Source organism: Oculatella sp. LEGE 06141, assembly GCF_015207605.1.
In the GTDB taxonomy this organism is placed as follows: Bacteria; Cyanobacteriota; Cyanobacteriia; order Elainellales; family Elainellaceae; genus Oculatella.
In genome coordinates, this window is the sequence record NZ_JADEWO010000017.1 from 1 (window position 1) to 57,671 (window position 57,671).

The window sequence follows — 57,671 nt, forward strand, 5'->3', positions numbered from 1 at the left end:
GATTCTCACGCGTTACTCACCCGTCCGCCACTAAGCTCCGAAAAGCTCCGTTCGACTTGCATGTGTTAAGCAGACCGCCAGCGTTCATCCTGAGCCAGGATCAAACTCTCCATTGTGTTGAGTTTGGGCTCTTTCTCAACCGACTAACGTCGGTTTACCCTTGTTTCTTTTATAACTTCAGGTAGAAATACCTGAACCTAATTGATTAACGGGTTATTTGGTGTTATTCTGGCTTTCAAACTATTGGTTTTTCTAGGTTCGGTGCCGTCGCTTGAGCTTCGCTTGCGCTGTGCCTCTCTCGACCGCTTGACCAATATAGCGACCTTTTTCCCTTCCTGTCAACTCCTTTTTCTTCCTTTTTTTGATCCTCTCCCAAATCAGCTCTACTACTCGCTTTCCGGGGTTGGCTTTGTTACGATCGCATCCTCCAGCCTGAAATTTCTGTTCTGAACGTCCTCTGATTGCTCTGAACGCGCGAGAATGAGTTGACGAGTACTGCTTTTAAGGTTTAAGGACGCTGGTTCTGTGAATTTTCAAACGGTTATTGCAACGCTGCATCGGTTCTGGAGCGATCGCGGTTGTCTTATTGTTCAACCCTACGACACAGAGAAGGGCGCGGGTACAAAGAGTCCCCATACGTTTTTACGGGCGATTGGGCCAGAACCCTGGTCGGTAGCGTATGTGGAACCATGTCGTCGCCCTGGGGATGGGAGGTACGGAGAAAATCCAAATCGGGTGCAGCACTATTATCAGTACCAGGTGCTCATCAAGCCATCGCCAGAGAATATTCAGGAGATTTATCTCGATTCACTGAGGGCGTTGGGAATTAAGCCAGAAGATCACGATATTCGCTTTGTGGAAGACAACTGGGAAGATGCTGCTGTTGGGGCATGGGGTGTAGGGTGGGAAGTATGGCTCGACGGCATGGAAGTGACGCAGTTTACGTACTTTCAGCAGTGCGGCGGGATCGATTGTCGTCCAGTGTCGATTGAGATTACTTACGGTTTGGAGCGACTAACGATGTACCTCCAAAGCGTTAATTCAATTTTTGATATCCGCTGGAATGATGAGCTGACCTATGGAGACGTTCATCTTCAAGGTGAAATTGAGCAGTCAACTTATAATTTCGAAGCATCCAATCCAGAGCTGCTGTTCACGCTGTTTGGACTATATGAACAGGAAGCCGAGCAGTTAATGAAGCGATCGCTAGTTCTACCTGCTTTTGATTATGTATTGAAGTGTTCGCACACCTTTAACTTATTAGATGCGAGGGGAGTAATTTCCGTCACAGAACGGACACGTTACATTCTCAGAATTCGCAATATGGCGAGGCAGGTGGCTCAGCTTTATTTGCAACAGCGAGAAGCAATGGGCTTTCCGTTGCTGGAATCCGAGAAAGTGAAATCTGAAGCGACGGAGGCAGCATAATTCTCAACCGTTTAATTCTCTATGTTTCAGTTCCCATAGAATGTACTTAACATTTCTTAAGAGACATAGAACTGGAGCAAGGAGAATTACATGTCGGGTTTGAGTGACTTGTTGGAGCCGATCGCCACCTGGTTTGACGGTTTGGGGATACCAGAGCCAATCGTGCATTGGGGTCATCCAGTGATGATGGCGATCGTTGTTTTTGTGATGGGCAGCTTTGTGGGATTGACTGGATGGCGAGGTAGAGCGGTTCTTGAGCCAACCGAATCGGCTAAGAGCCGAGCTGACCATCGCACAATGGCTCCCTTGATGTTTTTGTTCATCAGCTTGGGGGCTACAGGTGGATTGTTATCACTGGTGATGCAGGATCAGCCCATTTTAGAAAGTCCTCACTTCTGGACTGGTTTGGCCGTAATTGGGTTACTGGCAGTGAATGCTGTGATTGCATTTGCAGGTTTTGGGAAGGATAAAGGTACACTTCGTACCGTTCACGCATATTTGGGCAGCACTGCATTGTGTTTGCTGTTTTTACATGCGTTATTGGGTTTGAAGTTAGGTTTATCTATCTAGAACTCAGTCCTTCTCATAACTGGAGCAATCAGCGGTCACAGCAGAGGGATCTGGAGGGGAAGGGCTTTAGAGCCTCTACCTGAATCTATCTATGATGGCTGCCAACCTTTCGATTCTTTGCCTTGCTTACATTGCTGGGTTGTTGCTCACTGCGCTTCCCGGACAACTGTTGGGATTGTCTGTTGGTGCGATCGCCCTGCTGCTGCTGGGAGTAGCTGCTTCACTTCTGGTTTCCAGGGTCTGGCGAACGGGGCCATCATCACGAATCTGGTTATTAGCAGGACTCACTGGGCTAATTGCTTCTTTATATTTTCAAATTCAGTTTCCCAGACCAGGTGCTACAGATATTAGTCGGCTCATTCCCAGTTCGGAAGCGATCGCTTCCGAACTGGTATTTACCGTATCAGGCCAAATTGAATCGCCACCCCGTCTAACGCGCAGTCAGAATATTCAGTTTTGGTTGAAGGCAAAGCAAGTGAGGGCGGAGACAAAAACGGGAGCCAAAGCCCTGGCTGAGCGAGCGATCAGCGGCAAGATTTATACCACCGTGCCGCTGTTGATGGGAACAGGGCTACATCCAGGAGAAGTTGTCACTGTTACAGGTTCACTTTATAAACCAAAACCTGCCACCAACCCCGGCGGGTTTGATTTTCAAGCCTATCTCGAGCAGGAAGGTGGTTTTACAGGGATGCGTGGCAATCAGGTTGAGAGTTCTGAGCCTGCTCCCTGGGGACTGTGGGCTGTGCGGCAACGGATTGTGCGATCGCAGGTTCAGCAATTAGGGGTTCCAGAAGGGCCACTGCTCAGCGCAATGGTGATGGGGAAAAACGGGGTCGATGTGCCCTACGACCTGCGCGACGCATTTGCGAAAGCAGGGTTAGCCCATGCGCTAGCGGCATCTGGCTTTCAGGTATCGTTGGTCATTGGAGTTATTTTGTCCCTAACAAAGTCGCTGGCCGCCAGAGTACGGCTGGGGCTGGGGCTTTCCGTTTTGATACTGTATATCGGCTTAACGGGAGCCGAACCGTCAGTGCTTCGTGCCGGAGTGATGGGAGTAGCGGTATTGCTGGCAACCACTCTGGAGCGTAAGGTAAAGCCACTCGGTTCAATGCTTATTGCTGCCACTTTATTGCTAGTCATTCATCCGATTTGGATCTGGAATTTGGGCTTTCAGCTCAGTTTTTTAGCCACGCTAGGATTGCTGGTGACAACGCCTACCCTCACTCGCTGGCTTGATTGGTTACCTCCAACTCTAGCTGGATTTATCGCGGTTCCTGTAGCTGCCTATATCTGGACGATGCCCCTTCAACTGCATGTATTTGGAGTCGTTTCACCCTACAGCATTGTGGCGAACGTTCTCACTGCGCCCTTGTTAACAGTAGTTAGTTTAGGAGGCATGGTTAGTGCCCTCGCGGCTTTAGTTGTTCCAGGAGTAGGGAGTACCCTGGCTGGGCTGTTGTACTACCCCACTCGGGCGTTGATTGCGATCGCCGAATTTTGTAATCAACTACCGGGCAATTCATTTGCCGTTAGCACTATCTCAACGGTGCAAGTTGTAGCTCTTTATGGACTGATTTGCTTGATCTGGTGGCGAGCTAAATGGCAACAGTATTGGTGGGTTGCCGTTGTAGCAGGGCTTAGTTTAATTGCCATTCCGGTGGGATATGCTTACACGAACCTCTCGCAAGTAACGATACTAGCAGGCGATCCCGTTTTGGTCTTGCAGGATAAGGGTAAGGTGGCATTGATCAATAGTGGTGATGAGGCAAATGCGACCTTTTCGGTGATGCCATTTCTAACAAAGCAGGGGGTGAACCGCGTAGAATGGGCGATCGCCACTCAGCAGCAATCCTCTAATTTGGCCGGATGGTATCCGATTTTAAAGAGCCTACCCGTTCAAACCTTCTACGACAATGGCGATCCACCCGATAGCAGCAACGAAGTAGAAAGCAACTCTGCCTCTACCGCTCAGACGTTGTTATCTAAAGCGATCGATGACCAGTTGAAAAACCACCAGGGAAAACGCCTTTCTCTATCGGTGGATCAACCTGTTCTTCTTGGCAAGATGGCGGTTACGCAGATCAGTGCCGAACCACCTGTATTACAACTGCAAACGGATGGAATGCGGTGGCTACTGCTGCCTAATATAGACCCTGCGGATCAACAGACTCTTGTAGCGGCAAATCTACTGCCTGAGGCTCAGGCGATCTGGTGGTTTGGCCGATCGCCAATGCCAGCATTATTGGACACCGTTCAGCCAGATGTTGCGATCGCCTCCAGTGCTGTGAATCCCGAAACTACTGATTGGTTTAGCCAACATGCTGTCCCGCTTTACCAAACCAGACAGGACGGTGCGGTGCGGTGGAACGCCAAGCAGGGATTTGCCACAGCATTACTGGCAAACGACCCCAACTAAGTCTGGGAAACAAAACTCGCAGGAATTGAGCCGTGCGGCTTGGGGCGATCGCTAATCTATAATCAGAAATCAGACCATTGCATCACAGTAAGCAGTACAATAGGTCGAAGACCATGACCTCTGGAGAGGTGGCAGAGCGGTTGAATGCGGCAGACTCGAAATCTGTTTAAGGGCAACCTTACGGGGGTTCGAATCCCCCCCTCTCCGTACGACAGATTCATCCCTTTAGCCTGAACAGCAGAGGACGGTTGGCACTTTACCAGCCATCTGCCCTGGTTAGACATAACCAACTGGCTTAGTTGCAAGGGAAACTGACAAAGAATCTTAAGTCCATACCGTTAATCTGCGAGGCAGTATCAACCACCGCGAACTAGTCGGCAGTGGTGCTGTTTTACATCTCTATCCACAGATTTCTATTAACACACTTTAATACGCTCGATTGTTGGAGCTATTGATCGCTGAACCTGTCAGCGTATGAGCCTTTCAGCACAATACCAATGACGAGTTTTCTCCGTAACATCATTCTCAAAATTAACAGGCATTTACGTCGGCATCAGCTTGCTTGAACCACCAGACGGTGTGCAATTGGATTACACAACGGTGAACCATTCAAGAACTTTTCTTTGCAGATAAGGTCACTACCGAACAACAAATTAGAAACATATCGTCATCTCTCCCTTGCTGTGCATTGGATAAGTCTGGCTTGAGATCGATGTTTTGCACAAAACGCAGTATTGCTTAGCATACCAGCGCATTCGTTTCGGTAACAATTACTTCTAAAGACAGTGTTTATGGCATGAACAGCAGATTAATTTTCATATAGGTGTTTCTTTAATCGTTTCATGCTTACTTCATCTCAGCCATTAAAAGAGATTTTCTTTTGTCCAGAAGAATCAGATTTTTATTCTCACTGTTTAGAAACATTGGTCTTGAGAAATTGTTTGGGTACAGAAGCGATCGCAGAGTTTGGTTCTGGAGATGGTAGTCCAGTAATCAAAGCACTGTTGAGGACAGATTTCACCGGGACAGTCTATGGTTTCGAGCTAAACAACTCAGCTTATGAAGCAGCAAACTTGAAGATTGAACGGTATGAATTGGGCAACAAATACATCATTCACAACCGTTCTCTGTTTGACGTTTCCACGCCTGAGGCAAGCTATCTTGTGTCTAATCCGCCTTATCTTCCAGCAGTGGATAACAAGCTTTATCAACCCCTGCTACATGGAGGAGTGGAAGGAATTACCGTTACAAAAAAACTCTTGTCGTTAAATTACCAAAACGTTTTAACCCTGGCTTCGAGTTATTCAAATCCAGAGGGTTTAATTAATTATGCCCTGGCAAAGGGATATCACGTTTCCGATTTTATTGTTTCACCTATGCAGTTTGGGTACTACAGTTCGGAACCAAAAGTTAAAGACCAGATTGGCAAAATGCGAAGCGAGGGAAGAGCTTTTTATTCAGAAAAGATGTATCTTCTGGCGGGCGTTCTATTTACAAAGGAGGTCAGTCCCAAAGGGAACTTATCTACCGAGTTGGTAAAGGTGATGACTAGCTTGTAAATTGACGGTGCAGAAAACCCTTGAATCTGACATAGGTTGAACGATTAAGATGGCGGCTAAACTCCACAGCCGTCGCCCAAATTGCTGTAAGAAGTTTTAAGAAGGGTACTTCAAAAGTGCTGAGTATCACTCGAACCGCCCCAAACAGACTCGAATTCTGGAAAACTTTGAAGCAGAATCGACTCGGACGTTCCACAAAACTAGGAGCTTAGCACCTGCGGCAAGCCAGAACAGAGGCAATTCCAAATAACCCTTAGCACCTTTAGAACAGCCTCTATGATTGTGGTTTGATGCTTGAAGAAGTGTGGCTTATCTCAGCGCAATCCCTGGTGTAAAGTCAGGGGTTGCGCTTTTGAAACAATGCCATTGGTTGATCGGGTAGCTGCTACTGATCATGCACTTGATCAGCGTTGCGTACCGCCTGTACAACTGCTATTCCGGCGCGATCGCTCAATAGTCGTTGCTGATCGTAGCCAAACACTAGCTCCCATGCATCGTTCGAATACTGTTCCATCAGGGGCAGAGCTACATCGTCCATCATCCAGCGACCGTGTAGCTCATCTACTTTGATGTGCAAATCCCAATAGCTCATGGCTGCTTTAGACAGTCCGAGCCGCTCACCAGCCGCCTGGTAATGACGAAACGCTGCCGGAACAGTCAGCTCTCCGTAAAGCAGCCCACCAACGTAACGCAGAAAATAGCGCTTGCGTTCAGTTAGCAAAAAGCTATGGTTGATGATGGCCAGAACTTCCCAGGGCACCAGATCAAAGTAAGCCTCCGGCTCAGTTTTCATCCCTAGCTCCTCCAGCATCACAGTGAAATAGGACGAGTGCTTACGTCCAAGGCGACCAGCACCATATTCCTCTACCAGAAGACGAGTCAACACGGCATGTATCTCGTTGCTGACCCCACCCAGGGTGCGAGAAAGCTGGCTAGCCTCAACTAACCCATCCAGAGAGGCGATCGCCACCAAGCGACGATATCCCGCCTCACCCACCTGCTCGTGGATAAATAGCTGATCAGCAGACGGCAACGGATCGACATCGGCAGCAACCCAGTCACTCAGCACCTGTTTAAGGTTCATCTCCTGGTAGGATGCCGTGTCCAATTGTTCTGTTTCCCAGCGTTGCCAGGCCGTCTCAATGCGATCGCGCACTGCTCTTAAATAAAGGGAGCGCTCATTGGTATAGTGCCGCAAATCGTCATACCAGAAGAGCTTCAGTCGATTAATTCGATACAGCACCCGCTGCAAAAAACGATGAGCCTGCACATCCCCGCCTTCTCCTGTGTAGGCCGCTGCCATTGCCGCTGCGATCGCCCCATCCACTTCGTTCGTACTAACACGCTGTTCAGCCAGTTTGTCATCCAAATCCTCCGTTTCGAGCAATTGGATGAAGTGCTGTTCGGCCTGACTATAGTCGGCTGCGGTGGGTAATAAAGCGGTTGATTTAGGTGTCGCCTCTACGCTTGGGAACGTCGCGATTTTGCTCTGCATCATGTAATGTTATTCATGCTTATTTCACTTCCTTCGATCCTGATTCATTACACCGATGCAATACATCTACCCTAAAGGTAATAGCGGCAACGAGGAGATTTAGGGTTTCATCCCAATAGGGCATCACACCCGGATAGCCTAAACCAAGGAGATAGCTAGTATGTCCCCTCAAGCCGAAGAATTCACCATTGGCGTAGAAGAAGAATTTCAGATCATCAACCCGCAGACACACCAGCTCTGTACGCGATCGCCCTCCATTCTTTCTATTGCTCAGGCCGTTTTGGGGGAGCAGGTAGTGCAACCAGAATTTCGGCAGTCGCAAATCGAAATCGCTACTCCTATCTGTCGATCGCTGCAAGAAGTGCGAACACAGCTATTACATCTAAGAAGGGAAGTCATTGCAGCAGCAGCACAAGACGGCAGCCAGATTGCAGCGGCCGGAATTCACCCTTTTTCCCATTGGCAAGAGCAATCATTTACACCCAAACCCCAGTATCAAAATCTGGCGCAACAGTATCAAATCCTGATGCAAGAGCTGGTCACCTTTGGCTGTCATGTCCACATTGGCATCAGCGATCGCGAAATGGCCATTCAGGTCATGAATCGGGTTCGCGGTTGGTTAGCCCCTATGCTGGCACTGGCGGCATCCTCCCCCTTCTGGCTAGGTAAGGATACCGGATATACCAGCTACCGAACGGCACTCATCAGTCGGCTTCCTATGGCAGGGCCGCCGCCTCTGTTTAATTCGTATAGCTGCTATCAAGCCAGGGTGCGATCGTTCCTCAACACAAAAACCATTCAGCAACCCACGCAAATTTGTTGGGATGTGCGGCCTTCTGAGCGGTTTCCAACCCTGGAGTTTCGCATCACAGACATGTGTATGACGGCAGACGAAGCCGTAATGATTGCAGGGCTGGCTCGCGCCCTGGTGCGAACCTGCTATGAACAGGCGATCGCACATACCCCCTATGCGCCTGTACAATCAGAACTCCTGCGCGCAGCCAACTGGTGTGCGGCTCGATTTGGCCTGGATGCAGAATTAATTGATGTTGAAGCTGAATGTAGTGTACCAGCGCCAAAACTAATTGAGCAGTTCCTGGAGTTTGTGCGTCCAGCACTCAACGATTTCGGAGAATGGGAGGACGTTTACCCAACCGTACAGAACACCATGCAACACGGCACAGGTGCCGCACGCCAGCGACAGGTCTATAACCGCACCGGGCGGTTAGAAGATGTCGTTGATTTTATGGTTCAGGAAACGGCTAAAGGAACACTATCCCCTCAAGTTATATAAGGGCGAGCTGGCTCAAACTGGTAAGTATCACCATGATTAAGGTATCGGACTCGGTCTGTTAAACCCGCTTCGGCGATGGCTTTTACGAAGTCCTCTAATGGAGACTTCATCACTGTGTAGTCGTTGTAGTGAATGGGGATAGCAGTACGCGGAGCAATGATTTCGATCGCCCGTACCCCCTGCTTTCCATCCATCGTCAGTAGCACTCCTAAAACCCTGGTTCCACCTAAATGAATTAGAGCCAAATCAATATCAGGATAGCGCTGCGGAATTTGTTTAAACTCATCGTGAATTAGCGTATCGCCACTGATGTAAATCCTGAACTGGGTCTGCCCCTCAGAGGTTTGAAACTCCAGCATACTACCCATAACCGGAGGAAGTGCCGCTTGCAGCAAGCCAGGGCCGTGAATTCCAGGCGTTGCACTAATGCGGAGATGAGCTTCGCCCTTGACGACATGCTGCGTTTCCCAGGTATGTAAAGGATAGGTTGATCGAAATCCCTTCTGTTGCAGCTTCGCCGTAGCGTGGGGCGTTGTGACGATCGGCAAGTCATGGTTAAGCTTCTGCTCCACCACCCGATCGAAGTGATCTTCGTGCATATGGGAAAGCACCACCAGATCCAATGGAGGCAAATCCTCCAGTTCTATCGCTGGATTCGTTTTCCGAGCAGAACGGATGCCATACCCCAGATGCACATGCTCACCCTGATGCAAAAAGTTAGGGTCAGTCAGGATGGTAAATCCTGCATAGCGGAGGATCACTGTCGCGTTGCCAACAAAGAAGAGGGAACCCTGTTCAAAGTTGGGGCGATCGCCATCTGCGGGTAGAACCAGTTCTTTTGTAAGGTTCATACAATTAATGGGCACAGCGCACGTTGTTCCCAACAGCATAGGTTTCGCCTTTTCACCCATACGTCTATCCCAGGAAAGGCTCTGTTTCTCTACAGATAGAGTTTCAATGAAGGCAATGTGTGCCCGCTATCACGTCCTATGAATTCAGCTTCAATCCCCCAGGCCGATTTATGTCTACCCAACCATTGCTCACGCTGCTCAGCGACTTTGGCCTACAAGACGGTTATGTTGGCATGATGAAAGGGGTGATTGCTCACATTAACCCAGCCGTCCGCACCATTGATTTGACACACCAAATTCCACCGCAAAACATTGCAGCGGCGCGGTTTGTTTTAATGAACGCTTATCCGTTTTTTCCAGCAGGAACCGTGCATGTTGCGATCGTTGATCCGGGGGTTGGCAGTGCCCGACGTGCGATCGCCCTTCATTTAGCAGACGGCAGTTTTGTGGTGGGGCCAGACAACGGCCTGTTTAGCGGAGTGCTAATGCAGCGTCAAGTTGTACAAGCGGCTGAACTCACCAACACCCGTTACTGGAGACGGGCCGAACCCAGTACCACGTTTCACGGTCGAGATATTTTTGCTCCGGTAGGGGCGCATTTAGCCAGCGGTGTGTCTTTAGGGGAATTGGGAAGTCAGATTGATCCAGCAACACTGGTGCAATTCCCGATTTCAGCCCCTACTCCAACCCGATCGGGCTTTGCAGGCACCATTCAATATATCGATCGGTTTGGCAATGCCATTACAACCATTCCTGGAGATTTTGTTAAGGAACGAGCCTGGTCTGTGGCAACAAGTACCACATCTGCACCGGGTTGTCGGGCGTACAGTGATGTGGCACCAGGACAGCCACTAGCACTAATAGGAAGCCACGGCTGGGTTGAACTGGCGGTAAACGAAGGCGATGCCCGTTCGCAACTGCGGTTAAGTTGGCACAGCCCGATTGAAGTCGTCATAGGGATACAGGGCAATCAAGCAGAGTATCCTAGTAGGTGAAAGGTAGAGGCAAGGTTTATGGTCAACATTCAAGCAGCCGAACCGCAAGTTTATCAAGGACAGTTTGGCGAATTTACGATCGACACTCACGATCGCCAGGGTGTGATCTTCTATCGGGCAGGCTTGATGGTAGCGGCATTAAGCTTTGCCGTTGGCAGCACGCTAGTGCTGTGGCAACCTCATACCTTCGTGCAGCTATTGACACCGCTATATGCCTGCTTCTCACTGGCATTGGGCATAAGCTTGCTGCTGATTCATATTTACTTAATTCCCCTGCACCGGGCGCTGCAAGCCTTCTGGATTGCTGGTAGCGTGGCGGCGATCGCAATTGCGTTAGCGTACAGAGAACCCCTAGCCCTGACGGTTTATCACAACCCCACCACTTTGCTTGGCATTGGCTTAACGTTTGTCGCCCTGACTGGAATCTTCTTTAAAGAAGCCTTTTGTTTTAACCGATTGGAAACGAAGCTATTAACGCCTATCGTTCCGTTGCTCTTGCTGGGGCATCTATCGGGACTGTTGCCCCTGGTGTGGGAGCGGGGCTTACTCGCCGCCTGGGCGGTACTAATGGTTGTTTTTGCGCTTCGCAAAGCCGTTCAGCCCATTCCAGATGACATTGGCGACAAAAGCGTCTTTGCTTACCTCAAACAGCAGACCAATTTAAAACAGCAAGCCAAAGAGGCGAATTTGTAGAGAGTAACCTTCTAGCATTCACCTGGAACGAATAAGGCGTGACTGAATGGACGGATGCATCGTAGAGGAGATATAAGCTCATCGCCCCCAAATCCCTCAATTCTGGAGGACTGACGGGTAGAACAGCTCCCCAAATAGAGGGGTGGTGAGCGACTTCATACCGTGATTCAGCAACGCTATGAATAATTCACTCACCTTTACTTTTGCAACCGCGCCAGCCAGAAATTCAGTTGCTTAATCTGCATCTGAACGGTTGTCCCAATCCGCTTTGGCGGCACCCAGAGATATCAAAGTCAGGCTGACGATCTTCTCCTGGCGATCGAGCTTGAGCAACCGTTTTCCAGCCGTATCTTTCCCAACCAGAGGCGCTGCCTGAATGGGTAACTGAGCGATGCGATCGCTGGTTGTTAGCACCGTAACAGTAGTTTTTGGCAGCGCTGGCATAATGCCCACCAGTGTGTCGGTTTTGGCTGTAAACTGCATCGCTTGCGAACCAATTTCGCCCCGTGTTGCCAATCGCACCTCGTTCACCGCCAGTCGCTTAGCCTGACCCTGGGTTGAAACCAGCAACACATGGTCATCCGAATTGACAATAACGCAACCCACCAGCGTCTCTTGCTTACGCAAGCGCAGCGCCTGTTGCCCCTGAGCCGCCCGCCCCACAATTGGCACCTGCTCATCATCCACTTCAAACCGCAATAGCCGTCCGCCCGACGATGCCAAGACGATTTCCTGCCCCGGCTCAACCCGATTGACCGACAGCAATTCATCATCATCTTTCAACTTAATTACCGTTAGCCCCCGGCCAGTAATGTTGGTAAATTCCGACAGCGGCAGGCGCTTAATCCGTCCCTGCTGGGTCAGAATCAGCAAATCCTGGGTTTCCAGTTCCAGCGACAAGACAAACTGAGCCACCAGCGTTTCCGGATCGCCCTGTGCATTCGGGGGCAGCAGCGTCACTAACGGCGTTCCTTTCGATTGCCGGGTTGTGAGCGGAATATCGCCCACATGGATGGTATATGCCTTTCCACTACGGGTCAGCATCAATAGTTCTTGCCCTGTTTGGGCTGGCTGAACGTGAGTTACAAAGTCGTCTGCTTCAACCAGAGTTTTCGACAATTGCACATCTTGCTTGGCCTGCTGCCGCTCATAGGCTTTTGGCGACAGCCGCCGCACATAGCCGCGATGGGTAAATTCCAGCACCACATTTTGTTCAGTGGCTTCCTCTTCTGCCACGATCGCCGCTAATCGTTGGGTTTCTTCTACCCGCTCGGCAGCAGTTTGAATGCGAGTGCGACGCGGATCGGCAAACTTGCGCTTGAGGGCACGCAGCTCTTTCTTCAGCGCTTTGAGAAACTCACGACGGTTGTTTAGCAGTTGCTGAAGGTCTTGAATTTGAGTGTTTAAGCGATCGAACTCCTCCTGAAGATTCTGCCGCTCTAACCCGGTTAACCGCCGCAACGGCATCGACAAAATGGCATCGGCCTGCCGATCGCTAAAATCAAACTGCTCTTGCATTCGCAGTTTAGCCGTGGTGCCATCGGGAGCATGTCGCAAAATGTCGATGATGTTGTCCAAATTACCCAGCGCAGCCAGCAGACCTTCAACCACATGGATGCGGTTTTCGGTTTGCTGCAATTCGTGGCGATATTGCCGGGTCAGGGTTTGCTCGCGGAAATCAAGAAATTGCTGCAATAGCTCACGTAGCGGCATCTGACGCGGTTGCCCATCCGCCAGAGCCAGCATAATTGCCCCAAAGTTGCTTTGCAGCGGCGTGAGTTTGTATAAAGCATTAAGCACCAGTTCTGGCTGCGCTTCTCGCTTCAGCTCGATGACCACCCGCATACCGTCGCGATCGCTTTCATCGCGAATGTCCTGAATGCCCTCAATCCGACCCTGGTTCACCAGATCGGCAATTTTCTCAATCCAGGCGGCTTTGTTCACCTGGAAGGGCAGTTCTGTTACCACGATCGCCGGACGACGGTGCCGCCCTCGACCGGGCTGAATTTCTTCAAATTGGGCAATTCCCCGCATCGGAATGCTGCCACGTCCGCTGGTGTAAGCCTCACGAATACCTGCGGTATCAATGATCTCGCCGCCCGTCGGAAAATCTGGCCCCGGAATCAGCTCAAACAACTGCTGATCGGGCAAATCGGGACGATCAATTAAGGCAATCAAACCATCAATGACTTCACCCAGGTTGTGCGGAGGGATATTGGTCGCCATACCCACCGCAATGCCAGAACTGCCGTTGAGTAACAAGAACGGCAACTGAGCCGGTAAAACGATCGGCTCTTGCTGCGAATTGTCGAAGTTACCAATAAAATCGACCGTGGCTTCGCTAATTTCAGCCAATAGCCCCTCGTTGCCAACGGCAGCCAGCCGCGTTTCGGTGTAACGCATGGCGGCAGGCGGATCGTCGTCCACCGAGCCAAAGTTGCCGTGTCCGGCCAGCAGTGGATAACGGCTGGAAAACTCCTGCACCATCCGCACCAGCGCGTCGTACACCGCCTGGTCGCCGTGGGGGTGATATTTGCCCAACACATCTCCAACCACACGGGCGCACTTGCGATAGGGGCGATCGGGCGTTAATCCCAGTTCGTGCATGGCGTACAAAATACGTCGATGCACCGGTTTAAGACCGTCTCGCACATCGGGCAATGCCCGACCAACAATCACACTCATGGCATATTCTAAGTACGACCGCTGCACTTCGGTGTGCAGTGCCGTCGCTACAATCTGTCCGGAGGTAATATTCAACTGTCTAGCCATGAGTTTTGTTCCTTTCCAACGTCCAAATCACTGCCCTGGGGTTATCTTGTGGGTTAGATAGGTTAGCGAATAGCATTACGAATAGCAACTTTGAGTGTATATTTCACTGTCTTTTCACAGTAGTATCAAACCAAAAAACTTGAGAATGCTTCGTCTTGAGAGTAAAACCATAGGGAAAACGTCATGAAAACTGTGCTTATTGTGGAGGATGATCTGATTAATGCTCGCGTATTCTCCAAAATTTTGACGAAGCGAGGCGGTTTAGAGGTCAAGCATACAGAAAACGTCGATGAGGTGATGCAAATTGCCCAAGCCCGTCAAGCCGATGTTATTTTGATGGACGTTTCTCTATCTCACAGCGTTTATCAGGGGAAGCCAGTGGATGGCATTCGGATTACACAAATGCTAAAAGCCGATCCACAGACGGCAGATTTGCCCATCATTCTAGTCACGGCTCATGCGATGGAGGGCGATCGCGAGAACTTCCTCAAACAAAGCGGTGCAGACGACTATATCTCTAAACCAGTGGTCGATCATCAACAATTTGTCGATCAGATCATGGCACTTCTGCCCAAAGAATAAGTGCGTATGTACTATATTGCCAAAACTTTGATAAGTTTCGCATATTAGGGGGCACAAAGGGCAACTCCGGTGCGGTACTGTCATCAGATAGCTAGCTGGAAGCGGGGTACCCCTCCCCTCCAAAAGCTATAACAACGTTCACGCCCACTCCGCTGGAATTCAATGTTATGTAATCCATCATCTACCATTCCAGCGGTCAGGTTGAGACGATTATTCCAGGGTTCATTGGCTTGAATCATGAGCTGGCTCAACGTTTTCAGTCCAATGCGCTAACTCCACACCAAAGGATCGACATCTGTGAAATTGAAACGGCAACTGTGGCTAGCAGGTTTGCTGGCATTTGGGCTGGCGATCGCCCTCATGGTTCACTTTCCGTTTGTAGCCAACGCTCAGGTCAGCCCCCTATCAACGGTCTCAACGGCTGAGTTGAGAGGGGTTTGGTTAACCAATATTGACAGCAACGTGCTGTTTTCGCGACGCAACCTCAACCAAGGGATTCGTCGGCTAGCGCAATTGAATTTCAACACTATTTATCCCACCGTTTGGAACTGGGGATATACGCTTTATCCTAGCTCGATTGCCGCCCAGGTTACCGGACATCGGCTTGATCCGCAACCGGGCTTGCAGGGGCGAGATATGCTGGCTGAAGCGATCAATCAGGGGCACCGTCGCGGGTTAGCGGTTATTCCCTGGTTTGAATTTGGGCTGATGGCACCCGCCGACTCCGATTTGGCGCGGCTCCACCCCGACTGGATTACCTCACGCCGCGACGGTAGCCAGGTAGTTATGGAAGGACAAGATCCGCGCGTCTGGCTGAACCCGGCTCACCCAGAGGTACAGCGCTTCATCGTAGATTTAGTAACGGAAGTGGTTGCAAACTATGACGTAGACGGCATTCAGTTTGACGATCATTTTGGTTTGCCCTTTGAGTTAGGCTACGACCCTTACACAGTACAGCTTTATCAACAAGAGCATCAGGGCAAGCGTCCACCCGCCGATCCGCACGACCCAGAATGGATGCGCTGGCGGGCGACTAAAATTACCCAATTGATGTCTCAACTGTTTTATGCCGTTAAAGCGCTCAAACCCAACTGCCTGGTTTCGCTCTCTCCCAACCCTCGCGAGTTTGCTTACGACATGTATTTGCAAGATTGGTGGACGTGGGAGCGCCGGGGCTATGTTGAAGAGTTGATTGTGCAGCTTTATCGTCCCAACCTAATTAATTTTTTGGTAGAGCTACAGCGGCCAGAAATTCAGATGGCTCGTACCCACATTCCCGTCGGCATTGGCATTCTCGCCGGGTTGAAGAACCGCCCGGTGGACATCACACTGATTCAAGACCAGGTGAGAACCGTGCGCGATCGCCAATTGGCCGGAGTCTCATTCTTCTTCTACGAGAGTTTGGGCGATCGGGACACAGACTTTCTGGCTTTATTTCCAACCCCTGCCCAGCGTCCGAGGGTGTGATGCCTAGCAGGACAATGACATTATTCCTCCTGCTGAGACGGGTCTGAGGAGTTAACGGCGCTAGATTGCGCGATCGCGGCTTGAATGGGCGGCAATTCCAGAAAGGTTTGAGCTTGAGCCAGTAGGCGATCGCCCCACAGGTTTTCGCGTAAAAACTCAAGGTCGGCATAGCGATCATCCAGACGAATGGCGGCCTCTCCCAGTGCCAAAGCCTGCTCTCGCTCCCCCTGAGCATAAAGCGCCACAGCGATCGCCAGTTTGGGTTCTGCTTGAGTATCGTCAATTTCGGCTGCCGTTTGCCATTCGCGCACGGCTCCTGCAACATCCCCCTGCTCGTAAAGCACCAGGCCAATGTTGTTCACCGCTGGCCAGAACTGTTCGTCCAGGTCAACGGCTTTTTGATATTGATCGATCGCTTCATCATACGCTTGCTGTTTGTAATAAGCGTTGCCTAAATCAAACAGCGCCCCCGGAATCTCAGGTTCGAGGCGTAGTCCAGACTCGATATACCGCACAGCCGTGTCATATTCTTCCTGCTGGAAGTAAGCTGACCCCAGCGTAAACAAAACAGCCGCATCGTTTGGTTCTAGTGCCCTGGAACGTTGCAAGGCGATAATGCCCTGATTCATGTCTTCTTTTTGCAGGTAAATGCTGCCCAACAATGCCCACACCTGGGAGTTATTGGGAGCCAGTTGAGTCGCTAACTGCGCCCTCGCCAGGGCAAGTTCCGTTTGTTGAAATTGAATCAACTGTGCCGCTTCTTGGGCAAGAATTAGCCCCTGCTGTTCTAGCTTCTCATTATCAAGTTCCAGAACATGCGGAATCAAAGCTTGACTCCGAACGGGTTGCACAACACTGCACAGACCAGCTAAAACCAGGATTGAAAACAGAGGAATTCGCTTAAACACGGGGCTTGTCGTCTCAAAAAAGCTAAAGGATTTTCAGCTAGCTTAAACGATCTGCACTCTATCATGACAACAATCTTGCTCAAACCTCCGGGTTTTTCGCTGGCGTGCGGTGTAAATTCGCTGTGGCATTGCGGCGCAACATATCGGGTTTGATGCGGCGCAACGCTGAGGCCGGAAAGCGATGATTCCATGCTTCATCAGACAGTTCGGCTAATTCCTTCACCGTCGGCGCAATGTTCTGCGGATACGGCTGAAATTCAGCAACATCCGTTTCCTGAGCAAACCGCTGATTCCAGGGACATACATCCTGGCAAATATCGCAACCAGCAACCCAACCCTGCATTTGGCTGGCGATCGCCTCTGGCAACTGCGGTTGGCGATTTTCGATCGTGTGATAGGCAATGCAGCGGTTAGCGTCTACCACAAACGGTTGCGTAATGGCCTGGGTAGGACACGCCTCAATACAGCGAGTGCAGGTGCCGCAATGTTGTGTATGGGGGCGATCGGGCGGCAACGCCAGGTTGGTTAACACTTCTCCTAAAAATACCCAGGAGCCATAGTTGCGGGTGATGACGTTACTGTTTTTGGCAATCCAACCGATTCCGGCGCGTTGTGCCCACACTTTATCTGGCACAGGCCCCGTATCTGCATAGAAACGGGCTGCAATGCCGTCTGCTTGCGCTTCCAACCAGGATGTTAACGCCTTCAGCCTTTTATGCAAAACCCGGTGATAATCTCGCCCCCAGCCATAGCGCGAAATCTTGGCGTATTCGTTGCCCTCTGGCCTGATCTGCGGAGTGTAATAATTGAGCGCCACACAAATGACCGATCGCACGGTAGGCATTACCTGACGAATATCCTGGCGCTTAGGATTTTCCATCCATGCCATATCCGCCTGAAATCCGTTTGCCAGCCAAGCCTGGAGAGCCGCGTTTTCCTGAGTCTGTTCCGCTAGAAAGGTGCGATCGTCCACACTGGCAATACCAACCTGATGAAAACCCAGGTCTAAAGCCTTCTGTTTGATCTGGCTAACCTCAACTGAAGCTGAACCATCAGACGCGACAAACGTGGAATGCATAAAGCAAAACAACCAAGATACTTCTCTCGGAGCAGGTTAACGCCGTGCTTCACCAGGTAATCTCATGATGAATGCCAGCAGGGTTGGCATTTGTCTATTGGTATCTACGGTAGTTCAAATTACACCGAACGTGGCTTATGGAAGAAATTGCGCTTAATGAGCTAGAGGATTTAGATACGCCTCAAACAGATATGTTGGCAGACGGAACGGCTATAGACGACGAACCCGTTGACGATGAGCCTTTGACGATCGCAGGTATCTCGGAAGCAACGATTCTGCGCTACTTTGAGACGCTAAACGCTAACGAGTTTGATGCAACATCTAATCTATTTGCAGACGATGGTGTTATGTATCCTCCGTTTGAATCTGGAGTGCGGGGACGAGAAGCGATCGCCACCTACCTCAACAAAGAAGCCAAAGGAATGAAACTGCGCCCCTATGAAGGGACAGTGGAAGCCACTGAGAGTGGTGATACCGAGTTCAGGGTAATGGGCAAAGTGCAAACCGCCGTTTTTGGCATTAACGTAGCCTGGTTCTTTGTTTTAGACGCTCAAAGCAATATTGTATCGACCCGCATTAAACTTCTGGCCTCTCCGCAAGATCTGCTGAAGCTGAGACGGTAAGCGGTTCGTAGCAGAGGTGCGATCGCTCATGAATTCGAGTGCTTCGAGTTCAGCACCTTCCAACCGATGGGAAGTAACCCCGTTGCCAACGCAATCTTCAACAGGTCGCCAATCACAAACGGGTAAAGTCCTAACGTCAGGACTCGCTCAGCACCCACAAACCGCGACAGCCAGAGCAAACCAACGGTGTAGATCACCACATTACCCAGCAGCATCGCCAGCAAACTGGTGATAAACCGTTTGTCCCAGCCGCGTTCGGCTAGCTGCCCCACCGCATAAGCAGCAACCACAAAACCAATCAGGTACCCTCCGGTTGGCCCCAGGAAATGCCCTATCCCTCCAGTGCCAACGAAGACAGGTAGACCTGCCAACCCTTCTGCTAAATAGGTCAGCACACACAGGCTACCACGCCTGCTGCCCAGCAGTGCCCCAGCCAGCAGAACGGCAAATGTTTGCCCGGTAATCGGCACCGGACTAAACGGTAGCGGAATGGCAACTTGTGCTGAAAGACCAATGAGCAACGAACCGCCAAGAATCAACAGCAGATCATATAGCCAGAGGTAACGCCCCTCAGTCGGTCGAAATACGTCAGCGTAAGTCGCACGAGTCATGAGATTCCCACCTTGTTCTTCTTAACGAGCAGACAATATTGTTTATTCTTGAATTCAATGATGATGGGGCGCGATCGCGCCTGTCGGCTCGCCTTGCAGTATGGTCTATGCCCAATTCCATGCTTTAGCAACCCCATCAGCACAACGGCGGACTAACCTTCGCCACCTTCGCCGCCTTCGCCGCCTTCCTCACCTTCCTCACCCTCGGTCTCTTCCACAGGGGCACCTCCCTCCGGAGCCGTCACAGGCTCCTCAAGCTGTTCGCCACCTTCACCACCCGCTTCTCCAAAATCACAGGCTCCTAAAGGAGCAACAAGACCCATGAGCAACAGAATGCCTAAGGACTTAGATTTCATACGGTTCTCTACTGATTTAAAAGACGTATCATTCACTGTAGAGCAAAAGTAACTGCTTTTATTGAACGCTTGAAAAATCACTTAAACTCCAAAGAACACCGTGTCTATCCATCAGGCACATTAGTTTTGTCTTTAAGTTTTTTCCTGAAGGGATAGAAAAAAGCAGACGTAAAGGATTTCAATGAGCTGCTCATGTAATTGCACTAGCTAAAGCATAAAAGCAGATTAAACCGCTGGCGATCGCCTCGTCAACACACTAAAACCCCAGAGTTGAACCAGTAGATCTTGCTGTAAAAAACTACTCGTCTAACTCTGGGGCTAGCTTATATTAAATTGTCACGTTAAACGCGATTTTGAACTCTTAGAAAATGTTGAGTACATCACGTACAACACTGTATCCAGCCAGATCCCACAGCAGATAAGCTGCAAAACCGATCATCGCCAAACGACCGTTCCAAAGCTCAGCTTGAGGGTTCCAACCAAATAGAAACATGTTGCGATCAACGCCATTGTATTCCCGAGCAACAGGAGGCAGATCGGTAGCGGGACGTGTTTCGCGGGTTTCTGTAGGAGTAGCCATGTTTACATTCCTTAACGAGCTTCTATTTCCCTTATCTTAGGTACCTAATTAGTGGCTGGGGTCTGTCTATGGAGTTAGATTACAATTCTGTCTTTTACTAGAGAACTTTCTAGTTGAACTTGTTAAAAGATTCTTTTTCAAGAGATTAAGAGCAGGACGACTATGGAAAGAAAAGTGCGATCGCCCTTCAAATAATTTCTAACAAAAGTAAGACGGCTTTGAGGCTAATCTTCAACACACTATTAAAAGTAAAAGCAGATAAAAGCAGAAGCTAAACACAATATTGACGGTATCAATTATTACAAATTAGTGCATTTGTTTTTCATCAAAGGCTATTTGGCTTTCACAAAATGACTTCCACTGTTTTAATTACCGGAGCCTCGCAAGGGATCGGCAAAGCAACCGCACATCTGTTTGCCCGCCAGGGTTACAACCTTATACTCGCCGCTCGTCAGGCCGATCGGTTGGAGGCAACAGCAGCAGAATTACGCCAGGTGCAGCACGCCCAACCCGAGTTGGCTGGCACCTCCACCCTGGCTATTCCAACCGACGTGAAAGACCCTCAGCAAGTAGAGGCATTAGTACAAGAAGCCCTGGCTCGCCATGGCGCGATCGATGTGTTGGTCAACAACGCGGGTGTGTATATTTCTGGCCCTGCCGAGCAGTTTTCGCTGGCGGATTGGCATCAGGCGATCGACACCAATCTGTGGGGCTACATCCATACCATTCATGCCCTTTTGCCTCATTTTTTGGAACGCCGAGCGGGCAACATTGTCAACATTGGGTCGGTCGGTGGAAAAGTGCCCCTACCCTATCTGGCTCCCTATACTACCAGCAAATTTGCAATCACTGGCCTAACGGCTGCCTTGCATTCAGAGTTGGCTCCTAAGGGGATTCATGTCTGCGGCATCTATCCTAATTTGATTAAAACCAACTTCCTGGAGCGTGCCATTTTTCGTGGGCAAGACGACAGCGATCGCCGTGCCCGCAGGCAGCAGGTTGAGCAAATTTTGCAGGTTCCTGTAGTTGAGCAACCAGAAGACGTTGCCCAGGCTGTATGGGATGCTATCAAACACCAGCACAGCGAAGTTATCGTCGGCTCTGCAAAACTGTCAACCGGGACAAATCAACTATTTCCGCAACTGCTGCAATGGATTTTGAGAAAAACATTTCAGAACCGCGATCGCGTTGAGGGAAAGGTTTGATGCGCTGCTACGACGGACAAAACTTCTGAGCCGATTCTGCTGTAACCAGAGCGTAGCCGCAGCTCAAAGCACTTTTAGAGGACGTTTTAAAAGTGCTGTTGTCACTCGAACCGCACCCTTTTTTTGCTTTCCGCAGGTGCTAATTCCTCAGAATTGGGAGATTTAGGGGGCGAATGCAGCCCATTTGATACGTTTCAAACATCCTCTCAGACTATCTATTGCCTTAGTACTTTTGACAGATTTAACTTAATCAAATTTAAGTTGAATAGAAAGTGAAGCTTCAACGTAAAACTACAATACAGATTGTCTCTTTGGAGGATGCTTTAAAAGTCTAATCTGTAACCCAACACCTGTAGGAACACAGCACTCGTTCAACACTTCTGGGTCTATTTCAAGGGCTATTTGTCCAATGCTGCGCCCTTATCAGGAAATATCTAATGCTTTTCAAACATCTGCTTAGGTTGGGAGATCTAGAGTCTTAAAGCGCCGTTAGAGTTGAACTCACTTCGTCCGTTTTTCCAATTGCAGGAGTTCGGCACCGAGACAAATCTAGGACTTCTTTAAACATCATTTTTTGGGAAAGAAGAGGAATTAATTCATGCCAATACGCTATATCTCTTTACTGCTTGGAGTCTCTTTTCTGCTGTTAGGTTTAGCTGGCTTTGTACCATCGTTGGTTCTGTTACCCAACGCTGCCGCTGATGCTCCAATTAATACACCCAGCCTGCTTTTCAATGACGGTTATGGGTATCTGTTTGGCCTGTTTCCAACAAATTACCTGCACAACGCTGTTCACATTGCCGTAGGCGTTCTGGGAATTGCAGCCTTTACCAGTTTGGGAGGTGCCCTCCTCTACCTGCGAGGATTTGCGATCGCTTATTTCCTCATTGCTTTGATGGGTCTACTACCCCTTTCAAACACCGTTTTTGGGTCAATGCCGATCTACGGTAACAACGTCTGGCTCAACGCCCTTAGCGCCGCGATCGCCACTTATTACGGGTTCCTCAAGCCTATAGAAGCAGCCGACTTGAGCAGAACATCAGGCACATACTAATCCACCCGTTTCGAGTAGTTCCAGCAGGGGTTTAGCAAGGCTAAGCCCCTGCTGACGTTCATGTCTCCTGAACCCTGCCTGAACTCTATGGAGTATCGTTTATTCCATGACTATTAAGACTTCGGATTGCCCAACATGACTTACCCTCAAGCACCCTGGACGTTGCATGGTTATGCCATCCAAACGGTACAGCCTATTGATATTGATCTGGTTCGCTCACTCATTCCTTCAGAGTTAGAGATCGTTTCTATCTTTCCAGGTAAAACGTTAGGAGGGTTGTACCTGGCATCCTATGGTACTGGCTCAACCCTGGAGTATAACGAACTCATTGTGGTTAGTGGCATTGCTCGCGCTAATGGCAAAATTGGAATCTGGGTCTCTCACATTTATGTTGATCATCCAGACTCTATGGCAGGAGGGCGATCGATCTGGGGATTACCCAAGCAAATGGCGCAGTTTCAATGGGAGCATGGCAACGCTCCGTTTGTAAAAGTGTCGCAAGGTGATCAAACGCTTTGTCATTTAAGCTACGGGTGGCAAGTTCCCGGAATGCGTCAATGGTTGCCTGCCGCTGGCTTTGGTAAACGTGGCCAAGATTTAGTCTGGTTTAGCAGCAGCACTCAATCCTTGCCTCATCTGCTCCTCAACTCAAAACTAACCGTGCCCACCTCCAGCCCCTTTGCCTCGTTGGGTCTGGATCAGCCGTGGTTAAGCTTTTACTTCCGCAAATTTGACCTCACCGTTAACGCACCTGAAGTAATTAAATCAGGGAGAACAGCCAGCTATTCCAATCATTGAGTTGAAATTCCTCCAAATCCATCCTTGATCAAACGACACCTGAGCAATCTTGGCATCAGCGATGACGTACGGCTCAAAATTTGCTCTAATGACTGCCTATAGTCATTCCTTGGGAGTCATCTCCGTGTCATCTACTGATACCCAGACTAGATCGCGCGAAAACCTATCTGTAGCAGAACGTGAGGCGATCGCCTATCTCCGTTCACCTCGTGCTATCCGCGATCGGTGCCATCAATTATTTGCCCTTGCCCTTGAAGATCGATTAGAGCACTTCCGCTGCGACCTCACCCAGTTGGATCACGTTGCCAATTATGTCATTCAGGTAATGCTCAAAGCGTATCCCGACCTGAACGTGCCCTTTCATAGCCGCTGGCGACATTTCGAAGCAGGTGGAGTTCCCCGCTCGGCATGGCTTCATCAACCATTGAAGGCTGGCGATCCGGTTGAAACCGCCCGTACCCAGTTCGATTTAGTTATTCTTAGTGTGCTGCTAGACGCCGGAGCAGGCGATCGCTGGCAATACGTCGAGGCAGATACAGGGCAGGTATTTGGGCGATCGGAAGGGTTAGCCGTTGCCAGTATTCACATGTTTTGCCAGGGTTTGTTTTCGAGCAATACCCGGCAGCCGTGGCAGGCAGATGCAGCAGGATTGCGATCGCTTAGCGAAGCTGACCTGGCCTCTGGATTCCAGGCTCGTTCCGATAATCCACTCGTCGGCATTCAGGGACGATGGCAGTTGTTGCAACGGCTGGGAACAACCCTGGGAAATTATCCGCATCTGTTTGGCAAAGAGCAGCCACGTCCGGGCGGTTTGGTCGATTATTTGCTAAAGCAAGCCGTCAACCATCAACTGGCCGCAGAGCAAGTATTTAGTGCAGTGCTAGAGGGACTCAGCGAAATTTGGCCAGGACGAACGGCGATCGCCAACATTAACTTGGGCGATGTTTGGACTCATCCAGCCCTGGCCGATGCTGGAATTGGGACTCAACTCGTACCGTTTCATAAGCTCTCCCAATGGCTCACCTATTCCCTCTTAGAACCATTACAGGAGCTGGGAATTGAAATTACGGGTTTGAACACCCTGACCGGACTGCCAGAATACCGCAACGGCGGGCTATGTCTCGATTTAGGACTGATACAGCCCAAACAGGCAGATATTACTGCAACCCGGCATCGACCCAGTTCTTCCGTCATTGTGGAATGGCGGGCTTTAACCGTGATTTTGTTAGACCACATTGCCAGCACTATCCGGCAACAGCTCAACCTGAGTGAAGCAGAACTGCCGCTGGTTAAAGTATTAGAAGGCGGTACGTGGGCAGCCGGTCGCAAAATTGCAGCCGAACGGCGATCGGGCGGCGTTCCTCCAATTCAAATTGAGAGCGATGGCACGGTGTTCTAGAGATAGTGCAGGTCGGCAATTGGGCTGAAACGGGCGGTCTAATAATCTCGTCCCTTGATTTGCGCCAGCGCATCCGCTGCCAGCATCTCGTCTTCAGAATAATAGCCCGATGCTTTTTTGGCCTCAATTTCCACCTGCGCGTCTGCTGGAACCAGTTCCGGTGGTATAGGAATGCGCTTAACAACTTCGATTCCAGAATGAGTGATGGCATCGTACTTCATCTGGCTCATCGATACCAGCCGATCGATCCGAGTAATGCCCAGCCAGTGTAATACATCTGGCATTAACTCTTGAAAGCGCATGTCTTGAACACCCGCAACACACTCGGTACGAATAAAGTAGGCATCGGCGCGATCGCCCCCTTCCTGCCGTTTGCGGGCATTGTAAACCAGGAACTTAGTCACCTCTCCCAAGGCTCGCCCTTCCTTGCGGCAGTAAACGATAACGCCAGCACCTCCTTCTTGAGCCGCCTGAATACACGCTTCAATGCCGTGAACCAGATAAGGACGGCAGGTGCAGATATCTGAACCAAACACGTCAGAACCGTTACATTCATCGTGGACACGAACCGCTAACGGCTTGCTCAAATCGGTAATGGTGCTTTCGTCTCCCACGATGTAAACAGTGGTACCGCCAATGGGGGGTAAAAACACGTGCAAATCTGGACGAGTAACCAGTTCTGGAAACATGCCTCCCGTTTGCTGAAACAGAACGCGTCGCAGTTCCCACTCGTCTACCTGTAAGCGTTTAGCAATTCCCGGCAGATACCACACCGGATCGATCGCCGCTTTAGTCACCAACAAACTGCCATCCGCTTTCAGCAATTTGCCGTCCACATGCAGCCGTCCCTGAGCAATTTCGTCCTTTAGCTCTGGAACATTAATGTGGGCTTTAGTAATAGCAATGGTGGGACGAATATCGTAACCATCCACATAAAATGAGGCAAACACGTCCCCAGTCATTGCCCCAAACGGATCAAGCGACACAATTTTATCGGGATTGCTCCAGCTAGGGTGAGGGCCAAGGTGAACCACAGGCGATGTATTCGTTAAATCGGCACGGTGGTTAGGATCGAGAACGCCACTGGCCACCGCTAGCGCTCGATAGACGCTATAGGAACCAGCATGGGTGCCAATGACGTTGCGATTGGCCTGACTACCAATCGACCCAACCACAGGCCCCCGATCGCTCGGAGCCGCCGCCCCCCACTGAATGGGCACAACATTTTTACCTGCTCCGTTGCGATGCGACGTTAAAATAATGTGCTTTGATTTTGATTGTGCCTGCTTATCCATGATCTCAAACTCTTGCACCCTAAAGTAGTAATGGTATCGTATTTTAATATCTAACAATATAAAGCTATGACCTGTTTAAAAGCAGGAGTTGCTATTCAATTGTACTTTGTAGATCATTTGCCAAAAATCGGTATATATAAGGACAAAGTTCTTATAGAAAAATAGGTTATCTACTGTTCAACCCATTGTTTTGGGTTTAGCCACCATGAAAACTGTATTCTAATGGTCTGTATTGCCTGTATTACTAATAGATACTAATTTCAACAGCAACAGCAAAAAAAGTAGTCGATCGTATCAATGACAGCAGAAGTAATCGTAATTAATCACCCCTTAGTTCAGCACAAGCTCACTTTAATTCGTCAGGTAGGAACCCACACTCAAGACTTCCGTCGCCTGATGAAAGAAATTTCAATGCTGCTGGCCTATGAAGTCACGCGAGATTTGCCATTGAAGTACGAGAAAATTCAAACGCCTCTGACGGTAATGGAGGCTCCAATGTTGGCAGCCGACAAAAAAATGGTAATTGTATCCATTCTGCGAGCAGGCCAGGGATTACTGGACGGCATGATTGAACTAATTCCAACCGCTAAGGTAGGGCACATCGGGTTATACCGGGAGCCGAGTACGTTAACGGTTGTCGAGTATTACTTCAAACTGCCAATCGACGTTGAGCAGCGGGATATGTTAGTGGTAGACCCAATGTTGGCCACCGGTAATTCTGCGATCGCTGCGGTTGAACGCTTGAAAGAAACCAATCCTACATCCATCAAGTTTGTCTGTTTGCTGGCTGCTCCCGAAGGCATTCAACACTTCCACGAACAGCATCCAGATGTCCCCGTTTATACTGCATCCATTGACGAACGGTTAGACGAACATGGGTACATTTTGCCCGGTCTGGGAGATGCGGGCGATCGGCTATTTGGCACAAAGTAAGAGGGCTTGAGAACAACGGCACCATCCTGATCATCCGCTCATGGAACTTCCCTGGTTAGCTTGTAGGAACAGCTATTTTTTCTCTGCCTTCGTTGCTCAGCGTTTTAGCTGGACACGTTAAGAGATCATAGGAAGAGGACGTTCTAAGGTGGTCTGAGTGTCACCGCCCCTGCCTGGCTTGCCTTGGGCGCTAAGCCTCTCTGGATCTCAGTTTGAGCGTCCAGCCAAATGGGGACTTTGAAACAGAGCTGGCTTGGAAGTTCCCCAGGTTGGGGGCTAAAAGTCCTTTGGGCATACTAGAAAAGGGGGCGAATGCAGCAGGGTTGCAACTTTTCAAACAACCTCCAACTCTAGAGTTTGCCTAGTAAAAGAGGTGGTTTTATTCATGCTAAAACGTCTGTTATATGGAACGCTTATCCTAACGTTTTTCACACTCCAGGCTAACCATTCGTTAAAACAACCGTCACAACGACACACAACCGCACCATTCCGAGCATCGCCATCCGTTATCGTGCAGTTGTTTGAATGGAAATGGGACGATGTAGCACAGGAATGCGAGACCGTTTTAAGAACCAGCGGCTTTGCTGCCGTTCAAATTTCTCCACCTAACGAACATGTTGTGTTGCCCCATCACAACTTTCCCTGGTGGCAGCGCTATCAACCCGTGAGTTACATCATTCATAGCCGCAGCGGCGATCGCCAGCAGTTTGCCAACATGGTTGAGCGCTGTCATGCCGCAGGAGTCAAAATTTACGCCGATGCGGTAATTAATCACATGTCAGCCGAAGCAAGCGGAGTTGGCACGGCTGGATCAAGGTTCACTAAGTACCATTACCCTGGCCTTTACGAACCACAGCACTTCCACACTTGCCGTCATGAGATGAACTACAGCATCCTTACTGATGTGACTCAATGTGAACTGGTCGGCTTACCCGATTTAGACACAGGCGCTAATGATGTTCGTCAACGCATTGCAGCCTACTTGATCGATTTAGTTCAATTGGGTGTCAACGGCTTTCGGATTGATGCCGCTAAACATATTCACACAGATGATGTGGGCGCTATTTTAAGTATTGTCAATGCTGCCGTTGAACCCGATCCTTACATCTATCAAGAAGTGATCGATCCAGGTAACGAAGCGGTTCAAAAGAGCGTTTATTATCCTCACGGTTTAGTGCATGAAGTCGAGTACGGCAGGCTAGTGAGTGAATCGTTTATCGGCATCTCTGGTCAAACGCTGTCCCAACTGCAATCGTTGGGCGAAGACTGGAGACTGATGCCAAGCGATCGGGCGATCGTTTTCATCGATAACCACGACAAACAACGCGGCCATGCCGGGGGGGGCACCTATCTCACCTACAAGGATGGGTTGCTTTACACTTTAGCCAATGTCTTCATGCTGGCCTACCCTTATGGGACACCGCTAGTGATGTCAAGCTATGCCTTTTCGACCCCCGATCAAGGCCCGCCAGCGGATGACAAAGGCAATACTAAAAGCGTCCACGACACCCAGGACGCTAGCTGCCTTGCTGGCTGGGTTTGCGAACATCGGCAGTGGGCGATCGCCCGTATGGTTGGGTTTCGTAATTCCGTTTCACCAGACAGCCCCGTAACGCACTGGTGGAGCAATGGCAACAACCAGATTGCCTTTGGCCGAGGCGATCAAGGCTTTGTTGTGATCAATCGTGAGGACACTCCCTTATCCCAAACGTTTCAAACGGGTCTTCCCGCTGGTCGCTACTGCAATATTCTCGCCCCCAGCGTCATAAACCCTGAGCAACCCTGTACATCTGCCACAGCAGATATCATAGTCGCGTCTAGCGGACAGGCCACTATTACTGTAGAGAAAATGAGTGCGATCGCCATCCATCAAGCCGCAAAGCGAGAAGGCAAAACGGCTCAAATCCATCGGGTTGTTCAGATCTGGCAAAGGCTAGTTGAAACGCTATAAACGCATTCTTTTAGCTTCACCAACTCTTTGCAGTAATTCATCGATCCGTAACTTACTCAAACCTGACCTCAGGGAACGTTACAGAAAGATGCATTGTTAGCGTGAGATTAATTGAAATGCCACCACAACGTCCATTGCTCAAGCGAGCAACATATCTCGTTACCGTGCTGTTTCTTCTACTAGCAGTATCTTGGACACATTCTAAGCCAGCAAACGCCTATTCCTTAGAAGACCTGAGAGAAAAAGCAACTGAGGTTGAATTCAGTATCACTGAAACCGCTTCCAATGCCAGAAAATCAGCAGCTCAAACGGCATCTAGCACCAGTGCAGCTATCAGCAGTAGAGCATTACACTCTGGTGAAATAGCACTCAATGGGGCAAAGCAGGTTGGAACCAACGTTAGCAGCACTGCGTTCAAGGTGGGTAAGACGGCCACACATCAAGCATTCGAAACAAGCAGCGCATTGGGAGATACTGCCCTTAGTGTTGGAAAATCCCTGACTGTTACCACAATTGATGTGAGTGGAGTCGTGGGTACTCAAGCGGTGAACATTGGAAAGACTGCCATCTCAACCGCAGGAGAAATCAGTGTTGCTGCTGCTAGAGAAACAGCTACATTAGTTGAACAAGCGGCAATAGGAACCAAGGCGGCCTCTGAAGCCGTTGCCGCTCAAATCACAGATGCGTTTAAGAACTACACTCAGCCCTTACTTGAAACTGCGATCAGCCAAGTTGACTTAAATCAAGTTGAGGCAACGGTAAAACAGATTCAACAAGAAGTCCTGGAACCAACGCCAGAAGCATTAACCCAGCGGTTCATTCGCCGTAAGGTGATCGAGGCATCGGAAACCGGAAGCTGGTTGGAAACAGCTCGTCTTCAAGCGGAATTGATTTACCAAATCGCCGCTATTTATGGACTTGAGTTGAGCGATACGATACGCAAACAAGAAATTTTGAATATCGCTGCAACCAATCTGGGTAGCAGCCAGATGTTGAAGACATCCTTGCCACTCATTCGGTATGCAATCGGGCAGGTTCCACTGGCAGGCGATGCACTGGGTATGGCTGTTGACTGGGGTGGCGATCGCCTTATCCGCTCTTTAATGTTTCCCTTGCTAGGTCAGGCTGCCTGCAAATACTATGCAGTGCTTCAGCCAGCATCTACACTGGAGGCGGCATCTGTTCCTCAAAGTGATGCCCATGCTCTATCTAATATCTGAGTTGATTAGCTAGTATCAGGCGGTCTGCGTCAAGCCCCCCCCTCAACCACTGGTAAAGAGGTTTCACAACCGCCTTCTTCCCCCAATCATCCTGTTCGTTGTTGCACAAGGTCTATTCACGGGATTGCTAAGTAAAAGAACCATTTAGGCAGCTTCTCTCACCCACCTGCAAGAGGTAAATTAGGGACTTTCTGACCAGTTGGTTCACACTCCGATTCTAGTGTTGCTTCATCCCAGGCCAACTGCCTCAGACTAGCATGTCCCCAGCTCAGCTTCCTCCAAACGAAACTGCTCGCCTAGCCGCACTTCACCAATGCAGAATTCTGGATACGTCTCCTGAAACCAGCTACGACGACATCACCCGTTTAGCCACGCAGATTTGCCAAACGCCAATTGCGCTGGTAAGCCTGATCGATACCGATCGCCAATGGTTCAAATCAAAAGTTGGGTTGGTCGTGGCTCAAACATCGCGGGATATTGCCTTTTGCGCTCACGCTATCTTGCATTCTAGTCTGCTCATCGTTCCAGATACACTGGCAGATGAGCGGTTTGCCGATAATCCGTTGGTCACCTCGGAACCTTACCTGCGCTTCTATGCGGGGGTGCCGCTGCTTACGGCAGAAGGATATACGCTAGGAACGCTATGTGTTGCCGATCATATTCCACGACAGTTAAATGCCGAGCAAATCGATGGATTACAGGTCTTGGCACGTCAGGCTATGCAGATGTTGGAACTGCGACGCAACCTCAAAGACTTAGAAAGGACGTTGATCAAGCGCCAGGCTTCAGGAACGAAGCGAGAGCAGTTTCTAACGAGAGTTGCCGTTGGGCTTGGAATAGCAGCGGCGGTTTTATTAACGGCGGGTGGTATTCCCTATTACAGCGTCTCCCGGCTGACCCAAGCAGCAAATTCGGCTACAGCCAGACAGCAAGTTTTAGGCTGTTTGGACAGCTTATTAATAGAGTTCAGCACGCTTGAGGCATCACAACAGCATTATCTGCAAACCGGTACCCAACCCGCATTAGATGAGTATCAAACGGCGCTCACAACCTTCGCCCTTGACCTGGAACAGTTGAGAACGCTTACCGCTGATAACCCAAAACAGCAACGTCGAATAGATGTCATCGACCGCTTAATGAACCAGATTGCCGCTGAGTCGGAGACAGCGATCGCCCAATCCTCCACTCACCGATCGGCTCCTAATTCGGTTTACTCAACGATCGTTCGGCGAACCATCAGCGAGATGGAACAGGAGGAAGCCACCGTCCTGGAACGATGGAGCCAGATGATCGAAACAACGCTGCGGCAGGTAACGCGAGATTTCTTGCACGGAGCGATTTTGAATGCAGTAATTTTGCTGCTGATCTTCCTGCTAATTGTGCGAGAAATAACAAAGCGGCAGCAGACAGAAGAAATGCTAGAGAGCGAGCGAGATTTTACTGCCGCTGTGCTTGATACCGTGGGAGCCTTGGTGATTGTGCTAAATCCTCAGGGTCAAATTGTTCGCTTTAATCAAGATTGCGAGAAAACCACAGGCTATAACTTTGCCGAAGTGAGGCATAAGCCTTTCTGGGATTTGTTTTACAGAACAGAAGAAGTAGGGGCGGTTAAACAACGATTTGCAGACATGCTGGCAGGACACTTTCCCTGTCGCTACGAAAGACGTTGGCTGACAAAATCAAAACACGTCAGGCTGATCGACTGGTCAAACACCGCCATTGTTGACCATGATGGTGTGGTCAGGTACATCATTGGCACAGGCATCGATATTACGGAGCGCCGACAAGCCGAGATCGCCTTACAGCAGGTCGAAGAGAACTACCGCAGCATTGTTGAAAACGCCATTGAAGGCATTTCTCAAACCACGCTCGATGGTCGATATCTTAGTGCAAACCAGGCTCTGGCGAGGATATACGGCTATGACTCTCCTGCCGACTTAATTGCCAACCTGACAGACATCCCAAACCAGCTGTATGTCAATCCGTTGAACTGGCATGAATTTGCCCATCGAATGCAGCAACAGGGAACGATCTCTGGATTTGAGAGCCAGGTACATCGCCAGGACGGTACTGCCATCTGGATTTCAGAAAGTTCTCGCCTGGTTAAGGCAGCCGATGGTACGCCTCTCTATTACGAAAGTACCCTGGCTGATATTACCGATCGCAAACGGGCGGAAGAAGAAATTCAGCGACAAAATCAGCGATCGCAGCTCTTATCCACCATTGCCCTTCGAATTCGCCAATCGCTCGATTTACAAAGTATCCTCAGCACGACTGTCGCCGAGGTACGCGAATTCCTGCAAACCGATCGCGTTTTAGTCTATCGCTTCGCTCCCGACTGGGACGGAACGGTGGTAGCCGAATCCGTGAATTCAGGCTACTCATCCTTACTGGGCATTCCTATACACGACACCTGCTTTCAGCAGGGAGCATGGCAAAGTTACTGCGATGGAACCGTGCGGGCAATGAATGACATTGCTCAAGCCAACTTAACGCCTTGCTACCAAAATCTGCTGGTTCGCTATCAGGTGAGGGCTAATCTTGTCGTTCCCTTATTGGAAAGCGATCGCCTCTGGGGATTGCTCATCGCGCATCAATGTTCCGAACCACGGCAATGGCAACCGTTTGAAATCGATTTTCTTGCCCAGCTCGCCAACCAGGTTAGCATTGCGATCGCCCAGGCTCAACAGAATATGGCGTTAGAGGCAGCGCGGCAAACAGCAGAACAGGCCACGGCAGCAAAAAGCACATTTCTGGCAATGATGAGCCATGAAATTCGTACCCCCATGAACGCAGTGCTGGGCATGACAGGGCTGCTAGCCGAAACCCAACTAAATGCAGAACAGCACGATTTTGTAGAAACCATTCGCACCAGTGGCGATCACTTATTGGCTCTGATCAACAGCATTTTGGATTTCTCTAAACTAGAAGCCCACGAAATGGAGCCAGAAACGCTCAACTTTGATGTGTCCAACTGTGCTGAGGACGTAGTCGATTTATTAGCCGCCGCCGCCCACCTCAAAGGGTTAGAAATTGTGACGTTGATCGACCCGAAGGTTCCAACTCAGGTTCGTGGAGACCTTGGACGATTGCGGCAAATTTTGACGAACTTAGTCAGCAATGCCATCAAATTTACCGAATTTGGGGAAGTGGTAATCCGGATGTCGCTTCAGGCTGAAACGACATCTCACGCTTCCATTCTGTTTTCCGTTGATGATACCGGGGTTGGCATTCCAGCCGCAGACCATCCAAAGCTGTTCCAACCGTTTTCTCAGGTGGATGCATCTACCACTCGCAGATATGGCGGCACCGGATTAGGGTTAGCCATCTGCAAACAGCTTGTCGATTTAATGGGTGGCAGAATTGGCTTACACAGCCAAGCAGGACAGGGCGCTCAATTTTGGTTCACCATTCCATTTGAAAAGCAGCTAGAACCACCGCAACCATCCCAACCAGAGAGGCATCAGTTCACAGGGTTGAAGCTGCTACTGGTGGATGCCAATCAACTGAATCGGCAGGCAGTTCAGCAACAAACCGCCGGGTCTGGCATGTTCGTGGATGAAGCGGACAACGCCACGATCGCTTTAGATGCGGTCTCCAGGGCGATCGCCCAAGGGAACCCCTACGACATTGTGATGTTAGATGCTCAACTGTTAGAGACCCAAACGAACGGATCAAGCCGCTCGCTCGAGGCCAACTTAGCCTCATCCAGCGCTAAGTTGGTGCTGATGACGACCCTCAATCATCTCGGAAAAAACAAGCAATTCATAGAAACAACCCAGGCCAGATGTTTAACCAAGCCAATTAGAAAGTCTCGACTCATCAACTGCCTCACGGAAGTGCTGCACCTGAAGCCCCCCAACAGCTTAGTGCAACAAAATTCGTTGAACAGCAACCCAATACAAAATCCACCCCAGTATTTGGAACCTAAAACAATTAAGATCCTGCTGGCTGAAGATAGTTTGGTCAATCAAAAAGTGGCAATCAATCAACTCCAGCGCTTAAACTACACGGTTGATGTAGCTGCAACCGGACAGGAGGTACTCGATCGCTTGTCCCAGTACAAATATGACCTGATTTTGATGGACTGTCAGATGCCCATCCTGGATGGATATGATACGACTAAAGCCATCCGCAAGCTAGAAGAAAATCAGCATATTATCATCATTGCAATGACAGCCAATGCCCTGAAAGAAGACCGAAAACGCTGCCTTGACGTGGGCATGGACGATTACATCAGTAAACCCATCAACAAAGCAGACCTGGCCAGCAAACTGTCCTATTGGGAGCAGGTTATTTTGACTTCCAATCCATTAGTGGCTGTTCACTCAACCACACTGCACTCCGGTTTGAAAAGTGATGCAGGTAAGGCCAATAGTTCCATTGACTGGAACTACCTGCGTCAAATTTCTGGTGGCGACCCTGCTTTTGAATTTGAATTACTGCAAGCCCTGGTTGAAACGCTGCCGTTTCACCTGCAAACGCTATCCGACAACATTGCCGCACAAAACTTCGGCGGGATGGAGCAAGAGGCTCATTACATCAAAGGAACGAGTGCCAGTGCTGGAGCCAGACAACTAGAGAAAATTTCAGTTCAGCTAGAAGCCGCCGCCCAGCAGCAGCGACTCACAACTGTTGAGGGATTATTTGAGCTGATGAAGCAAGATTTAACTCAAATTCAGCTTTTGCTAGACACTAAACCACAGGCAAATAAGACTTGGTCAATATCAGACAGTTGCGGTTATCGGCACTGCGTAGATAGCTAACGTGATCAGAAAGGTGGGCAATCAGCATTAGCCCACGACCGCCCGGTTCACTCGCGGCAACATATGGCATATCAGCTAATTTCTGTTCTAGATCAAAAACGGCTCCATAATCCCAAACTCGAAGTTCCAACTGCCGATTAAACACAATCACTTCAATGTCAATTGGGGTATCAGGCGATCGCCCCTTGTGGGCATGACGAACGGCATTGGTAAACGCTTCGGCCAGGGCAGTTTGACATTGCATCCAGATAACCGCTGGAATCGTATCATGCTCAAGTTGGTCAAACCAGCCTAAAACATGGCTTAACTCGGCCAGATCGGTTGTAACTTGGAGCTGTTTTGCGTAGAGCACTGGTATCCTACCCGAACGCTGAGGGAATACTGAAAGCTGACCTGGATGACGGCAAAAATACTGTGATGAAGCAGTTCTACATCACCAACCTAATTCTTCCCTAACTATTTGACGAAATTCACCTGCAACTGAACCCCACCTAAAGGCCGCCAGCAAAAAGAGTCGAGAATGGCCGGTGCGAACCGACTGAACAGGTTGTTTGATGTCTATTAAGTGACTGGCAGTTGCTCCATTCACCCATCCTCCTAAACAGAAGTACCGCGTTTAGCCTCGCCATACCTTCAACTATATGAGTTCGTTATGATTCAAATTTTAGTGATTGATGACGATCCGATTATCCAGATGGTGTTAAAAAGAACCCTGGAAGAACAAGGATATCAAGTCATTGCAGCTCGCAGCGGCGAAGAAGGGATTGCACAGGCGCAAAAGCTCAAGCCAGCTTTAATTATCTGCGATTGGCTCATGTCTGGCATGAGTGGGTTAGAAGTATGCCAACAGGTCAAGGCCATTCCAGCCCTGTCCAGCACTTTCTTTATTCTGTTAACCAGTCGTTCCTCCATTGAAGATCGGGTGCAGGGACTCGACACTGGAGCAGATGACTTTCTGCCCAAACCAATTGAAACCAATGAATTAAAAGCAAGAGTTAGAGCTGGGTTAAGGCTATACCAATCGGCTCAAGATTTGCAAAAACTGGCTCAAGATTTGCAGACTCAAAAGCAAATGTTGGATACAGAACTCGCTGAGGCCGCAGATTATGTTAAGACATTGCTGCCCCCCTCGTTCTCTCGATATGATTCCGTCACCATTGAAACCCAATTTTTACCATCCAGGCAGTTAGGAGGCGATTGCTTCGACTATTTCTGGCTCGATCCTGATTACCTCGCCATTTATGTCTTAGATATGTCTGGGCATGGATTAGGATCAGCACTGCCGTCCGTTTCCGTTCAAAATCTGTTGCGATCGCAGTCTCTCAACGGTATCAGCTTCTATCAACCGAGCAATGTACTTCAAGGACTGAATGATATTTTTCAAATGAGCAGCCAACATGCTCGTTACTTCACCATTTGGTATGGTGTTTACAATCAAAAGAAACGGCAATTAGTTTACGCCAGTGCAGGCCACCCTCCGGCCATTCTGGTATCTGGGGCAGGTCATCAGGTTTACACGCATCAATTAAAAACAGGCGGTTTACCGATCGGCATCATGGCAGACAGCCGCTTTACCGACCAGCAGTGCATCATAGAAGCACAGAGTACGCTCTACATTTTTAGTGATGGCATTTATGAGGTCAAGCAGCCCGATGGCAACTTCTGGACTCTAAACGGCTTCATTGATTTGCTCACTGAAAACTATCGTCAGGGTCATGCGATCGCCAATATTCTAGCAACAGTACAGCGCTTAACGAATAGCTGCACGTTTGATGATGATTGTTCATTGATGCAAGTGAACATCCGCTAATGGGGGGACTCACTGCGGCATCAAGACCGCTTGCCGGAACTCATCCTGACTGGTATATATCTCAAAAATACTGTCCATATTGGTAAGATTGAGCAGCATCTTCACCTGGTCATTGATAGAACAAAGCGCAAATCGACCGTTTATCTCTCGGATTTTCTTAAGTGCAATGACTAATGTACCTAAACCAGAACTGTCCATAAACGCGATCGCTTTGCAATCGATCAAAATGATGAGCGCTCCTTGATCGACTGCATCGTTGACATCCTGGCGCAACTGACTGCCGCCCATGCTATCCAAAATTCCTGTTGGCTGAAGCACTTTAATCTCAGGACTCATGGTTGATATAGGAAAGGGGAAGACCGACTTCAGTATGCCCTCGCCATTGATATAACTATCGGAAATTACGGGAGTCCAGGCTCTCTTAACGACCAGAGCATGATCCGCTAGAGGGTGAACCCACCGCTTCACGCCATTTTTTCTATCGCTGACGAGAAGCCATAACTCCCTCTATCACGTGATAGCCTCTCGTCAGTTCGTTAAAGACACAGAAAAAGGACACCAACTGCGATCGCCTAGCAATCGTCGTTGCGGATACTGCCGTCGGGCATAACAGTGTTGCAGAATTTAGCTCCTGATAAATCAGCCCCGTCTATCTGAACATCCTGTAGATTAGCTTGCCGTAGATTCGCCCAACACAATTTGGCGTTCTGCAAGTTGGCACCGCGCAAGTTGGCACCGCACAAATACGTGTGGCTGAGGTTGGTATTGTTCAGATTGGCATCCCACAGGTCAGCCTGGATCAGACTAGCCCGACGCAAATCGGCATGTTGCAAATCGGCACCGTGTAATATTGCTTTATTCAAGAATGCGCCGCGCAGGTCGGCTTTGCTCAGGTTGCTGCAATACAGATTCGCTTCTGTCAAATTCGCTTGAGACAAATTAGCCTGCTGTAAATTAACTTTGATCAAATTGATTCGGCTCAGGTTAGTTTGATGCAAATTTGCTTTGCTCAGGTTCTCCCGACGAAAGTTTCTCTCTCCAAACTGATAATGCCGTTTCAATTGCTCAATATTCATGATCAATAGCCCTAATCGCTAACGAGCAGACCTTACGTATGGGGGGAAGATGTTCCTTGAACCACTAACACTGAACAGGGCGCATGGTGAATGACATAGTTGCTCACACTGCCCAATACAATCTCGGTTAGACCCTTGTGCCCTCGACGACCCAGCACAATTAAGTTAGCGCCCCAATCGTGGGCAACGTCACAAATCCAGGAAGCAGGCTCTCCGGCTTTACAGCTACACTCAGCCAAAATACCGTGGTCGTGGGCTTGCTGGCAATAGGATTGCAACCACGCTTCTGCTTTAACCAATTGCTGATGTAAGTGGTCTTGGTGCGATCGCTGCAATGCCCCATAGGTTGCCACGTCGCCAATTGTGCCAACTCCCAAAAAAGGGCCGGTTTGTAGAGATTCATCCCGAACGCTGTGCAGCAGCAGCAATCGAGATTCGCTACATTGAGCCTGTTGCACCGCTTGTTCAAAAACGAGCGGCGCTTGGGGCGATCGATCGATGGCAACTACAATTTTTTTAGGTTCCATAACCACCACTCCTAAAGAGAGGAGAAATTAGGCCATTTCAACCTGTAATTTTTTGCCAAACGTGAGAGGGGCTTGAAGCAGTTAAGTGGTCTACTTCTAATTTAAATCTAATGGATTTTTGGAATAAAAAGCTGAATAATTGTGTAAAAGTTACGTTGCAAACCAGGGAGCAATGCAATAAAAGTTAACCTTTTCCACCTGTAAACGTCACACTTTGAATAAAGTAGCGATTGAAAAAGGCGTAAATACAAATCGCTGGCAGTGTGAAGACCATTGAAGCTGCCATGATGTAATTCCAGTAGCTAATGTACTGCCCCTTAAATGTGTTTAGCCCTAAGGGCAACGTAAACATTTCAGGGTCAAATAAAATGACAACAGGCAATAGGAAATTATTCCAGCTTCCCATAAAAACAAAAACAGCTTGTGCGGCTAATGCAGGTTTAGCAAGCGGCAGCACAATATGCCAAAAAGTGCCAAAGCGATTGAGTCCATCCAGTTGAGCGGCTTCTTCCAATTCTTTGGGGAAATTAATAAAAAACTGCCGCATCATGAAGATAAATACGGCGTTGACCATACCAGGTACGATCATTCCCTGGTAAGAATTGAGCCAACCCAGCGCTTTTAGAATGAGAAAGGTAGGAATCAGCGTCACCTGAGCCGGGACGGCTAAAACTGCCAGAATCAAAAAGAACCAGAGGCGATCGCCCCTAAACCGAAGCCGCGCCAATGCATAACCCGCCATTGAATTAAACAGCAGATTAAAGCAGGTAACGCTAATGGCAATCACAACGCTGTTTAACAGCCAGCGCAAAAATAACGGTTGCTGAAAAATTTGCCCATAGTTCTCAAGTGTAAATTGTTTTGGCATAAAGCTTAAACCACCGTCAACAATTTCGGAAAGTGGTTTAAACGAGGCCGAAAGCGCCCACAAAAACGGGATCAGGGTAACAACTGCATACAGAATTAGCAGTCCGTAGAGCAGAATTTGAACCCCATATTGATATATAGATAGCTGGGGCGATCGCTTGTCAATCAAACATGCCTCCTTTCTTCCAATCGTACGATTGATGTCAATGAACAGCAGCAGTTAGCTACTCCTATTTTAGGGTAGCCCGTTCAATTTAGTCTGGCGTTTCCTGACCCAGCCAATAGCGTTGAATCAGTGTCAAACTAACAATAATTCCAGCTAAAAAGAAGGCGATCGCTGCCGCATAGCCCATCTGCAAATTCCGGAAGACGTACTGATAAATTAATAAGACAATCGTCAAGGTTGCGTTGTTGGGTCCCCCCGTACCGTTTGAAAAGATATAGGACTGATCAAACAGTTGGAAGGTGCCAATGATACCCATCGCAACCACAAAAAAGGTGACGGGTTTGAGCAACGGAACAGTGATATAGATAAATTGTTGCCAGGCATTTGCACCATCTAAATCAGCCGCTTCATAAACTGATTGAGGAATATCTTGCAACGCCGCCAAATAAATCACCATATAGAACGGAGCCGTTGCCCATATGTTCATGATCATAATGCCCTTCAAAGCAACTGCCGGATCGCCCAACCAGTTGTAAGTCGGCAAACTAAACAGGGCAAGCAGGTAGTTCAATAAGCCATTGGTGTTGTAAATCCACATAAAAATTAGCGTTAGAACCGCAGAAGATGTCACCGTGGGCAAGAAGAACAGAATGCGAAACCAATGCTTGCCACGAATGCTGGAATTGAGCAGAACCGCTAACACCAACGCCAGAAGGGTCTGAACTGGAACAACAACTGCAACGTATTCCGCTGTATTTCTGAGTGCAATCCAAACGCGATCGTCACCGACTAAGCGAAAGAAATTACGAAACCCAACAAACTCGTATTGAATGTCGCCCAACAATTCTACGTTTTGAAAAGATAGAAAAACGGCATACAGAATGGGCAATACCACAAACATCCCCAGAACCAACAGCGTTGGCAGCATGAAGGCGTACCCCGCAATGTCTTCTCCGACGCTGTGTTTTGCACTCGGCTGTCGTCTTGTTCCAACCATGAACGTATCCTCGGCTCCAAACCAGCCCGCTGTAGCGATCTAAGGCATCAATGTTGTTATGCTACCTTTCACGTAGTGTGCCGCGATCGTCCATTCTGACAACAACCGGAACATGACTATCCAAATTTGCAGCCGTATTAGCTACTACCGCTCACATGCTCCAGGAGCTACCGGGCTAAAGGTTTAAGCGCTGCGAGAAGCCAAGACAAGGTGAGTGATACTCGGCACTCTATAGAACAGCTTCAGTTATAAAAGTTAAGCGTCTGTCTTGAGACAGATGCCATTTTGTAACGAAATGGAGACGATGGTTTCAAAAGATTACAAAAAATTAACCTTTGAAATTAGCGCTTTTATATGCCAAATGCCCAGATGCATTACATCTTGGTGGTTGACGATCTAGTTGATAACTTATTTCTGCTCCAAACCTTGCTGGAATCTGAAGGATATCGGGTTCAAACCGCAGAAAGTGGTGAGGTCGCCCTTGCCACTATAAACGCCACCCCTCCAGATCTAGTTTTGCTTGATGTCATGATGCCCGGAATCGATGGCTACGAAGTTACCCGCCGAATCCGTCAAGACAGCCGTTTAGCTTCTGTTCCTATTCTGCTCATTACGGCTCATGATGCCACCAACGCCACCCTAGGTCTAAGCCTTGGTGCTAACGCTTTTGTTCGCAAGCCACTCGATTTTGATGAATTGATGCAGCGGATGCGATCGCTCCTCCAGGAATACCCACCCTCGCACAAACAGCCCGTTTCGAGTCATCGCACCCTACGGTGAGCGGCAAACGTGCAGCCCTAGCCAGTATTTATTGGGATTCCCGGATTTGTTGATTAGCAGTTGCTTGTGCCCGCTTTATGGCTTGCTCTAGCGGCTGTTCGCCTATCATGGCGCTCACAAACTGGTTGTCAAAATTGCCCATGATAATGGCCGGGTAGCTGCCAACTTGCCAGGGAGTGGCTGTGTCAACCCCGGCTACAAAGGGCGATCGCAGTGCATCGTTTTCATATCCCATCTCTGCCGCAACAGACTTGCGCGTTGGCAGTGCTGCCCCGGCACTCGTCCATTTTTGCATTCCGGTTTTACCCGTAAGATAGGACAGCAAAGTCCACGCTTCTGCTTTATGTTGCGCTTGCTGGCTGATGGCATAGGCCACCGTAAATACCATGGTGCCAGGCATACCGTTAAGACGGGGAACCGGAGCCACTCCATACTCCAGGTTGGGAAACGTTTCATGCAAGTAGGGGATAGCCCATGCTCCTTCTAGCACCATTGCCACCTTTCCCTGACCAAACATTTCGCTCCCAGAACTGGTTCCCACATCCGATCGCTGTGCAGACGTGCGATCCTGGCGATACTGCTGCACAACCAGTTCTAACCCCTGGATTCCAGCATCAGAGGCAAATGCAGCATAGCCATGCTCATCAACAACCTGGCCTCCGAAGGCTCGAATTTTATAAGCCTGCCGAGCCAGCTCTGGGATATCACCAAAACCGTATTGATCGGTTCTGCCATCCTGGTTGCGATCGAGCGTTAACACCTTTGAATCAGCCAGCAGCTCATCCCAGGTTTGAGGAGGGGCAGATAAGCCTACCTCAGCAAACGCCTGTTTGTTGTAGAACAATGCCAGAGTTGAATAATCTTTGGGCAAGCCATACAGTTGCCCCTCGTACCGAAACGGCTCCAGTAATGATTCCTCAAAGTCGGCCAGATCAAACTCTGGTGTGATGTACCCGTCTAATGGCTCCAATACCCCTTTACTGGCAATGAATGGCGTTTCGAGCGCATCCAGGAAAAATACATCCGGTGCCGCATCGCCTATCATGCGGGTTTTAAGCACGTCCATGTACTGTTCCGCAATCACTTCATACTTAACGCGAATGTCCGGATGCTCGGCCTCAAACTCTCGCAAAATTTGTGCAAACGCGGCTTGCTCTGCCGGACTCGACCCCCAACCGCTTAGCGTCACCACAACTGGAGTGGCTCCCTCTGACCGGGGCGACAACAGACCGTGACCGCTAACCAACAGAATAGCGATCGCCAGTACTAAGGCAATGAATCCAAGCACTTTAGTGTTCATATCCTTATTCCGGGGTGGGTGGGCATTGCTCGCTCGACAGTATGCTTATCTGACTTATTCCATTACACGTTCGGTTACAAGCCCTTAGGAGAAATACGAGCAATTCCTAATTTTTATTGAGAAATGCAAGTTAGAATGACGAAAATCTTTGTCCTTCTTGGTGAGGAATAACCAGCACACCTCAATCTAGCCAGCCTCGCTTGACCCTAGCTGGACGAACAGCGGAATTTTTCACCCATAGTAAAGCAGCGATGAATCTTGTTGAGCTTGAACCCACTGCTCCTCTTGCTGAAGACATTCCTCCACTAACGAACGCTGACGATACAGACGATACAACTGTTGCCCTGGAGCATCCCTCCAATCAGGTGTCGAGGGATGCAATTCGCATCAGCCTTAAAGCTTCTACGCTAGACGGTGTCTTTGCTACTATTTTCTCCAATATTGCTGGCGGCGTGTTGTTAAGCAACTTTTTGGTGGAGTTAGAGGCCAGTGCTGTTGAAATTGGCATGTTGTCGTCTATTCCAATGCTGGTTAATCTCCTGCAACCGTTAGGAGCCTACTTGGCCGACCGCACCACCAGCCGTCACCACTATTGCCTGTGGATTTTTGGACTGTCTCGCCTGATTTGGCTGGCGTTGGTCGCTGGCGTGGCGATCGCCAGTTGGCACTCGATCGATCCGCATCAGCTTGTGATTTGCACCTTGCTCATCGTTTTAGCCAGTCATATCCTGGGTGCGTTAGGCAGCGCTTCCTGGCTGAGTTGGATGGCCATATTGGTTCCCCAACGGCTACGAGGACGGTACTTTGGCGTTCGCAATAGCGCCGCGAGTTTTACCAACTTAGTCTGCGTTCCACTGGCAGGGCTGCTTGTTTCTATGTGGCCCGGTGGAACACTGCAAGGGTACGGTGTTGTGTTGTTGATTGGCATTGTAGCGGGGTTGCTGAGCTTAGGATTTCAGCACTTTATGGTCGATGTGAACCCACAGGTGCAGCAGTTTGCTCCGGCAAAACGGTTTCAAATAACCCATGCCAAATCAGCCAGTGGTGCCGCTGCGGTGCGATCGCTCTATCTCAATCAAGTGCCTGCCGAACGCGATCGCTCCATCTCAACCCAATCCCCTGATTCAGCACCAGTCCTATGGCAAGATGCTAACTTTCTGACATTTCTGCTTTACTTTGGCCTGTGGTTCTTTGCCGTCAACCTCAGTGCCCCCTTCTTTAACCTCTACATGCTCGACACCCTCGGCTTGGATGTCAGATGCGTAACGCTGTATAGCAGCATTCATGCGGGTGCCCACCTGCTCATGCTGATCCTCTGGGGCAAGGTTGCCGATCGCACCGGCAATCGTCCGCTGCTGATCTTAATTGGCATTTTGGTCGCCATTACCCCACTGTTGTGGCTTGGCACAGGAGCCAACGCGCGCTCGTTGTGGGTATGGTTTCCCCTGTTGCACCTGGTATCGGGCGGAACGTGGGCGGCAATTGACCTGTGCAGCAACAATATCCAGATGGGCGTTGCGCCCGTTAAGCATCACGCCGCCTATTTTGCGATCGCCGCTGCGGTTGCGGGTGTGATGGGGGCATTGGGAACAACGCTGGGAGGCTTTGTGGCTCAGTTCGCCAACTATGGTGGTCTACCGGGGCTATTTGCCCTCTCCAGCATGGTACGGCTAGCATCTTTGCTGCCGTTGATCTTTGTGCAAGAGCAAGGCGGGCGATCGCTAAAACAAGCCTTACTGTTTTTGCTCCCCATTCGCAGACTGGTTCAAACCAATAACGTGTAGCGTCAGCCGTTTTACCGCACCATCTCCTGCACTGAAGACCGAGATGAGAAGGTAAAGAAAATACCTTTCCATAGACAGAAGATCCTGTCCACGGGTAGAAGCATGTGTGAAGTGAGCCTGTTAAAACGTTGACATTGTCTTACTTAAAATTACTTAAACCCATGCCACAGGATTCTTCAGACTGGATTGAACGGTTTGCCCGTTTTGGTTTCGCTGCAAAAGGGTTTGTTTATGCTGTTGTTGGTCTTTTAGCCACCCAGGCAGCGATTGGTTCAGGAGGAGATACCACCGATCCGCAGGGGGCATTGGAAGCGATCGTAACGCAGCCATTTGGCAGAGCTTTACTGGCATTAGTTGGCGTTGGACTGGTGAGCTATGCGTTATGGCGATTGATAGAAGCAATACTCGATCCAGGAAATAGCGGAAGCGATGCAAAAGGCTTAGGCAAACGCGCCGGATATGGCCTTAATGCTTTTATTTATTTCGGTATTGCCTTGGGTGCCATTAAGCTCTCAGGCGGAGCTAACAGCACTGGCAGCGACAGTGAGGCATCTACTCAAGATTGGACAGCCCGCATACTGGAGCAACCCTTCGGTCAATGGCTGGTTGGGCTGGGAGGCGCACTGGTGATTGGACTGGGATTTTACTATTTCTATAGAGCTTACAAAGCGGAATTTCGCAAAGATTTGAAATGGCGGGAAATGAACAGCACCGAGCAAACCTGGGTCACTCGCATTGGCCGCATCGGGCATATCGCCAGAGGCATCGTTTTCACAATCATTGGTCTTTTCCTGATTCAAGCAGCACGACGATCGGATGCCAGTGAGGCCGTTGGCCTGGGTGGCGCACTAGCCACATTAGCCGAGCAACCTTACGGACCTATTGTGCTGGGTGTGGTTGCCGTTGGCCTCTTTGCCTATGGGATTTACACCATTTCAGAGGCAAAGTACCGCCGTATCTTTGCCCCTAATGTTGATATGAGTCGGGTCAACAGCATGATCAATCAGTGATCCAAAACCGTATCCTGCAACCCTCTAAGGTGGTTTTACATGACAAAGGTAAGCGCAGGACAGCCTGGAATTGTATCAATACAAACGAGTCTACAGCTAGCCGTCTAGCGATCGCTGAATGCCTGCCACTACTGCCGCCAGGGGTTCTACCGGTTGTGCCACTTCCACCGGAAGCTCAATGTCACCGTAATAATCGCTGGCGGCAATTGGCCCGATGGCATCTGTATTCAGGTTAATGCAGCCCGGCTTTTTGGCATACTGACAGACCCTCGCCCACAGTCGGGCGCGGGTACCCACTGGCCCAGCCGAAAACAAGACCCGCTCTCCTGCTTCAATCTTGACACCGCAAGCAGGACAAACTTCAATATTCGTGTTTTTCATGTCGCTGTTATCCATAACGACATATCCTCTACAGTATTAATTCGATACCTTGTTGTACAACCTGGATTTAAGCAACAGCTTCAGCCTTTGGGGATAAACGTTTACCGCACTGGCTAAAATTCATTCTGTGGAGGTATTTCCGGTTGGCCTACCTGCCAGTATTATTCAGCACGTCAATCGCTGATAAATAACCTTATTGCTTCAATCCCAGTTGCACATGCCAGAGATTGGCGTAAACGTTCCGCTGCTCCAGCAACTGTTCATGAGTACCACGTTCGACCAATTGTCCCTGTTCCATGACATAGATACAGTCTGCGTTGCGAATCGTTGAGAGCCGATGAGCGATCGCAATTGTAGTACGGTTGCGGGTAATTCGTTCTAGCGATCGCTGAATAGCAGCTTCCGTTTCGTTATCCACGGCTGAAGTCGCTTCATCCAGAATTAAAATGGGCGGATTTTTGAGAACCGCGCGGGCGATCGCTAAGCGCTGCCGTTGACCACCCGATAGTTTTTGCCCCCGTTCTCCCACCACCGTTTCATAGCCCTGGGGTAACCGCAAAATAAAGTCGTGCGCTTCTGCAATGTGCGCGGCGGCCATCACCTCATCCTCTGTTACGTCTGGACTGCCGTAAGTGATGTTTTCTCGCACAGTACCGTGAAATAGAAACACATCCTGGCTAACCAACCCAATCGCCCGCCGCAAATCCTGGAGCTGGATATCCTGAATATTGATGCCATCTAGAGTGATGCGCCCCGACTGAATCTCGTACAGCCGCAACAATAATTTGACGAGGGTGCTTTTGCCAGACCCGGTAGAACCCACAATGGCGATCGTTCGTCCAGCCGGGATCTGAAGCGAGAGCTGTTCAATCACCGGATGACGTTGGCTGTAGGCAAACGTTACATCTTCCAGCGCAATCTCACCCCGTACCGACCCCAACGGCAACGAGATATGTCCCGGACGAATTGCAATCGGCGTATCCAGCAGGTTCATGACCCGTGCCGTGGAAGCCATTGCCCGTTGATATTGATCCAGGGTTTCTCCCAACCGGGTCAGCGGCCACAGCAGACGTTGAGTCAAAAAGACCAGGACGCTGTACGTCCCTACGGGCAACCGCCCCGCTGCCGCCGCCAGCCCACCATAAAATAGCGTTGCTGTAAATCCACCCAAAATGATAATGCGGATCATTGGCACAAAAGCTGCACTCAGTGCGATCGCCCGTCGGTTGCTTTGGCGATAGGCTTCGCTTTCGAGCGCAATTCGCTGTGATTCGTAGCGTTCTGTGGTGAAGCTTTTAATCGTCGTGATGCCGCCAAGGTTATTAGCAAGCCGACTATTGAGCAAGCTCACCTTCTCTCGCACATCGGCATAGCGTGGCGTGAGCCGCCGCTGAAAGGCGATCGAACCCCACAAAATAAACGGCATGGGCAACATAGACATCCAGGCAATACCGGGTGCTAGCACAAAAAACACGCCACCAATGATGATCACCGTTGTCACCACTTGCAGGATGTCGTTAGCACCAAAGTCGAGGAAACGTTCAAGCTGGTTGATGTCATCGTTCAACACCGACATCAACCCACCCGTACTGCGAGCTTCAAAATAATCCAGTTCTAGCTCTTGCAGATGGTTATAAGCATCCAGGCGTAAATTGTGCTGGATCGATTGCGCCAGATTGCGCCACAGCAACCCATAGGCATATTCAAAGATTGACTCTAACGCCCAAATCACCAGGGTTAGCAGAGACAAAATCAAGAACTGCATCCAGACATCGCGAATACCCCATTGGGCAATCCACGAGTCTTGCTGCTGCACAATGACATCTACGGCAATTCCAATCAGGGCGGGCGGCGCTAAATCAAACAGCTTGTTCAGCACTGAACAAATCGAGGCTTGCCAAAATTGCACTCGATACGCTCTGCCATAGGTTAGCAGCCGCTTAAGAGGATGGGGTTCGCGCGATCGCCCTTTAGCAGATGAGTGTTCTGGTAACCCCGACCGTTTGCCCAATTTTTCTAGCGCTTTTTGCACCCTAATTCCAGCCAATATAAAGAACCCTCACTGGATATCAACCTTCCCTCCATTCTCGCTAGTTATGCTGCGTTTTGCCTGGGCAGCCGTTTGCCAAACAATATCCACAGACACTGTTGCCAATCATGAACCCAAATCAAGCCCCCTGCCAAGCAGGAGACGTTGATCGGGAATACCATCCAGGTGCTAAGTTTAAGAGTACAGATGGTGTTGCCACAACCGGGCGATTCCGCTTGCCCGCTCACGTTAACCATTTCATCCCATCGCACCATGAAGATGGCACCACCGGAGAGGATGTTTGAAACCGGCTGGTTGGCACTTGAACCGTTCCTTTGGTTGCTTGTCGTCAGTGCTGAGTCCTTTGGGCATATCAGCAGATGAATGCAGCCCATTTGCTACTTTTCAAACATCCTCTTAAAGTAAGGTTGCAGCTTAAAGTAAGATTGCAGCGTGTTCTGTAGCTTGGGTTTAGGTTGTCTTGGGCTACATGAGCCAATCCCCAAGTTTAACGAAGGAGTTAGTTGTGAAGCGATCGCCGTCTCCAGCCAAAATATTGGTGGTTCTCAATGGCAAGGGTGGCGTAGGCAAAACGACAACGGCAATTAACCTTGCCGCCGCGTTTTCCGAAAGCGATCGCGTTTTGCTAGTCGATGCCGACCCACAAGCATCGGCTACCTGGTGGGTAGAGCGCAGCCAGAAAGGGGTAGGATTCGATGTTGTCCAGGAAACAAACCCTGCCTTATTGAGTAAATTACGAACGGTCAAAGATTATACACTGATGGTAGTGGATACTCCTCCTGCTTTGGGGTCTGAAGCCCTGGCAGTAGTCGTTCCTGCCGCAGATTATTTAGTATTACCCACACCGCCTGCGCCAATGGATCTAACGGCGTTAATTGAAACCGTCAAACAGGCGGTTTTACCAACAGGAGTCGAGCATCGGGTTTTATTGACCCGTGTCGATCCTCGCAGTGTTGGGGAAGCACTAGAAGCGCAAAACACCCTGCTAGAAATGGGAATTCCAGCTTGCAATGCTTTCATTCGAGCTTATAAAGCCCACGAACGAGCGGCATTAGATGGAAAGTCAATCTTGCAATGGCGCGGCAAAAATGCCCAGGAAGCGAAGGCAGACTACCGCCGAGTTGCAGAGGAAGTAAAACGCGATTGGAGAAAGTAATGGCTAGAAAACGCTTGTCAGATTTAGTGCGAGAAGAAGCGCAAAAGGTACCAGAAGCTGAAGCAGCTCAACCTGAACCAGATGCAGAACACACTCCGGCATCTGAATCTGATGATTCTGATGATAGCGATCGCGACGATCAGGCATCCAGCGAGGAATCCACTGCATCCCGCTCAACGTCCTCTCGCAGCAAGAGTCCCACAAAAGCCGAATTAGAAGCGATCGTAACTGATCTGCAAGCTGAAATTAGAGCGGCACAGAAAGAGAGGGATGAATTACATCACAAGCTAAGTGAGTTACAGGAAGCGTTGGAAACAGAAAAAGCGCTCCACCAAAAATTACAAGCAGAACTTAAGAAAGCCGACCAGCTCAAAGTAGAGCTAGAAAAAGCAAGAGATTTAATTCTAAAGCTGTCCGAAGCCAACGCTAAACCCGCACAACCCGCTGCCAGTAGCGCTCCACCCGCAGCTCTATCGCTGTCTAAACCAGAGGCATCGAAGCCCAAATCGGAACCGTCGAAACTGCCTCAACTGACGAAAAGCACATCCGGCCAGGTCAGTACAGGGCAGGACTCTCAATCGGCCTTGAGGAAAGTGTTGCGGCATCCAATTGAACCCACGACCTTACCGCACATGCCTTCGGAATACGACACAAAACTATCGAACGACGACATTGGCTGGGTCGATTAGTCCAACTTGCTTCCGGTGCTGGTGGCGTGTTAAGAGGATGTTTTAAAAGTGCTGATTGCCACTCAAACCGCCCCCTTTTCTGGCTTTCCGCAGGTGCTAAGCGCCCAGTTTTGGGGAACTTTGAAGCAGAAACGGTGCGGAAGCCCCCACGGTTAGGGAATTTAAGGGGTAAATGCAGCACATTTGATGCGTTTCAAACATCCTCCAGGGCGGTTAACTGTCGCGGCCAAAGGCGCTTGAGGGAAAGCTGCTGTGTCAGCGCGGCTTAACATTGTGCGGTGCTGTAGTGCGAGAAATCCGCACCGGACGTGCCTGGTGATTTGAGTCACCAACTTTTCTGATAAGAATCACTGGTTTCTGGGGGAAGTATCACACCCGCACTGGAGCAAACGAAGGATAGTAGTCTCATGGCTCTCTTCCCTATCAACCTCAGGTCATCAGCGCCAGGATTGAATGGAAGAACAGCCTCAGCCGATCGCCTCTCATGAAATTATTTCTCCGCAAGTGCTGAACAACAGCAACCATGAGGCGGTCATACGGCTCAAGTTTCGGGTCACACTCCTAATGACATGCTCCTATAGCCGCGCCAATTGCGTGGCTATTTTATTTTGAGCGCCAGCGAGAGTAGCCGCAAACCAGCAGATTTGACGAACGGAACAAATCCCTGGCAACGTTGACTTTCTGATTGACTTCTTGATGTATGGATGCTGGCTACGACCCTACAGAATTTGTCAGGCCGTGGATTGAGCGTAGTCGAAATCCACGGCCTGACTCACATCCTATAAGCCTGATCAGGCTACTGAGCCAGCAGCCAAAGCCACTAATCATAACCAGCGAAAGAGTTTGACCCATACCTACAGCCGATACAGTGGTTTAAACCATCGTCATCAGGCAAGGTAAAGATTCTATTGGCAGTGATACAGATGAAGTGGAAATCATGACAGATTTTGGTCAACTCTTGAGCCACAAACGCAGCCTGATTGTAGAACACTGGGTCGAGGCCGTTTGCCAGGATAGCCAAATTGAAACAACTCAAGAGCTGACATACAAAGGGATACAGGACAGCGTACCGCGAGTGCTTGAAGCAATGGCAGCGGTATTATCCAACCCCCATCAAGAGGATATGCAAATTTTGGTTGAGGCCAGCCTGGAACACGGCATCCTTCGAGCAGAGCAGGGGTTTGAACCATCCGAAATTGCGCGAGAATATCGTCTGCTGCGATCGGTCATTTTCTCGACCCTGGAAACGGACCTACTGCAAGGTTCTCCCGCTGAGGTGCTGCGAGCAGTGCGGGTAATTGATACAGTAATCGATGAAGCGATCGCCCGTTGCTTCAACAGCTATACCCAGGGGCGTTTGCACGAACTAGAACAGCTTCAAGGGCAGTTAAAGCTCACGAACCAGGAGTTAACGCGCTTAGTCCGCGCCAGCAAAGCGAGCCTGTCGGAACTGGCTCACGAGCTGAAAACGCCGCTAACCTCCATCATTGGCTATTCGGATTTGTTTTTGCGACAAAATCGCCAGAACTCAGGGGTCAAAGACTCCATTCCCAACCTGGAAAACATTGAACGCGTTTTACAAGGCGGACGACAACTGCTTCGTTTGATCAATGACGCACTAGAAATCTCACGCTACGAAGCGGGACAAATGAAGTTGCAACTCGCTCCGATGGAGGTGCAGAGCATGATTAGCAGCGTAGTTGAAATGGTAGCCCCCCAGGCCGCTACCAAAGGGTTGGTGTTAGTAGCAGATTGCGATCGCGCCCCCAAAGAAGTGATGACTGATTCGCTGCGCTTCCAGCAGGTGGTAACCAACTTACTCAGCAATGCCATCCGATACAGCGAATCGGGACAGATTTTGCTTAGATGTTGGCAAACATCAGAACACAACTGGAGTATTGCGATTACCGATCAAGGCATCGGCATTGATGCAGAGGAACAGCAGCGCATCTTTGAACCCTATGTGCGTGGCAATGTTACCCAGTATCTCATGGCAGAGGGGACTGGCTTAGGGTTGGCGATCGTAGCTCGACTGGTCAAACTGCTGCAAGGTCGCATTGAGCTTACATCGCAAAGGGAGATGGGGTCTACCTTTACCGTTACGTTACCGATAGTTGCTTTCATTTCAACTGACTCGATCCCTCAAGGGAGACCAACAGTACCCTAATGTTTTCTGTCCAGAGTGCCCTCGTTCAGAGGCCAAAGCAAGGGAAGCCAGCCGAGCTAACAGGGAAGCACTTGATCAGAACTCACGATTGTCGCATCTGTTTAAGCAACTGGCATGAAGGCGGCCTCGAATCACGGTTTATCGCCTCACCTGAGACCACTGGATGAGCGGTTCAGCCCGGTTCCGGCTTGCGGTGCCCCTGCTAAGGTACTCCCCGGAAAATTACTAATCGCTCGCCTTAAAGATACCAGGGAACGGTTGTAGCCCAAAATCGCCTGCACCTGGTTCAACTGGGCGTTCGTCAGATCGGTTTGCGCTTCGAGTACCTCAGTCTGAGTGCCCACACCTGCCTGGAACCGTAGTCGCGCCAGCCGCAAAGCTTCCTCAGCCTGATCAACCGCAATGTTAGCGGTGTTGATGTTGAGATAGTTGGCCTGCAAGTCCGAGAACGATTGTTCAACCTCTAAGCGGATCTGATTGCTGGCATCATCAAACTGATTTTCGGCGATCGCAATGTTGGTTTCCTCTTGATCTGCTCGCGCTCTGGCAGCCCCACCGTCAAACAGGCTCATCGACACCTGTGCCCCAAAGGAGTAAGCGCCTCGGAAATCTTGGTTGTCGTTATTCAAGGTGCCTTGCAGGTCATATTGGGCAAAGAGCGATACCTGAGGCCCCAGTTCAGCACGAGCAGCTCGACGCTGTTCATCACCAATATCACGCTGGACAAGCTGCTGCTCTAACTCAGCTCGATTTCGCAATGCCAGGACGATGCTCTCTTCCAGGCTGAGATCCCAAATCTCGGCCACCGCGACCGGGTCTGCAGTAGCAATATCAACCGAAGAAGCCAGATTCAACTGTCGTGCCAGTTGGCGACGAGCAATTTGTTGATTGCTCAAAGACTGAGTGAGGTTTTGTCTAGAGTTCGCTACATCAACTTGAGCCGTTAGCACATCAAAGCGGGTACCCACCCCTGCCCGCTCCAGAGCTTCAGCATCACGCAAACTCCGCTCTGCTTCCTCCAAGGCCACCCTGGCAATGCGAACCTGTTCACCCGCTTCTTGCAAGTCGTAGTAATCGGTTGCTACATCTAGCTGGAGCTGTTCTGCAATCGCCTCAACTTGCAGTTGTTGAAACCGTATCCGACCTTCTGCCGCCCGAATCAGAGCCGGTCTGCGTCCCGACGTAAACAGGTCATAGTTGATCTGTAACGTCCCTCCCAATGAGGCAATGATCTCATCCTGGTTGCTATTCTGCTGACCGCCCAGCAGGTCTTCCAGATCAGAGTTAATTCCAGAAGACTGGTTTGTATTCTCTTGAAAGTTTAAGTTGCTAGAGGCTGCAACATTAGGCAATCGACTCGCTTCAACTTCCCGTAGTTGCCCTTCCGCCAGTTCTAGCTGGAGTTGGGCATCTCGCAATTGAGTGCTGTTGCGCTGAGCCAGTTCTAGCGCCTGTTCTAGCGTGATAGGTTGAGTACCAACAATTTCAACTTCTTCTGGTTGAGTTGGACGTTGTAACGGGTTAGGGTTGGGGTCAAGATAATCTGGCGTTGACACCGATGGTTCTACATCATTCACCCCCGGAGCAGGAACAACCGACGGGGCAGGCTGGGGTGGAACCGTGTCAGGCGGCGTAGAAGCATCTGGAACCGTTGGATTAGAGGGCTGCGTCAGGTCAGGCTCGTTAGCATCGGGTTGAGACGGCAAACCCTCTTCCGGCTGAGCTGGCTCCAACTGAGGCAAGTTATCTTCTCTTTGTGCATCTGCTGCGGGGTCAACCTCAGGCGATTCGTCCTCCTGAGAGGGGGATGCTGCATCTGGCGAGCTAGATGGTTCATCCAGTTGAGCCAGGGTTTCCGGTTCAAACTCTTCAACCGCTGCGTTTTGGGCTTGCAGCACGCCAATAGAGACAAAACTGGGTTCTGGTTGGTGGGCTTGAGGTCTTCGCATCGATTCGATCGCCCCGGCCAAACTGCCATCTGTTGCATCGTTCTTGTTTAGCTTGTCTGTTTGCGAAGGGAGTATCAATGAAACCTGGGCAGTAGCAGCACCAATGGGACTAAGAGCGATTACTGCACTGATGCCTACAGTAATGAATGGGAATGAGGGTTGCATGTTGTTAGTTCGCAGTCCAGATATAGCTTAGGAAAAATAAGGGAAACAACCTTGAGCAGAATAATGGTTGGTCAAAGAGATTTGCAAATAAATCGTTACGTAGTTTAAAGAAACGGAGGGCGATCGCACTTCATCCGATTGGTTCATCTGATTGGTTCATCTGACGGGTGCATCCGGTAGCTTGATTGGTTAATATCCGGTTGAATTACCTTTCTCACACCATCAGCCGATTCTATTTCTAACTTGATTAGCATCGCACAACGTCACCCCAATTCGCTTCAAAATCTGCAAAGTTAGCATACACAGCACTACACAGCAGAATCGGCGACAGCCCTCTACCCCTTAAAGTTTCAGATTTTAGGAACCTCCCCCAAAATTAAGGGTCAAACAGTCAGGAGACGTAACAGTCTCTACCCTGGGGGTTGGGGGGCAACCCCCAGACTCTCTCTAGACCATTTTGTTAACAACCAAGTTTGTTTAGTCCGCTGTGCTACAGAAACGTTTTCTAGATTGATCTACGTCCGTTAGATACGGCCTCAGGATAGTAGAGCCGCTGGATAGATTCAAAAAGTTATGGAGGCATGACCCTAATTTGGCTTTTTACCCACTCTGTCTCCGCAAAAAGAGCGTTGATTAGCGGTTGTTTTTAACAAAATTTTTAACAAATGCTTATCATATGGTAAAAAGTGAATCCACCTGACTCTTTGATGCTTAGCCGTATAAAGGACATCGCCGCCAGTCTGGCACCACGCCTGATAGAAATTCGTCGTCACATTCATAGCCATCCAGAATTGAGTGGTCAAGAATACCAGACCGCCGCTTACGTAGCAGGTGTTCTGTCCTCATGTGGACTCCATGTTCAAGAACTAGTAGGCAAAACAGGAGTGATTGGCGAGTTTCCAGGTCAGGGGCACGACCCAAGACGGCTAGCGATCCGTACGGATATGGATGCCCTCCCTATCTACGAGCGCACAGGGTTGGAGTTTGCCTCTCATAAACCAGGAATAATGCACGCTTGCGGTCATGATGTGCATACGACTATTGGCCTGGGAACTGCGATGGTGCTGTCCCAGTTAGGAGAAGCACTGCCGGGAGATGTTCGGTTTCTGTTTCAGCCCGCCGAAGAAACCGCGCAAGGGGCATCCTGGATGATTCGAGATGGCGCTATGCAAGGAGTGTCGGCTATCTTCAGCGTCCATGTATTTCCAACTATTCCGGGCGGTTCAATTGGGATTCGCTACGGAGCCTTAACCGCCGCCGCAGACGATCTGGAATTAATCATCACAGGCGAGTCAGGACATGGAGCCAGACCGCACGAAGCGATCGATGCCATTTGGATCGCCTCTCAGGTTATTACAACCTTACAGCAGGCCATTAGCCGCACCCACAATCCCTTGCGTCCGGTGGTGCTTAGCATCGGTCAGATTCAAGGCGGACGAGCGCCCAACGTCATTGCCGACCAGGTGAGAATGCTGGGCACGGTGCGATCGCTCCATCCCGAAACGAGCGCTTCGCTTCCGGCCTGGATTGAAAAAATTGTGGCAGGAATCTGTGAATCGTTTGGCGCACGTTACGAAATGCATTATCGCCGTGGCGTGCCGTCAGTGCAAAACGATCCGGCCTTAACTCAAATTGTAGAAGCTGCTGCTCAAGAAGCCTGGGGAAACGATCGCATTCAAGTCTTGCTAGAACCGTCGCTGGGGGCTGAAGATTTTGCCCTTTATCTAGAACACGCTCCAGGAACTATGTTTCGGTTGGGTGTGGCCTATCCAGATCAGCCTAACTACCCCTTGCATCATCCCCAGTTTCATGTCAACGAAGCAGCCATTATCACCGGCGTAGTGACGATGGCATACTCCGTTTACAAATATTGGCATCCTGCCTGACAACGTGCTGCTTTGGAAAGCTGCCTTTAGAAAGATGCTCTGAACCGCACAGGCTGATAATCTGGTCTACAGTAATTTGACGAGACGGTTTTAGCTATGGCAGCATCCACACCTCTGACAGGGATGGAACTTATCGACTGTGCAAAGGCAAACGCCAAGCAGGGAATTGGAACGGCTGCACATCTCTGTGGGTACGGTGAAGATTTGAACGGATTCAAACAAGAACTACAAAGCGCCTGTAGCCGGATTGGGGTTGAGGTCAACGAATTAAGCGATCTCATTACCGACCAACAGGCCATCCTCGACACAGAAGGAATTGAGGTCGCACCAGATACAACGTCTGAGCTGTAGCTGAGCCTCGTGAGACAGTTTGATGCCTTGACTCTGTTAGTCAAACTCAAACCGTTTAAACTGCAAACTGTTACCAGCACGTTTCGCAGAGGGGCAGCTTTATGGGTATTCTCCAGAGTGACATAAGCAATCTTGATCCGCCTGGGCCGGTTCTTGCTGCTTAGTAAACAGAATTAGTCTCTTTAGTCACAACCCGAACGTCTGGGAATCGCTTCACTACGACTTATCACCCAACCCGCCTGAAGATAATTTCGGGCAATAACGCCTCCCGCCGCACACCAACACACTAAAACGCGCCTGAACCCCAGATTTCGATTCAACCGAAAGCAACGTTTTAATAAGGGACAGCCTGCCCTGTAGCGTATGTACACCTGGGTGGGTACATCTAAACTAAGACAGTGGACTGCTACCGTAGCCTACTGTGGCTTGTTGCGACGGTCTGTTCAGTGATGGCAAGTTGAACACCTGAGCAGGCATCTAAATCAACTGCTTCTCGCTACCTTACAAAACTGTTGATGACATCTATACATATGCCCGTAAACCGTTCCTCCGACCTGGAAGTTGGTCTACCCATGCAGGAACCCAGCCCATCGTACTCAAACCTCATCATCGGTGCAGCAGTTTTTGACCTCAACGGCCTGCCCAAAGAATACTTTGCGCTCAACGAGAATAGAGATGCCGGTTGGGTTCAAACTATTTTTCAGGCGATAGGGTTGCAGTCTTTAGTGATGTCTTCCCTGAAACTGGAAGGATTTCATCATGCGATCGTACATGAGACATCTCACCGATCGATCGTCATCCGGCAGAGAAACCGATACACCGCTCTGTTGCTTGACCAAACTCGGCTGGATGCCATTTCAGAGGCGTTTATTGCGTGGGCAAACGAGTTCGATCCCAGTTGCCTTAAAGCAAACCAGAACTTTACTGCCATTTAAGCAGCATGGTTTCGCCAAAAACGACTCCTTAGCCGTCTTCAGCCCATCTGTCGTCTAAGCACCGTCTGGAAGACGTTATCTACTCGCCCACCTCATCGGCTTGACCGGGCGACGAATTGTACAAAGCGTCTAACTGCTCTCGGGCATCTTCGACCGTCATAGAGCGCATTACCAAAAATGGCTCGTTGACTACGTTACCGTACTCATCTAGCAGTTCTGGATGAGGAACCGAATAGGCTCGATGCTTGCCAGTAAACGGTGGAGTACCCGAATTTGCCGAAAACTGGTTTGGATTGTAAGAGCGCCGGGAATCAGCACCCAACATCATCAAGTTACGAATTAAGTTGCCAACCGCCAGAAACGCTAAGACGGTGAATGCCAGAACGTAAAGTAAATGTAACATTTTATCTTCCTCCAAACCGGATGGCTGTTAAGCGGGATTAAAACACGTCTATTTTGAGGATGTTGAACTCTAAAACTAGCGATCGATCCGGCTATCTGCTAACTATTGTCTCACGGGATCAACATTCAGCCATCTGCCTTAAATCTGAAAGAGCGGTTTGAAAGTGCTGAGCCTCACTCGAATCGCCTCTCCAGGCTGACCGCAAGTGCTAAACCCCGCAGAGTTAGGAGATCTCAATGAGGCGAATGCAGCTCATTTGCTGCGTTTCAAATAACCTTAGCGGGTCTAGAGTGGCTGCCATCGTGCCGTCTATTCATTCTCTA

General features: G+C 49.7%; 51 protein-coding genes, 1 tRNA gene and 1 rRNA gene (1 of these 53 running past the window's edge). 31 read left to right on the forward strand and 22 right to left on the reverse strand.

Annotated elements, in window-relative coordinates; genetic code table 11:
* Window positions 1-116: ribosomal RNA gene (locus IQ268_RS13500) — 16S ribosomal RNA — on the reverse strand; the annotation flags it as partial.
* A gap of 409 nt (window positions 117-525) precedes the next feature.
* Between IQ268_RS13500 and glyQ the strand changes: the two genes are divergently transcribed.
* The 5 genes from glyQ (at window position 526) to IQ268_RS13525 (ending at window position 5,973) form a co-directional block, all read left to right on the forward strand.
* Entirely contained in the window at window positions 526-1,428 is a 903-nt protein-coding gene (glyQ, locus tag IQ268_RS13505; RefSeq protein WP_193879562.1) for a glycine--tRNA ligase subunit alpha, read from the forward strand.
* A 90-nt stretch (window positions 1,429-1,518) separates the two neighbouring features.
* Complete coding sequence (locus IQ268_RS13510) at window positions 1,519-1,998, forward strand: DUF4079 domain-containing protein (protein WP_193879565.1); 480 nt, start codon at window positions 1,519-1,521, stop codon at window positions 1,996-1,998.
* A gap of 91 nt (window positions 1,999-2,089) precedes the next feature.
* Window positions 2,090-4,414 carry a ComEC/Rec2 family competence protein gene (locus IQ268_RS13515; protein ID WP_193879566.1) on the forward strand — a complete coding sequence of 775 codons (2,325 nt, stop codon included), beginning with the start codon at window positions 2,090-2,092 and terminating at the stop codon, window positions 4,412-4,414.
* A gap of 122 nt (window positions 4,415-4,536) precedes the next feature.
* Window positions 4,537-4,621, forward strand: a tRNA-Ser gene (locus IQ268_RS13520).
* A gap of 635 nt (window positions 4,622-5,256) precedes the next feature.
* Window positions 5,257-5,973 carry an SAM-dependent methyltransferase gene (locus IQ268_RS13525; protein ID WP_193879594.1) on the forward strand — a complete coding sequence of 239 codons (717 nt, stop codon included), beginning with the start codon at window positions 5,257-5,259 and terminating at the stop codon, window positions 5,971-5,973.
* Between the two features lie 385 nt (window positions 5,974-6,358).
* Here IQ268_RS13525 and IQ268_RS13530 read toward each other — a convergent pair whose 3' ends face one another.
* Window positions 6,359-7,468 carry an iron-containing redox enzyme family protein gene (locus tag IQ268_RS13530; RefSeq protein WP_193879831.1) on the reverse strand — a complete coding sequence of 370 codons (1,110 nt, stop codon included), beginning with the start codon at window positions 7,466-7,468 and terminating at the stop codon, window positions 6,359-6,361.
* 160 nt (window positions 7,469-7,628) lie between these two features.
* Between IQ268_RS13530 and IQ268_RS13535 the strand changes: the two genes are divergently transcribed.
* On the forward strand, window positions 7,629-8,762 hold the full coding sequence (locus IQ268_RS13535; RefSeq protein WP_193879597.1) for a carboxylate-amine ligase: 1,134 nt from the start codon (window positions 7,629-7,631) through the stop codon (window positions 8,760-8,762).
* On the opposite strand, the gene IQ268_RS13540 is transcribed toward IQ268_RS13535, so the two are convergent.
* On the reverse strand, window positions 8,750-9,613 hold the full coding sequence (locus tag IQ268_RS13540) for an MBL fold metallo-hydrolase (RefSeq protein ID WP_193879600.1): 864 nt from the start codon (window positions 9,611-9,613) through the stop codon (window positions 8,750-8,752). The genes IQ268_RS13535 and IQ268_RS13540 overlap by 13 nt on opposite strands.
* Before the next feature lie 170 nt (window positions 9,614-9,783).
* Between IQ268_RS13540 and IQ268_RS13545 the strand changes: the two genes are divergently transcribed.
* Both IQ268_RS13545 and IQ268_RS13550 read left to right on the forward strand, forming a co-directional pair.
* Window positions 9,784-10,608 carry an S-adenosyl-l-methionine hydroxide adenosyltransferase family protein gene (locus tag IQ268_RS13545; protein ID WP_193879602.1) on the forward strand — a complete coding sequence of 275 codons (825 nt, stop codon included), beginning with the start codon at window positions 9,784-9,786 and terminating at the stop codon, window positions 10,606-10,608.
* 18 nt (window positions 10,609-10,626) lie between these two features.
* Complete coding sequence (locus IQ268_RS13550; protein ID WP_193879605.1) at window positions 10,627-11,301, forward strand: DUF2301 domain-containing membrane protein; 675 nt, start codon at window positions 10,627-10,629, stop codon at window positions 11,299-11,301.
* A gap of 234 nt (window positions 11,302-11,535) precedes the next feature.
* Here IQ268_RS13550 and gyrA read toward each other — a convergent pair whose 3' ends face one another.
* Window positions 11,536-14,073, reverse strand: a complete 2,538-nt coding sequence (gene gyrA / locus IQ268_RS13555; protein WP_193879607.1) for a DNA gyrase subunit A — start codon at window positions 14,071-14,073, stop codon at window positions 11,536-11,538.
* Window positions 14,074-14,256: 183 nt separating this feature from the next.
* Between gyrA and IQ268_RS13560 the strand changes: the two genes are divergently transcribed.
* Window positions 14,257-14,655 (forward strand): response regulator, encoded by a 399-nt coding sequence (locus tag IQ268_RS13560; protein ID WP_193879609.1) that lies wholly within the window; start codon window positions 14,257-14,259, stop codon window positions 14,653-14,655.
* A 297-nt stretch (window positions 14,656-14,952) separates the two neighbouring features.
* Window positions 14,953-16,122, forward strand: a complete 1,170-nt coding sequence (locus IQ268_RS13565; protein ID WP_339383293.1) for a glycoside hydrolase family 10 protein — start codon at window positions 14,953-14,955, stop codon at window positions 16,120-16,122.
* Between the two features lie 20 nt (window positions 16,123-16,142).
* Here IQ268_RS13565 and IQ268_RS13570 read toward each other — a convergent pair whose 3' ends face one another.
* Both IQ268_RS13570 and queG read right to left on the reverse strand, forming a co-directional pair.
* Window positions 16,143-17,030, reverse strand: coding sequence for a tetratricopeptide repeat protein (locus tag IQ268_RS13570; protein ID WP_193879611.1), 888 nt, complete (start codon window positions 17,028-17,030; stop codon window positions 16,143-16,145).
* 79 nt (window positions 17,031-17,109) lie between these two features.
* Window positions 17,110-18,108, reverse strand: a complete 999-nt coding sequence (queG, locus tag IQ268_RS13575) for a tRNA epoxyqueuosine(34) reductase QueG (RefSeq protein WP_193879613.1) — start codon at window positions 18,106-18,108, stop codon at window positions 17,110-17,112.
* Between the two features lie 191 nt (window positions 18,109-18,299).
* On the opposite strand from queG, the gene IQ268_RS13580 reads away from it, so the two are divergent.
* Window positions 18,300-18,731, forward strand: a complete 432-nt coding sequence (locus IQ268_RS13580) for a ketosteroid isomerase family protein (RefSeq protein WP_193879837.1) — start codon at window positions 18,300-18,302, stop codon at window positions 18,729-18,731.
* A gap of 26 nt (window positions 18,732-18,757) precedes the next feature.
* Here the strand turns inward: IQ268_RS13580 and IQ268_RS13585 are convergent, their stop codons facing one another.
* The 3 genes from IQ268_RS13585 to IQ268_RS13595 all read right to left on the reverse strand — a co-directional run bounded on the left by IQ268_RS13585 (window position 18,758) and on the right by IQ268_RS13595 (window position 20,278).
* Window positions 18,758-19,342 (reverse strand): biotin transporter BioY, encoded by a 585-nt coding sequence (locus tag IQ268_RS13585; RefSeq protein WP_193879615.1) that lies wholly within the window; start codon window positions 19,340-19,342, stop codon window positions 18,758-18,760.
* Between the two features lie 152 nt (window positions 19,343-19,494).
* Window positions 19,495-19,698: a hypothetical protein gene (locus tag IQ268_RS13590; protein WP_193879617.1), complete on the reverse strand. Its 204-nt coding sequence runs from the start codon at window positions 19,696-19,698 to the stop codon at window positions 19,495-19,497.
* Window positions 19,699-20,059: 361 nt separating this feature from the next.
* Window positions 20,060-20,278 (reverse strand): chlorophyll a/b-binding protein, encoded by a 219-nt coding sequence (locus IQ268_RS13595; RefSeq protein ID WP_193879620.1) that lies wholly within the window; start codon window positions 20,276-20,278, stop codon window positions 20,060-20,062.
* 350 nt (window positions 20,279-20,628) lie between these two features.
* Between IQ268_RS13595 and IQ268_RS13600 the strand changes: the two genes are divergently transcribed.
* The 4 genes from IQ268_RS13600 to IQ268_RS13615 all read left to right on the forward strand — a co-directional run bounded on the left by IQ268_RS13600 (window position 20,629) and on the right by IQ268_RS13615 (window position 24,734).
* Window positions 20,629-21,483, forward strand: a complete 855-nt coding sequence (locus IQ268_RS13600; RefSeq protein ID WP_193879622.1) for an SDR family oxidoreductase — start codon at window positions 20,629-20,631, stop codon at window positions 21,481-21,483.
* Between the two features lie 598 nt (window positions 21,484-22,081).
* Window positions 22,082-22,537: a DUF4383 domain-containing protein gene (locus IQ268_RS13605; protein ID WP_193879625.1), complete on the forward strand. Its 456-nt coding sequence runs from the start codon at window positions 22,082-22,084 to the stop codon at window positions 22,535-22,537.
* Between the two features lie 135 nt (window positions 22,538-22,672).
* Window positions 22,673-23,335: an acetoacetate decarboxylase family protein gene (locus IQ268_RS13610; RefSeq protein ID WP_193879628.1), complete on the forward strand. Its 663-nt coding sequence runs from the start codon at window positions 22,673-22,675 to the stop codon at window positions 23,333-23,335.
* A gap of 124 nt (window positions 23,336-23,459) precedes the next feature.
* The gene (locus IQ268_RS13615; RefSeq protein ID WP_339383294.1) at window positions 23,460-24,734 is read left to right on the forward strand and encodes a URC4/urg3 family protein; all 1,275 of its coding nucleotides are present in this window, start codon (window positions 23,460-23,462) and stop codon (window positions 24,732-24,734) included.
* Window positions 24,735-24,772: 38 nt separating this feature from the next.
* On the opposite strand, the gene IQ268_RS13620 is transcribed toward IQ268_RS13615, so the two are convergent.
* Window positions 24,773-26,029 (reverse strand): GTP cyclohydrolase II, encoded by a 1,257-nt coding sequence (locus tag IQ268_RS13620; RefSeq protein ID WP_193879634.1) that lies wholly within the window; start codon window positions 26,027-26,029, stop codon window positions 24,773-24,775.
* A gap of 297 nt (window positions 26,030-26,326) precedes the next feature.
* Between IQ268_RS13620 and upp the strand changes: the two genes are divergently transcribed.
* The 4 genes from upp (at window position 26,327) to IQ268_RS13640 (ending at window position 34,899) form a co-directional block, all read left to right on the forward strand.
* Window positions 26,327-26,962: a uracil phosphoribosyltransferase gene (upp, locus tag IQ268_RS13625; protein WP_193879637.1), complete on the forward strand. Its 636-nt coding sequence runs from the start codon at window positions 26,327-26,329 to the stop codon at window positions 26,960-26,962.
* A 385-nt stretch (window positions 26,963-27,347) separates the two neighbouring features.
* Entirely contained in the window at window positions 27,348-28,913 is a 1,566-nt protein-coding gene (locus IQ268_RS13630) for an alpha-amylase family protein (protein ID WP_193879639.1), read from the forward strand.
* 116 nt (window positions 28,914-29,029) lie between these two features.
* Entirely contained in the window at window positions 29,030-30,133 is a 1,104-nt protein-coding gene (locus IQ268_RS13635; RefSeq protein ID WP_193879642.1) for a hypothetical protein, read from the forward strand.
* A 257-nt stretch (window positions 30,134-30,390) separates the two neighbouring features.
* The gene (locus IQ268_RS13640; protein ID WP_193879645.1) at window positions 30,391-34,899 is read left to right on the forward strand and encodes a GAF domain-containing protein; all 4,509 of its coding nucleotides are present in this window, start codon (window positions 30,391-30,393) and stop codon (window positions 34,897-34,899) included.
* Here the strand turns inward: IQ268_RS13640 and IQ268_RS13645 are convergent.
* Window positions 34,829-35,251: an ATP-binding protein gene (locus IQ268_RS13645; protein ID WP_339383295.1), complete on the reverse strand. Its 423-nt coding sequence runs from the start codon at window positions 35,249-35,251 to the stop codon at window positions 34,829-34,831. The two genes, IQ268_RS13640 and IQ268_RS13645, sit on opposite strands and share 71 nt — an antisense overlap.
* 300 nt (window positions 35,252-35,551) lie before the next feature.
* Here IQ268_RS13645 and IQ268_RS13650 point away from each other — a divergent pair, with 300 nt between their 5' ends.
* A complete protein-coding gene (locus tag IQ268_RS13650; RefSeq protein WP_193879648.1) occupies window positions 35,552-36,709 on the forward strand; it encodes a PP2C family protein-serine/threonine phosphatase in 1,158 nt (385 codons plus the stop codon).
* A 9-nt stretch (window positions 36,710-36,718) separates the two neighbouring features.
* Here the strand turns inward: IQ268_RS13650 and IQ268_RS13655 are convergent, their stop codons facing one another.
* The 5 genes from IQ268_RS13655 to IQ268_RS13675 all read right to left on the reverse strand — a co-directional run bounded on the left by IQ268_RS13655 (window position 36,719) and on the right by IQ268_RS13675 (window position 40,342).
* The gene (locus IQ268_RS13655; protein ID WP_193879651.1) at window positions 36,719-37,045 is read right to left on the reverse strand and encodes an STAS domain-containing protein; all 327 of its coding nucleotides are present in this window, start codon (window positions 37,043-37,045) and stop codon (window positions 36,719-36,721) included.
* 236 nt (window positions 37,046-37,281) lie between these two features.
* On the reverse strand, window positions 37,282-37,785 hold the full coding sequence (locus tag IQ268_RS13660; protein WP_193879654.1) for a pentapeptide repeat-containing protein: 504 nt from the start codon (window positions 37,783-37,785) through the stop codon (window positions 37,282-37,284).
* A gap of 32 nt (window positions 37,786-37,817) precedes the next feature.
* On the reverse strand, window positions 37,818-38,312 hold the full coding sequence (locus tag IQ268_RS13665) for a universal stress protein (protein ID WP_193879657.1): 495 nt from the start codon (window positions 38,310-38,312) through the stop codon (window positions 37,818-37,820).
* Between the two features lie 184 nt (window positions 38,313-38,496).
* The gene (locus tag IQ268_RS13670) at window positions 38,497-39,348 is read right to left on the reverse strand and encodes a carbohydrate ABC transporter permease (RefSeq protein ID WP_228035341.1); all 852 of its coding nucleotides are present in this window, start codon (window positions 39,346-39,348) and stop codon (window positions 38,497-38,499) included.
* An 85-nt stretch (window positions 39,349-39,433) separates the two neighbouring features.
* Window positions 39,434-40,342, reverse strand: coding sequence for a carbohydrate ABC transporter permease (locus tag IQ268_RS13675; RefSeq protein WP_193879660.1), 909 nt, complete (start codon window positions 40,340-40,342; stop codon window positions 39,434-39,436).
* A gap of 354 nt (window positions 40,343-40,696) precedes the next feature.
* Between IQ268_RS13675 and IQ268_RS13680 the strand changes: the two genes are divergently transcribed.
* Window positions 40,697-41,122: a PleD family two-component system response regulator gene (locus tag IQ268_RS13680; RefSeq protein ID WP_193879663.1), complete on the forward strand. Its 426-nt coding sequence runs from the start codon at window positions 40,697-40,699 to the stop codon at window positions 41,120-41,122.
* A gap of 28 nt (window positions 41,123-41,150) precedes the next feature.
* On the opposite strand, the gene IQ268_RS13685 is transcribed toward IQ268_RS13680, so the two are convergent.
* Window positions 41,151-42,422, reverse strand: coding sequence for an ABC transporter substrate-binding protein (locus IQ268_RS13685; RefSeq protein WP_193879666.1), 1,272 nt, complete (start codon window positions 42,420-42,422; stop codon window positions 41,151-41,153).
* 251 nt (window positions 42,423-42,673) lie between these two features.
* On the opposite strand from IQ268_RS13685, the gene IQ268_RS13690 reads away from it, so the two are divergent.
* Window positions 42,674-44,206, forward strand: a complete 1,533-nt coding sequence (locus tag IQ268_RS13690; protein ID WP_193879669.1) for an MFS transporter — start codon at window positions 42,674-42,676, stop codon at window positions 44,204-44,206.
* Window positions 44,207-44,367: 161 nt separating this feature from the next.
* Window positions 44,368-45,216: a DUF1206 domain-containing protein gene (locus IQ268_RS13695; protein ID WP_193879672.1), complete on the forward strand. Its 849-nt coding sequence runs from the start codon at window positions 44,368-44,370 to the stop codon at window positions 45,214-45,216.
* Between the two features lie 96 nt (window positions 45,217-45,312).
* On the opposite strand, the gene IQ268_RS13700 is transcribed toward IQ268_RS13695, so the two are convergent.
* Both IQ268_RS13700 and IQ268_RS13705 read right to left on the reverse strand, forming a co-directional pair.
* Window positions 45,313-45,597, reverse strand: coding sequence for a hypothetical protein (locus IQ268_RS13700; RefSeq protein ID WP_228035342.1), 285 nt, complete (start codon window positions 45,595-45,597; stop codon window positions 45,313-45,315).
* A 193-nt stretch (window positions 45,598-45,790) separates the two neighbouring features.
* Window positions 45,791-47,533 carry an ABC transporter ATP-binding protein gene (locus tag IQ268_RS13705; protein WP_193879845.1) on the reverse strand — a complete coding sequence of 581 codons (1,743 nt, stop codon included), beginning with the start codon at window positions 47,531-47,533 and terminating at the stop codon, window positions 45,791-45,793.
* A gap of 221 nt (window positions 47,534-47,754) precedes the next feature.
* Here IQ268_RS13705 and IQ268_RS13710 point away from each other — a divergent pair, with 221 nt between their 5' ends.
* The 5 genes from IQ268_RS13710 (at window position 47,755) to IQ268_RS13730 (ending at window position 51,659) form a co-directional block, all read left to right on the forward strand.
* Complete coding sequence (locus IQ268_RS13710) at window positions 47,755-47,931, forward strand: hypothetical protein (RefSeq protein ID WP_193879675.1); 177 nt, start codon at window positions 47,755-47,757, stop codon at window positions 47,929-47,931.
* Between the two features lie 185 nt (window positions 47,932-48,116).
* Complete coding sequence (locus IQ268_RS13715) at window positions 48,117-48,803, forward strand: ParA family protein (protein WP_193879677.1); 687 nt, start codon at window positions 48,117-48,119, stop codon at window positions 48,801-48,803.
* On the forward strand, window positions 48,803-49,492 hold the full coding sequence (locus IQ268_RS13720) for a hypothetical protein (RefSeq protein ID WP_193879680.1): 690 nt from the start codon (window positions 48,803-48,805) through the stop codon (window positions 49,490-49,492). Before IQ268_RS13715 ends, IQ268_RS13720 begins: the two co-directional genes overlap by 1 nt.
* Before the next feature lie 453 nt (window positions 49,493-49,945).
* Window positions 49,946-50,104, forward strand: coding sequence for a hypothetical protein (locus tag IQ268_RS13725; RefSeq protein ID WP_193879683.1), 159 nt, complete (start codon window positions 49,946-49,948; stop codon window positions 50,102-50,104).
* A 325-nt stretch (window positions 50,105-50,429) separates the two neighbouring features.
* Window positions 50,430-51,659 (forward strand): sensor histidine kinase, encoded by a 1,230-nt coding sequence (locus IQ268_RS13730; RefSeq protein WP_193879686.1) that lies wholly within the window; start codon window positions 50,430-50,432, stop codon window positions 51,657-51,659.
* Window positions 51,660-51,805: 146 nt separating this feature from the next.
* Here IQ268_RS13730 and IQ268_RS13735 read toward each other — a convergent pair whose 3' ends face one another.
* A complete protein-coding gene (locus IQ268_RS13735) occupies window positions 51,806-53,773 on the reverse strand; it encodes a TolC family protein (RefSeq protein WP_228035343.1) in 1,968 nt (655 codons plus the stop codon).
* 707 nt (window positions 53,774-54,480) lie between these two features.
* Here IQ268_RS13735 and IQ268_RS13740 point away from each other — a divergent pair.
* The 3 genes from IQ268_RS13740 to IQ268_RS13750 all read left to right on the forward strand — a co-directional run bounded on the left by IQ268_RS13740 (window position 54,481) and on the right by IQ268_RS13750 (window position 56,945).
* Entirely contained in the window at window positions 54,481-55,659 is a 1,179-nt protein-coding gene (locus IQ268_RS13740) for a M20 family metallopeptidase (RefSeq protein ID WP_193879689.1), read from the forward strand.
* A gap of 96 nt (window positions 55,660-55,755) precedes the next feature.
* Window positions 55,756-56,010: a hypothetical protein gene (locus tag IQ268_RS13745; protein ID WP_193879692.1), complete on the forward strand. Its 255-nt coding sequence runs from the start codon at window positions 55,756-55,758 to the stop codon at window positions 56,008-56,010.
* 515 nt (window positions 56,011-56,525) lie between these two features.
* On the forward strand, window positions 56,526-56,945 hold the full coding sequence (locus IQ268_RS13750; RefSeq protein ID WP_228035344.1) for a hypothetical protein: 420 nt from the start codon (window positions 56,526-56,528) through the stop codon (window positions 56,943-56,945).
* Window positions 56,946-57,024: 79 nt separating this feature from the next.
* Here the strand turns inward: IQ268_RS13750 and IQ268_RS13755 are convergent, their stop codons facing one another.
* Together IQ268_RS13755 and IQ268_RS13760 are read right to left on the reverse strand one after the other, a co-directional pair.
* Window positions 57,025-57,348, reverse strand: coding sequence for a DUF2973 domain-containing protein (locus IQ268_RS13755; protein WP_193879695.1), 324 nt, complete (start codon window positions 57,346-57,348; stop codon window positions 57,025-57,027).
* Between the two features lie 309 nt (window positions 57,349-57,657).
* Window positions 57,658-57,671, reverse strand: partial view of a DUF2605 domain-containing protein gene (locus IQ268_RS13760; protein ID WP_193879697.1) — the 3' end only. The gene runs 313 nt beyond the window's last position; 14 of the gene's 327 nt are visible here — the last part of the coding sequence; its start codon lies beyond the right edge, outside the window; it ends in the stop codon at window positions 57,658-57,660.

Excerpts from the sequence above, each read along its gene's own strand:
- IQ268_RS13510 (WP_193879565.1), top strand. The coding sequence starts at position 1,519 with ATGTCGGGTTTGAGTGACTTGTTGGAGCCGATCGCCACCTGGTTTGAC.
- IQ268_RS13515 (WP_193879566.1), top strand. The coding sequence starts at position 2,090 with ATGATGGCTGCCAACCTTTCGATTCTTTGCCTTGCTTACATTGCTGGG.
- IQ268_RS13525 (WP_193879594.1), top strand. The coding sequence starts at position 5,257 with ATGCTTACTTCATCTCAGCCATTAAAAGAGATTTTCTTTTGTCCAGAA.
- IQ268_RS13530 (WP_193879831.1), bottom strand. The coding sequence starts at position 7,468 with ATGCAGAGCAAAATCGCGACGTTCCCAAGCGTAGAGGCGACACCTAAA.
- IQ268_RS13535 (WP_193879597.1), top strand. The coding sequence starts at position 7,629 with ATGTCCCCTCAAGCCGAAGAATTCACCATTGGCGTAGAAGAAGAATTT.
- IQ268_RS13540 (WP_193879600.1), bottom strand. The coding sequence starts at position 9,613 with ATGAACCTTACAAAAGAACTGGTTCTACCCGCAGATGGCGATCGCCCC.
- IQ268_RS13545 (WP_193879602.1), top strand. The coding sequence starts at position 9,784 with ATGTCTACCCAACCATTGCTCACGCTGCTCAGCGACTTTGGCCTACAA.
- IQ268_RS13550 (WP_193879605.1), top strand. The coding sequence starts at position 10,627 with ATGGTCAACATTCAAGCAGCCGAACCGCAAGTTTATCAAGGACAGTTT.
- gyrA (WP_193879607.1), bottom strand. The coding sequence starts at position 14,073 with ATGGCTAGACAGTTGAATATTACCTCCGGACAGATTGTAGCGACGGCA.
- IQ268_RS13560 (WP_193879609.1), top strand. The coding sequence starts at position 14,257 with ATGAAAACTGTGCTTATTGTGGAGGATGATCTGATTAATGCTCGCGTA.
- queG (WP_193879613.1), bottom strand. The coding sequence starts at position 18,108 with ATGCATTCCACGTTTGTCGCGTCTGATGGTTCAGCTTCAGTTGAGGTT.
- IQ268_RS13580 (WP_193879837.1), top strand. The coding sequence starts at position 18,300 with ATGTTGGCAGACGGAACGGCTATAGACGACGAACCCGTTGACGATGAG.
- IQ268_RS13585 (WP_193879615.1), bottom strand. The coding sequence starts at position 19,342 with ATGACTCGTGCGACTTACGCTGACGTATTTCGACCGACTGAGGGGCGT.
- IQ268_RS13590 (WP_193879617.1), bottom strand. The coding sequence starts at position 19,698 with ATGAAATCTAAGTCCTTAGGCATTCTGTTGCTCATGGGTCTTGTTGCT.
- IQ268_RS13595 (WP_193879620.1), bottom strand. The coding sequence starts at position 20,278 with ATGGCTACTCCTACAGAAACCCGCGAAACACGTCCCGCTACCGATCTG.
- IQ268_RS13600 (WP_193879622.1), top strand. The coding sequence starts at position 20,629 with ATGACTTCCACTGTTTTAATTACCGGAGCCTCGCAAGGGATCGGCAAA.
- IQ268_RS13605 (WP_193879625.1), top strand. The coding sequence starts at position 22,082 with ATGCCAATACGCTATATCTCTTTACTGCTTGGAGTCTCTTTTCTGCTG.
- IQ268_RS13610 (WP_193879628.1), top strand. The coding sequence starts at position 22,673 with ATGACTTACCCTCAAGCACCCTGGACGTTGCATGGTTATGCCATCCAA.
- IQ268_RS13620 (WP_193879634.1), bottom strand. The coding sequence starts at position 26,029 with ATGGATAAGCAGGCACAATCAAAATCAAAGCACATTATTTTAACGTCG.
- upp (WP_193879637.1), top strand. The coding sequence starts at position 26,327 with ATGACAGCAGAAGTAATCGTAATTAATCACCCCTTAGTTCAGCACAAG.
- IQ268_RS13630 (WP_193879639.1), top strand. The coding sequence starts at position 27,348 with ATGCTAAAACGTCTGTTATATGGAACGCTTATCCTAACGTTTTTCACA.
- IQ268_RS13635 (WP_193879642.1), top strand. The coding sequence starts at position 29,030 with ATGCCACCACAACGTCCATTGCTCAAGCGAGCAACATATCTCGTTACC.
- IQ268_RS13640 (WP_193879645.1), top strand. The coding sequence starts at position 30,391 with ATGTCCCCAGCTCAGCTTCCTCCAAACGAAACTGCTCGCCTAGCCGCA.
- IQ268_RS13650 (WP_193879648.1), top strand. The coding sequence starts at position 35,552 with ATGATTCAAATTTTAGTGATTGATGACGATCCGATTATCCAGATGGTG.
- IQ268_RS13655 (WP_193879651.1), bottom strand. The coding sequence starts at position 37,045 with ATGAGTCCTGAGATTAAAGTGCTTCAGCCAACAGGAATTTTGGATAGC.
- IQ268_RS13660 (WP_193879654.1), bottom strand. The coding sequence starts at position 37,785 with ATGAATATTGAGCAATTGAAACGGCATTATCAGTTTGGAGAGAGAAAC.
- IQ268_RS13665 (WP_193879657.1), bottom strand. The coding sequence starts at position 38,312 with ATGGAACCTAAAAAAATTGTAGTTGCCATCGATCGATCGCCCCAAGCG.
- IQ268_RS13675 (WP_193879660.1), bottom strand. The coding sequence starts at position 40,342 with ATGGTTGGAACAAGACGACAGCCGAGTGCAAAACACAGCGTCGGAGAA.
- IQ268_RS13680 (WP_193879663.1), top strand. The coding sequence starts at position 40,697 with ATGCCAAATGCCCAGATGCATTACATCTTGGTGGTTGACGATCTAGTT.
- IQ268_RS13685 (WP_193879666.1), bottom strand. The coding sequence starts at position 42,422 with ATGAACACTAAAGTGCTTGGATTCATTGCCTTAGTACTGGCGATCGCT.
- IQ268_RS13690 (WP_193879669.1), top strand. The coding sequence starts at position 42,674 with ATGAATCTTGTTGAGCTTGAACCCACTGCTCCTCTTGCTGAAGACATT.
- IQ268_RS13695 (WP_193879672.1), top strand. The coding sequence starts at position 44,368 with ATGCCACAGGATTCTTCAGACTGGATTGAACGGTTTGCCCGTTTTGGT.
- IQ268_RS13700 (WP_228035342.1), bottom strand. The coding sequence starts at position 45,597 with ATGAAAAACACGAATATTGAAGTTTGTCCTGCTTGCGGTGTCAAGATT.
- IQ268_RS13710 (WP_193879675.1), top strand. The coding sequence starts at position 47,755 with ATGAACCCAAATCAAGCCCCCTGCCAAGCAGGAGACGTTGATCGGGAA.
- IQ268_RS13715 (WP_193879677.1), top strand. The coding sequence starts at position 48,117 with ATGAGCCAATCCCCAAGTTTAACGAAGGAGTTAGTTGTGAAGCGATCG.
- IQ268_RS13720 (WP_193879680.1), top strand. The coding sequence starts at position 48,803 with ATGGCTAGAAAACGCTTGTCAGATTTAGTGCGAGAAGAAGCGCAAAAG.
- IQ268_RS13725 (WP_193879683.1), top strand. The coding sequence starts at position 49,946 with ATGGAAGAACAGCCTCAGCCGATCGCCTCTCATGAAATTATTTCTCCG.
- IQ268_RS13730 (WP_193879686.1), top strand. The coding sequence starts at position 50,430 with ATGACAGATTTTGGTCAACTCTTGAGCCACAAACGCAGCCTGATTGTA.
- IQ268_RS13735 (WP_228035343.1), bottom strand. The coding sequence starts at position 53,773 with ATGCAACCCTCATTCCCATTCATTACTGTAGGCATCAGTGCAGTAATC.
- IQ268_RS13740 (WP_193879689.1), top strand. The coding sequence starts at position 54,481 with ATGCTTAGCCGTATAAAGGACATCGCCGCCAGTCTGGCACCACGCCTG.
- IQ268_RS13745 (WP_193879692.1), top strand. The coding sequence starts at position 55,756 with ATGGCAGCATCCACACCTCTGACAGGGATGGAACTTATCGACTGTGCA.
- IQ268_RS13750 (WP_228035344.1), top strand. The coding sequence starts at position 56,526 with ATGACATCTATACATATGCCCGTAAACCGTTCCTCCGACCTGGAAGTT.
- IQ268_RS13755 (WP_193879695.1), bottom strand. The coding sequence starts at position 57,348 with ATGTTACATTTACTTTACGTTCTGGCATTCACCGTCTTAGCGTTTCTG.